Origin of the sequence: Rosenbergiella nectarea (genome assembly GCF_900111105.1) — a bacterium.
Taxonomy (GTDB): Bacteria; Pseudomonadota; Gammaproteobacteria; order Enterobacterales; family Enterobacteriaceae; genus Rosenbergiella; species Rosenbergiella nectarea.
This window is the reverse complement of record NZ_FOGC01000009.1, coordinates 57,672-115,342: the sequence shown is the minus strand read 5'-3', so window position 1 is coordinate 115,342 and position 57,671 is coordinate 57,672. Positions and strand designations below refer to the sequence as shown.

Genomic DNA, 57,671 nt, shown 5'->3' with positions numbered 1-57,671 from the left:
ACTGATCGAAACTGCGGCAGGCTTACTAGAAGGAGAAGATCCGATCACCCGGATCCGCGCAGAAATAGAGGAAGAAACAGGTTATCGTATTCAGCAGGTGTCCAAGATCTTCGATGCATGGATGAGCCCAGGAGCGGTTACCGAAAAGCTGCATTTCTTTATCGCCGAATACACCCCCCATGACCGTATAAATTCTGGCGGTGGGATCTTTGAAGAAGGCGAAGATATTGAAGTGCTTGAACTCTCTTTCGAACAAGCCGTTACGATGATGCAACAAGGCGAAATTAATGATGCGAAAACGATTATGCTGTTACAGTATGCGATCATTAATAAAGTGTTAGACGCAGAAACACAGGCTAGCTAAGTTCCGATTATCGTGGACCACTCTTTTCTTACTAAGAATAATGCTAAATAAAAGTTAATTTCATACTTTTATTCTTCGGTGGATTATATTCTGGTCCCTACATTCGTATTTTCGGGGGAATTGCCGTACGTATTTCCTGTGAGCGGGTTATTCTCTCTTTTATCATTTACGGTAAATTAAGACAGATTACCGAGAATGCCGCGGTAAAATAAGAAGACTACCGCTAACCACTCGGTCGCTCTACGGTTAATGGCTAATCACATTAATGGATATCCTTTGTCTTTTTTCATAGTTACCCTGCTGCAGTAAAGTTGCTATAGATAACAGTCTTTCCTACGTGCATCGCCGGAGTACTGATGAAAAAGATTTTTACCTCAAGTCTTGTTGTGACGAGCTTATTACTGATACCGACCCTGAGCTTTGCTGAGCAATCCGTGGTAACGATTGGTTATCAAAAAGCCAGCCTCTTCACGATTATTAAATCGCAGCATACCCTCGAAAAAAGATTCGCCTCGCAAGGCGTTACCGTTCGCTGGGTTGAGTTTCCAGCTGGCCCGCAATTATTGGAAGGATTAAATATTGGTAGTGTGGATATTGGCGCAACCGGCGATGCCCCCCCTATATTCGCTCAAGCGGCTAAAGCCGATTTAGTTTATTTAGCTCACTCGGTGGCTAACCCCAAAAATGAAGCGATTGTTGTCCCCGCCAATTCTCCTATCCACAGTGTGGCGGAGTTAAAAGGCAAACGCGTTGCGCTGAATAAAGGGTCTGATGTGAACTATTTATTGGTCGCGGCATTGCAACATGCCGGGCTGAGTTATCAGGATATTCAACCCGTCTATCTACCTCCTGCAGACGCGCGAGCGGCGTTCCAAAAGGGTGCCGTCGATGCCTGGGCAATTTGGGACCCCTACTACGCAGAAGTCAGCCAAGTCACCCATGCCCGTACAATTACCACTGCCGAAGGATTAGTCCCTCACTACTCCTTCTTCTTATCTCGTCGTAAATTTGCCGAAGGTTCTCCTAAGCTGGCATTAGAAGTGGTCAATACGTTAAAAGAGAGCGGGCAATGGGCAAACAGCCATAAAGAAGAGACCGCGCAGTTGCTTTCTACGGCCACAGGATTAAGCATTGACTACTGGCACACCACATTAGCCCGCCTCGACTACACCACCGAGCGTATGACACCTGAGGTATTTGCCCAGCAGCAGACGCTAGCCGATGCGTTCAGTAAAATTCATCTTATTCCCGGCCAAGTACAGGTTAACCGTGCAACCTGGTCACAAGACGCCAGCCACTAGCTGATCACTGCAGAACAAAAAACGCCGCTCAACATCTATAGATTGAGCGGCGTTTTTATTGGGACTTTTCCTGACTAACTGGCACTGACCTGACGCGGTAGTTCAGTGTTACCAATGGTTTCGCCATGTGGTCCCTGTCGCACAGCCCCTTCTCCCGTCGAAAAGAGTGGCATAACCCGCTCGGCGAACGACCATGCTTCTTCAAGGTGTGGGTAGCCTGACAGAATAAATTTATTGATCCCTATCGCTTGGTACTCGCGGATCCGAGCAGCAACTTGTTGTGGATCCCCCACTAATGCGGTTCCTGCACCCCCTCTTACTAATCCAATCCCTGCCCAGAGGTTGGGGGAAATCTCTAAATTATCCCGGGACCCGCCATGTAGTTCCCGCATTCTTGCTTGGCCAGTCGAGTCCATCCGCGAGAATATGGCTTGTGCACGGGCGATCGTATCATCATCCAAATGGGCGATCAGTTGTTCTGCCGCCTGCCAGGCTTCTTGTTCGGTGTCACGAACAATGACGTGGAGACGAATACCGAACTCGACCTCACGCCCATTTTCCGCCGCTTTAGCCCGAACTTTAGTAACCTTCTCCGCGACCTGTGCCGGTGGTTCCCCCCAAGTCAGATAAGTGTCGACATGCTCGGCAGCGACGTCGACGGCTGACTCGGAAGAGCCGCCAAAATAAATGGGAGGACCTTGGTCTTGATGGCTAGGAAATAGCAGTTCAGCATTTTCAACACGCAGTTGCTCGCCCTGATAACTGACTTTTTCACCGGCCAGTAAACGACGATAGACATGCAAGAATTCGCGGGTCACTTGGTAACGCTGGTCATGACTTAAAAAAATCCCATCCCCCTTGTTCTCTTCTGGGTCTCCCCCCGTTACGACATTAATGAGTAAACGCCCTTGCGAAAGTCTGTCCAAGGTACTGGTCATGCGTGCCGCAAGTGAGGGCGGCTGTAGGCCGGGACGAACCGCCACCAAGAATTTCAATTTCCGGGTGATGGGGGCTAAGGCCGCGGCCACCAGCCAAGAATCCTCACAGCTTTTTCCTGTTGGGATCAAGACGCCGCTATAACCCAAATTATCAGCCGCGAGTGCGATTTGTTGTAAATAGGGAAGGTCGACCGTACGCCCCCCCTGCTGGGTCCCAAGATAACGACCATCGCCATGAGTGGGTAAGAACCAAAAGAAATCGGGGGAGTTCGCGGTATGAGTCATCAATAATCACCTTATTCTGTTCTGCCTTAAATTGCTTGGCGGGCCGGGAGAGTAACCGACTGGTCTGGCTGCATGATGGCCGCCAAAATCTGTCGTTCGAGGGTGGCAACATTCGCTTGCGTGCTTAAACGTGGATAGGGCATGCCAACCTCAACATCGAGTTTGACCTGACCTTTATCGAGCATCACCACCCGCTGGGCGGTAGTCACCGCCTCACTCACATCGTGCGTCACCAGTACCACCGTAAATTTCCATGTTTGCCATAACTCAATCAGTAACTGCTGCATCTCTAAGCGCGTGAGGGCATCTAGCGCGCCTAGCGGTTCATCAAGTAACAATAATCCTGGGCGATGGATGAGAGCCCGGGCTAAAGCCACACGCTGTTTTTGTCCTCCGGACAAGGTTTCTGGCCACTGGTTAGCCTTATCCGCCAAGCCGACGGCGGCTAAAACGGCTTTCGCTTCTTCACGCCACGGTCCTGATAAGCCCAATCCAACATTCTCAATTACCGTCTTCCAGGGTAATAAACGCGGTTCTTGAAACATTAAACGGATCGCCGGTGCAGACGCGGCTAACGGTTGATGGTTAGCAGCAAGATCACCACGGCTACTCTGCTCTAGCCCCGCTAACAAGCGGAGTAAGGTACTTTTCCCGCAGCCGCTTCGCCCGACGACAGCAACAAACTGCCCTGCTGGGATTTCCAGATCTAAGCCATTCAATACCGGCTGCTGACTAAAACTTTTACTGATCGCATTGAGCTGCAAGGCTAAAGCGGTGGTAGAGGTGATGAGACGAATATTTTTCATACTGGGAGTTCCTCTTTACGCCATTGGATGTGCCAGCGTAATAAGCGCTTTTCTAACGCCACGGTCAGTAAATCGGAGAGCTTACCGAGCAAGGCATAGAGAAGGATGGCAAAGACGACAATATCGGTTTGTAAAAACTCACGAGCATTCATCGCCAAATATCCGATACCCGCGTTCGCCGAGATGGTTTCCGCCACGATTAACGTGAGCCACATCAGTCCTAAAGAAAATCTGACTCCAACGAGAATAGAGGGCATCGCACCGGGCAAAATCACTTGCCAGAACAAGGCTATTCCACGCAGTCCATAACTGCGGGACATCTCAATGAGCTGTTTATCGATATGGCGAATACCATGGGCAGTATTAAGATAAAGCGGAAAGAAGGTGCCTAAAGCCACCAGAAAAATTTTGGCTCGCTCATCAATACCAAACCATAAGATAACTAATGGGATCAGGGCGAGATGAGGAATATTGCGGAGCATTTGTAACGTACTATCTAATAACAGTTCGCCGACACGGGATAAACCGGTAATTAGCCCCATAATCAGGCCGGCACTGGCACCGATAGCAAACCCGACGACCGCGCGCCAAGTACTGATCGATAGGTTGCTCCATAACTCACCACTTTTCATTAACGCCCACGCGGCGGTCACGACGTGGATAGGAGCCGGTAATACGCGATCTGAAATCCAGCCACTGGCAGAGCCTAATTGCCAAATGATAAGCAATGCGGTAGGCAACAGCCAAGGCAATACGGTGCGCGTAATACGCGTGGGTTGTTTCATCTTCCACTCCCTAATCGTACAAGAAATCATCAGGGCATAATGCCTGCCACAGAAATCAGTTAACCGGAATTAAGGAGAGAAGAAAAATAAGGATAAGTACTTATCTAAGCAGAAATTTAGCTTTAGCCAGCACAGAAAGGCTGGCTAAGGTGGGACGTAAATTAATTTACGCGTTTGAGTAATTCAAACATGCTGGTAAAGGCCCGCTCGGTGACTTGAGGGTTGAATTCAGCTACCCCTGGGTTATTGGCGGTTTCGTCGGTAAAAGAGTGTACCGCATCGTGGTAACTCACCAATTGCCAATCGACATTGACGGTAGTCATCTCATTAACAAAAGCCGGCAGTTGCTCACGAGGCACCAACGGATCTTTCGCCCCATCAAGTACCAAAATTGCGGCCTTAATCTGCGTAGCGTCGTAAGCACCACAGGTATCTAAACCACCGTGGAAAGAGATGGCTGCACGAATATCCGCACCGCTACGCGCTAACTCCAATGCACAATGTCCACCAAAGCAGAAACCGAAAGCAGAAATTTTCTGCGCATCAACCGCAACGGCTGTCTGACTTTTTAGCGCATCGATCGCGGCGTTCATCCGACCCACTTCTTCAGGCGTATTTTTAACTGCCATCATCGCGGCACCGGCTTCATCGGGATTGGTCGGTCGAGCCGACTCACCGTAGAGATCGGCAAGCAGCACAACATACCCTTGCTCGGCGACTTTTTGCGCCAATTTAGCGGCATTATCGGTGACGCCGAACCAGTTCGGTGCCATCACTAAGCCAGGTAACGGTTGAGGCGTTTCGCTCGGGAAGACTAATGTGCCTGCTAATGCCGTCTCGCCAGCATGGTAGCGAACTGTTTGCGTAGTAATCTGACTCATAATTCCTCGATATTTCTGATTAGTCTCGTCATGCTACTATAGCCAATATTCACCGGTATTGACTATATCGGTGCTGTAAGCCGGTATGTCGAGCGCGCAAAATGATCAAAATAACCTAGGGGTAACCTCTAACTCGGCGTTTTTACTCAAGGAGCACCCGGATGATAAACATCGTTGAATGGCCGTTAATGGCGCCAGCGCTCTTGGTCTACAGTTTAGGCACGCTCACCCCCGGTCCTGCTAATCTTTCGATTGCTAACTTGGCAATGTCTCAGGGACGTCAAGCCGGTTTTATCCTTGCGGCAGGGGTTATAACCGGGTCGCTATGTTGGGGGCTCATGACGGCCTTAGGCGTATCACCCCTGTTACTTTCCGAGCCACGTTTCTTAATTGCCTTAAAGTTACTCGGGGCGGCCTATCTTTTTTGGCTGGCCTATAAAACGCTCAAGTCCCTGGCCACACCGGCCCGTCCTACCACTACGCCCTTATCAATCGACCGGAAAGATTATCGCTACTACTGGCAAGGGGTCAGTCTACACCTGACGAACCCTAAAGCGATCCTAACTTGGCTTACCGTGACCAGCATCGGTCTTTCTCCGCATTCTCCCCCTTTGGCAACTCTTCTGCTGGTCGCCCTCTGCGCCCTGATCGGCATAACAATTTTTAGCCTTTATGCTTTCTGTTTTTCCACCCCAGCCGCCCAACAGATCTTGGTGCGTTACCATCGTGCCATGACGATTTTCTGTGCCGTATTCTATAGCTTGGTCGCTACCGGCTTTCTGCTTTCGATTGGCTGACTAGCGTTTGGCAAAAAAAAAACCCATGCTCAGCATGGGTTGTTAGGCGCATATCGGCTTACCAAGCGCGTATTACATCGCCGTGATAGACCGCGTTCGCTTTCGCCTCGACCTCTGGAGATTGGAAAGCCTGCTTCAGCTGCTGCAGTTTCGTCTCGTCTTTGTCGCCTTCACGTACAACCAAGACATTAAGATAAGGCGACGCTTTCCCTTCCATAAAGAGTCCATCGCGCGCGGCCGATAAACCGGCTTGCGAAGCAAAGTTATTGTTAATCACTGATAACCAGACTTTCGGGTCATCTAAAGAACGGGTGAGCTGTGGGGTGTCGACCAAGACAAACTGCAGATTTTTAGGGTTCGCCTTAATATCCAATACCGTTGGCAGTAACCCCTTACTTGGGTCGACAGTGATCAAGCCTTGAGCCTGCAGTAACAATAGACTGCGGCCTAAGGTCGTCGCTTCATTAGAAATCGTGACCGTCGCACCATTAGGTAATTGGTCTATCTTCTTGATCTTAGAAGAGTAGGCAGCAATCGGGAAAATAAAACTCTTGCCTAAAATAGCAAATTTATAACCACGCTCTTTGGCTTGCATCTCTAAGTACGGCACACTTTGGAAAGCGTTGGCATCAACGTCTTTGTTAGCCAGTGCTTCGTTCGGCTGGACATAATCATTGAAGCTCACGACCTCAACATTCAGCTGATATTTATCTTTGGCAACTTGCTTCACCGTGTCCCATACCGCTTGGTCAGGTCCAGAGTTTATGGCAACTTTAATGGTATGCGCATCTTCCTGTTTACAGCCTACAAGGCCTAATGCGCAGACAGCCAAAAGAGATAAGACTAAAATTTTTTTCACCGTATCGACCTCTACATGTCAAATGTTGAATAAGTATATTAGACATTTAGACGTCTGTACATCTAGTAGTTTAGATTAATTCGGGTACCCTAGCCCCATTAAGAGATTTTTGGAAAGTGTCATGTTAAAGCTAAAAGTTATTGTTCCAGTGATGATTATTGTCTGTACCGCAATCTGGTGGTTAATGCCCCATTTTACCGAACAAGATAAAGCCTATTACGTCTCGCTTTACTGTTTACAACCGACGGGATCTGATCAGCAAATCCAAGCGAGGATGGAGCAGACCGTTGAAAACAATAATCAGGATTATGCGCTGAAAAAACGTCATTTTTCGCCTTTGCTTGCAAAGCGTATCCAAGATGCTTGGGATCGTCTTACCTCTGATCAGCAGCATCAAGGTCAGCAGCGTGATAAATGCGCCCAACTGCTCTCAGAAAAACTCAACCTGCCGGCGCCGCTTCCCCGCTAATCTTTTCGCACTGCTTACAGTGCAGTAACAGTCAGGCGGTAAGCAGTCGCCTATACTGTTTACCGTTCACTCTGTTCGATAAGGAAATAACGTGCGACTACTCTCGACTCTCTTCGCTTTCTGTTCTCTTATGGTTATCAGCCATAATGCTTGTGCGCGCAGCGCATCATCGCTGCCGATCGTTAAGCCAGTCATGGCCTGTGGCCAACTGGTCGGGCAGACGCTCTCAGGGGTGGAGGCTAAAATTTCGCTTACTGGCGCAAAAGTCGTTACCCATGACAATAAAACCTTTTGCCAGGTTAGTGCGGTAATCTCTCCTGACATCGGTATAGAAGTGGCGCTACCCCAACAGCAGTGGACACAACGAATTTTACAGGTCGGCTGTGGCGGCTTGTGTGGGTCGATCAATCTCTCTTTATCGAATGCAAATGGCTGCGTGCCTGCTACACAGGGTGAATTTGTGGTAGCTGCCACCAACATGGGCCACTCTGGCAGCATGATGGATGCTTCATGGGCATTGGACCCGCAAAAACGGATTGATTTTGCTTACCGTGCCAATCACCTTACTGCACAATTTACCAAAGCCTTAACACGCACCTATTATGGTCAACCCCAGAAATATGCTTATTTTATGGGGTGCTCTGACGGTGGCCGCGAAGCACTGATGGAAGCCCAACGTTTCCCAGACGATTTCAATGGCATCAGTGCGGGCGCACCCGCTGCCTATTTTACGGTACAGAATTCGTTCTATCACGGTTGGAATGTTGTCGCGAACCAGCGTGCTGACGGTAGTGCTATTTTACTTAAAAATCGTTTAGCGTTGCTGCACCAAACCGTCTTGGCACATTGCCCGACAGAGTCAGGGGTGAAAGACGGCGTCTTAGCGAACCCTTTTGCTTGTCACTTCTCAAAAAGTTGGTTGAAAACCTGCGCGGCCAATGCTGCCGATAAAAGTGCCTGTTTTACCGCGGAAGAGATTGGCGTTATAGAGAAACTCTACCAAGGTGCGAAGGACGCATCAGGGCACCAGTTTGCTGTCGGCGGATTGATTATCGGCTCAGAATTACGCTGGCCGTTACCGGAAACCGCACAGGGGTCTTCGCCATCCGCCATGATGGCGCTCCCCGCACTGCAATATGTCTTAACTGCTGAGGGAAAGAAAAGCGATATCACGTTAGCCCATTTTGGCTTCGACCAAGCTAATTTCCAACAGCTAACAAAACTCGCTCCGCTCTATAATGCGACAGACACCAACCTTAAACCTTATGCAGCCGCTGGCGGTAAGCTGATTCTTTGGCATGGCCTGGCAGACGACTCCATCAATCCTACCGGAACGCTTGCTTATTACCGTGAGGTAGCACAACAGCTCGGGACCCACCGTGCCGCGCAGGTGATTAAACTGTTCTTACTGCCGGGTGTCGGTCACTGTGGCGGAGGCGAAGGGAATGATCAAATCGACCTTTTAACGCCATTAATGGCGTGGGTTGAGCATCAGCAGGCCCCTCAGCAATTGTTAACGGGTAAAACTAAGGCGACAGCGGCACCTCAAGCCTTACCCGCTGCTGAAAAAACCAAAAATGCCGAGGATGCTGCCTCCGTTCAAATGCACGGTAGGCAACGCCCCAGTTCTCCGGTCGCCCCCGCCGCGGAGGCGATGCGTGCCACCCGCCCGGTATATGCCTATCCCTATATCGCGGTCTACAACGGTAAGGGGGATCCCTTACAGGCAAAAAATTATCATGCCGCTCTGGGTAACTATCCATCTGTTTTGATGGGAGAGCCAATTCGTCAACTTATTGCGCCGAATAATACCCCCCAAAAGGCCCCTTAACGTTCTACTGCTCCCCAGCTTGCTGCACGTAGCGGGAAAGGGGAGCAACCTGACTGATAACATGATTCTGCTGTAAAAAGTCGCCCATTTTCTGATAACGCTCAGCACTAAAGGCCGTACTGTGTTGGGCTAGCACAGGAATAGTTGCCTGCCAGGCTTGATGGTTCAAGCGGGTGTTCATCTCTGGATAGCGCTGAATAAAGGCTTGCCACGCTTGCTGTGGGTGCGCTTTCAACCACGCCGTCCCCTGATCCAATCCGGTCAGGAAAGCTTTTACCCACGTTTTTTTCGCCTCGTCCTGCTGGGCCAATAGTATCAATTCATCGTACGCAGGGATGCCAGCCTGCTCTGGACGGAAGACGGTCGGATGCCCCCCCTTATCCTGCAAACTCAACAGTTCATAATTACGATAAATAGTCATCGCGCCGTCAATACGGTGTGTAAGGAGTGCCGTGGTAGCAGCCATATTTAAATTAACTAAGGTGACTGTACTCGGGTCAACGCCAGCGTGAGCCAGCATTTGCTTAATGGCGATATCCTCGAAACCCGGGATCGCATAACCAATGGTTTTACCTTTAAAGTCGGCTAGGCTATGTATTGCGGGAGATAAGGTCGTTAAGGTATTTAGCGGTTGATCAATTAAGGTGCCTACCCGTATGACCGGGACCTTTTTCTCTACTAGGGTATACAGCTGAGGTTGATAACTGATCGCGATATCCGCTTTACCCGCGGCCAATAATAACGGCACGGAAGCCGAGTCGGCCGGAGCGATCAAGTCAACGGTGAGTCCTTGCCGCGCAAAAGCCCCGCTATATTGGGCAGCAAATAGCGATGCATGGTTAGGGTTCACAAACCAGTCGAGAAGTACCCGTACTTCTTGCGGCGCAGCGCCTGCGTTGACCAACCAACACATCGCGATACAACCAATGAGTAATTTTTTCACGTTTTTATCCTTAACCTGTCGGCCATAAAAAATAGCGTCGTAACCCTTGTACGACACCGGAAAGTAATACCGCTAAGCCCATCAAGCAGATCAGCGCCGCAAAACTGGTGGCCGTCTCCATGCGAGCGGTGGATTGCATCATTAAGTACCCAAGCCCTTGGCTGGCACCTACCCACTCGCCCAAGACGACGCCTATCGGGGCTAAGATGACCGCCATCTGTAAGCCTGAAAAGAAGAAAGGTAATGCCGCGGGCCAGCGCACTTGCCAAAAACAGCGCCAACGCGATGCTTGTAGCGTGGTCGCAAGGTCTAGCCACTGTTGTGGCACTCGAGAGAGGCCATCGAATAAGGTCAAACAGACAGGGAAAAAGAGGATGAGGGCAGCCACCACTACCTTTGAGCCGATGCCAAACCCTAGCCAAAGCACGAGTAGCGGCGCTAAGGTAAAAACCGGTATAACTTGGCTTGCCATCACTAACGGATAAAATAAACGGCGTATCCACACATGGCTGGCCATGGCCACGGCGATAATCACCCCACCCCCGACGCCAAATAACAACGCTAAGCCCATCTCACTCAAGGTAATCACCGTCTGCGACAGCAACAGAGCAGGCTGCTGAACGAAGGCTGTCCCGACCTGTTGCGGTGTCGGCAGTAAATAGTCGGGTATTCCTCGATGCGTTAAGATGACCCATAGCGCCATCACACAGCCTAAAAAATAGAACAGGTTACTCAGACGAGATTTCATACGCCTCCAATCGAGCAAGTAACGCGGCTTGCGCGGTAAGCAGCCCTAGGTCGTCGGCTGGACGAGGGGGTTCCCCTAGGGGGGCGGCTAGCGCAGTAACCTCCAGAGGCGAGCGGTGGAGTAATAAAATCTCCTCCGCCAGACGGCAGGCTTCAGCAGGATCATGAGTCACCATAATCACCGTTTTTCCTTTCAATAACTCCCCGGTCAAGGTCTGCAGTCGTAGCTTTGTGATGGCATCCAGCATGGCAAAAGGCTCATCCATCAAGATAACCGGTCGGTCGGTATAGAGCGTTCGAGCCAAAGCGACGCGCTGGCGCATTCCGCCCGAAAGCTGGTGGGGCTTTGCCGACAGACGGTGGGCCAGACCCACTTTCTCCAGCAAATATTCGGCACGACGGCGGTCCGGCGGCTGACCGGTGAGGGTTGACGGGAGTAGCACGTTATCCACCACAGAGAGCCAAGGATAGAGCTGATCTTGTTGCCCCATCCACGCTATCTGTGATCGGTCTACGAGGATCCTTCCCTGCTCGATCGGACGCAGCCCCGCTAACAGTTGTAAGAGACTACTTTTCCCAATTCCGCTGGCACCCAAAAGTGCCGTGGTTTTCCCCACTGCAAAAGTCAGTGAAAAATTATGCAGTAACCGCTGCGCTGACCAAGAAAAACTCACGCCGTCAAAACCCAACATTAGGGTCCTCCCGCCGCAAGCAGGACGATATTCTCTAGCCCGCGCTGGCGTAAAAGCCGCTCGGCGCGTGCGGAGCGTAATCCCGTGCGGCATACCAAAACGAGGCGTTGATAAACGGGTGCATCCCATTGCTCAAGTGCCTGGAACGGGACTCGGATCGCCGTCTCCGCCACGCTATTCGGCGCTTCATCGCGATCCCGTAACTCTAGGATCAGATCGCTGGGTGACAGTTGTCCTCGATCGATGAAATGGAGCGTTTTTTCGATCGGCTCCACGGCAGTGTCAAAGCGAAACTGGCTGAACTGCCAATCAGTAAAATTACCCCTTACCAGCAACCCTAACGGAGAGGGCGTGCGCTGTAAGATCCAACTCAGGACCATCTGCGCCTGAATTGCAGCGATGCAGGCGACGACGGGGCCCATCACTCCAGCACTCTGACAGTTCCCCGCCGTCTCTGGTAAGTGGGGAAATAAGGCTTTATAACTCGGCGCGCCCCCGCAAAAGCCGCCCACATAGCCTTGAGTCCCCAAGGCTGACGCACTGATCAGCGGTAAGCCATGGGTTAGGCAGGCATCTGACAATAAATAGGTCGTGGCAAAATTATCGGCGGCATCGACGACAATATCGATATCCCGTAATGCCTGACGGAGGGTACTGGCCGTAATATGTGTCACTTCCGGCTCGATCAGCACATCACTATTACATTGGCTTAAATGTGCTTGGGCGCATAGCGCTTTGGCTTTACCGATATCTTGTTGTTTAAATAACGTTTGGCGATGCAGGTTATGCAGTGCCACGCGGTCAGCATCATAAAGTCGAATTCGACCGATTCCGGCTCCCACTAACTGCGGAAGTAGCGTCGCACTCAAGCCCCCGGCACCGACCACTAGCACTCTAGCCTGTTGCAGTCGCTGCTGCCCCTGCTCACCGATTTCGGGTAACTGCATTTGTCGTTGATAGCGTTGCATGACTTCCCCTTACATCAGATCCGCCAAACCCAATAAGGGCGTAGAAGGCTCTGCCATATCTCGTGGCGCCATCAGGCCAGCTTGGTAGGCAGTGTGCCCTGCCGTGATGGCTTGGCCGAACGCTTGCGCCATCGCCACGGGGTTGCGCGCTTTTGCAACGGCGGTGTTGAGTAAAATCCCGTCGAACCCCATTTCCATGGCTTGCGCAGCATGGGACGGCGCACCGATCCCAGCATCGATGATCATCGGGATCTCAGGAAAAGCGGCTCGTAACGCTTGCAAACCGCGTAAATTATTCAGGCCCTGCCCCGATCCAATCGGTGCGCCCCACGGCATAAGCACTTGGCACCCTGCCGCTAAAAGCTTTTCCCCCACGATGCGATCCTCGGTGGTATAGGGGAAAACCTGAAAACCGTCGGCGCATAAGATTTTGGCGGCCTCGACCAAGGCGAAAGGATCCGGTTGTAAGCTATCGGCATGCCCGATCACCTCTAACTTAATCCACCGTGTATTGAAGAGTTCACGAGCCATATAAGCGGTAGTTACCGCCTCTTTCACGCTATGGCAACCTGCGGTATTCGGTAAAATATGCCGAGAGTGTTGGCTAAGCAGTTTGCGAAAGGCCTGACCACCTGCTCCTTCACGCCGTAAACTGACCGTAATCACCTCAGTGCCTGAAGCCTCAATCGCCGCACTCAAGATAGCGGGCGATGGATAGCCCGCGGTGCCCAATAAGCAACGTGAGGTTAAGGAAGTCCCATAAAACATAGCTCATCCCCCCTGCATCGGTGAAAGGGCTTCAACACGCATGCCCTCTTGGAGATCAAGCGCGGTATAACTGCTTTTCGCGATAAATTGGCCATTAACGGCACATGCCACCACGGTGATATCGATCTGCTGTTCACGTAATAGGCCTGCCAGCTCGGTTGCCTCTGTCTCGACTGGCTGACCATTAAGTAAGATTTGCATTGCTCTTTTCCTTCGCTAACTGTTCAACAAGTTGCTGCGCGACAATTGGGGCTAATAGAAAGCCGTGGCGGTACATACCGTTCAGATAAAAACGGTTATGTTGATAGTGGAAACTGGGGAGATTATTGGGATAAGCCGGGCGTAAGCCACTTGCGGTCTCGATGATTTCCGCCTCCGCCAACGCCGGATGTATCGTGTAAGCTGCACTCAATAATTCCACCGCCGCCCGTGCACTCATCCCGCGAGGGTCATCGCTTTCGACCATCGTCGCGCCCAACATAAATTCCCCGCCGCCGCGCGGCACCAGATAGCAAGGAAAGCGAGGATGTAATAACCGAATAGGCCGTGAAAAATCGAGCTCGTGACTGCGTAAACGTAGCATTTCGCCGCGTACTGCGCGCAGGGGGGGCAGGTCGGATCGAGCCTCAATCCCTCGACAATCGATAATATTGCCGCAGGGCTGAGAGGAGTGAAACACGACACCTTGTTCCAGCAGTTGCTGCGCGAGGGAGGCCAAAGCTTGGCGAGGATTAAGATGCCCTTCTTCAGCAAAAAAAAGCCCGTTATCGAAACGTGAGCCAAGATCGGCTTCAAGCTCCACCGGCTTCACCCACTGGTGGTGCGTCGTTTTGCTGGCAAAGACCTTAAGCTCTTGCTGATCTCTGGGGGGAGCGATGACTAAGGTACCCTGTTGTTGTACATTCGGTACCCGTTGCCGCCACCACGCGAGCGCATGCTGCCCAAGGGTAACCACTTCTTGCGGGGCACTTTCTGCTTCACAATAGGGTGCCAACATCCCCCCGGCGAACCATGACGCGGTGGGATAATCTGGCTGCTCAATCACGTCGACCTGCTCACCCTGCTCGACTAATAGTTTTGCTACGCAGAGTCCGCTTACACCGCGGCCGAGAATGCTCCAGCGACTCATCGTCTGACCTGGCTGATAGAGAGAAGAATTAACATGGATGGCCTCTTTGTTAGAGACCCAGATAAGGCAGAGGGAATGAGGCACTACCCCATTAAGGGCTGTGCCAAGTCGCACACAGGCAACCCGTCTTCCTACGCCAGTATTAACTGGGTCAGGTTCAAAGGGTCGCTGCACGGCGTCATACGCTCACAGCCTCTCAGTCTCTTACGCGAGACTCCCCCGACATCATTTAGTTGTAATCGAGCCAAGCCTACGCGTCAAGTGCCAGCAGGGAAATCCTCTATGCCGACCTTAGTCCGCGACGTGGCGGGTCAATTAACGCCCTTTCTTTTGACGCCCCGGTTTGGAAAATTTTTGGCGAGCGGGGGGTTTCTTGGTCGAACGGGCGGACATAACGGGCGGGGCAATATCTGGCCTTTTTAGGGCTTTTTTAGCCGGTTTTTTCTCCACCGGTTTATCTTCTGATGAAGAATCCTCAATTAGGTTAAACAGTTCGATCAGTTCGTCATCGGTCAAATCACGCCATTCTCCCAACGGAATTCTCGTCAGATTGACATTCATAATGCGCGTCCGTTCGAGCTTAGTCACCTCAAAACCGAAGTGAGCACACATCCGACGGATCTGTCGGTTTAATCCTTGAACAAGGATGATACGAAAGACATGGCTATCGAGTTTTTTGACTTTACACTTCTTCGTCACCGTGCCCAGCATTGGCACGCCCGCACCCATGCCACGGATAAACTCGTCGGTAATCGGTTTATCTACCGTCACGATATACTCTTTTTCGTGATTATTCCCGGCGCGTAAGATTTTATTCACCAAGTCGCCATGATTGGTTAAAAAGATAAGACCTTGGGAATCTTTATCGAGTCGACCAATTGGAAAGACACGCTTACTGTGATTGACGAAATCACCGATATTATCGCGCTCTGTCTCTTCCATAGTGGTAACAATTCCCACCGGCTTATTTAACGCGATTAGAACCAGATCGTCTTCATTACGCGGTTCAATCAGCTGACCATTGACCATCACAGTATCGCCAGGATAAACCTGGGCCCCAACAGCGGCGCGTCGTCCATTAATTAAGACGTTACCCTGTTCAATGTAACGATCGGCATCGCGACGAGAGCAAATACCGCTCTCACTAATATACTTGTTGAGACGTACAGATGTGTTGGTCAGCATGGTTCCTCCGAAAAAACGGACTATACCTGATTTTTTCGACGGTTTCGAAAGAAGAGTGTGAATATCAGGGGAAGAGGATCCCTTCCCCTGCAGGAGATTAGGAGGAAAGCGTCTGCAGTGCGCGTGCGATACGGACAGCGGCCTCATCGGCAGTCTGTTGCGTCAACATGGAGTAAGAGAGACGTAACGCGTTCTTTTCTGGATTTTCCGCGAAGAAGACATCGCCCGGCACAAACACGACTTTCTCCTCAATACAGGCCTTCAATAACCGACTCGCGTCCATACCCTCTTTCAGGTGGCACCATAAAAACATGCCACCTTCAGGACGGTTAAAAGTAATCGCGTCACCGAGGTGTCGCTGCAAAGACTCGATTAACCCATCACGACGTTGGCGATAAGTCTCTTTTAATAAGGCGATACGCTGATCAATTCGCCCCGAAGCGATATAACGGGCAGCGATATGTTGATTCAGAGTTGAAGTATGCAGATCCAATGCCTGTTTCGCTACGGTAACCGCCATAAGGAATTTTTCAGGAAGCGCGAGCCACCCTAAGCGTAAACCAGGGGAGAAAATTTTCGAGAAACTCGACATATAACAGACGTTATGGTCGACACCGTATAACTGTTGAGCCAGTGAAAAGAAGGTTTCACGGCATTGCTCAGTAAAGGCTAAGTGCCCATAAGGGTCATCTTCGACAATCACGACCTGATAACGGTGCGCTAATTTCACGATTTCGATGCGCTGTTCGTTTTCAATGATGCGCCCGGTAGGGTTAGCAAAGGTTGGGATAAGATAAAGCATCTTGACGCCCCCCGCCGCTAAACGGGTTTCCAATGCGCCGAGATCGATCTGATCACCTTGGTACGCCAGCTCTTCAATAACCGCCTCGGTATAGTCCAATAACTGCAAAGCGGCCAAATAGGTGGGACGCTCCACTAATACTACATCGTCTTTCTCTAAGAACACCCGGTTAAGCAGGTCAATGCCTTGCTGGGAGCCATTGGTGATCAGTATCTGCTGCGGGTCGAGGGGGAGACCCACATTTTGCGTCCAGTTGGCAATACTTTGACGTAGCGGCCATTCACCTTCTGTCACCGAATATTGGAAAACATCGCGATGATCTTCAGCGAGTAACTGCTGGAGTACGCTATCAATCCCCTCAACGTCAATCATATCCGTGGCAGGAATACCACCCGCTAAGGAAATAAATCCAGGTTCTTTACTAAATTTAAGCAATTCTCTAACCGGTGAAGAATGTATCGCTGCGGATTTCTTGGAAAGCATGCGTTAACCGTCGCCCTTTACGTAATAAACGTTGATAAGAATTTCTCAACCTTAGCAAAATTACCACGTAGAGTCATGAACAACTCGTGGCAGGATGAGACAAAAAAATAGCGGGTTTCAACCCATCAAGTTGACTGCCGGTGTCACTCGGAATTCTCCCAAAAGAGCATCATTAAATTATATTTAAAAAGCCTGTTCACAATAATTAATTATGTATTAATTAGAGACCGATAAATTATTAATAATAAAAGATCAAATTTAATTATTAAAAAAACACCCCTCACCCGCCACTAGTTTTCTTTAAATATTTTCGGATTTATGTTATAAATAAAATTCGTAAAGGATTATTTACATAGAGAATTCTATGATCACTCATACTGTTATTTTTGCTCCAATTGGAGAAGCGAGTAGAACAGAACAAATCACCCAAAGACTTTCCAATGCTATTATTTCTGGTTTATTAGAAAAAGGTGAGCAACTGCCTAATGAATCAGAGTTAGCACGGATGATGGGCGTTTCACATATTACTATTAGGGACGCACTCAATACTCTGCGAAGTAAATCATTAATATATACTATCCGAGGTCGTAATGGCGGAAGTTTCATTAGTGATAATGTTGAAAATTACGTCAAATATTTTCACCCCTTTAATAATATTAGTTCAGATTATTTGTCCGATCTCGGTGAAATGCAAAGTTCGTTGATTATACACAGTGCGCGTCTTTCGGTGCGGCGAATGACTGACCAAGATTTAACGACGTTGAATAACCTTATTTCAACGCTTGAAAATTCCGATACTCCTCAACAAAAAACCCAATCCGATATGCGGTGCCTGCTCACACTTGCCGCCAACTCTCAATCAGCAAGGCTAGCCGCCCAAGAGTTGATTATTCTCACTGAATGGGCGCCGCTTATCTCCATTCTTTATCGAGATGAAACCTTTCATGCTAAAAGTACTTTCCACTACCGCGAGCTTTTCAATGCATTACAGAATAGGGATGAAACGCTAGCCGTAACTCAAGCCCATGCTTTAATTGAATTTTTCGTTTCATCATTAATAGAATACAAAATTAATTTTGTCTAAAACCTAACTCGATTTCAGGATGAAATGAAAGAATATGCCATTAGGGAAAATAAAACGTAAATCTGAAGAATCATTTTCATTAATAGAAAAAACTACCCGAGAGTTTTCAATTACTATTAGCCAAATGATTTCTGAATCAAAAAAGATAGTTGATATTAATTTAAAACTTGAGAAAAAAATAAAAGAGAATATGTTATTTCTTGCAGAAAAATTATTAAGCCAACAAGACTTATTATCTGGTGCAGGCTTCGCCCTTTATAACGAATCTACGACTCGATCTTGGGAAATTGCGTGGTTATACCGACCTCAATCTCACCGACTCGCAAAAAATTATTGCCTAAATAAAGCTTCCCAACACTTAGTCGACTATCAGACATTCTCATGGTTTTCTACCGTCAAGGAAACAAAAGAGGGATATTTACATGGCCCCTACGTCGACTACGTCTGTAATTCTACCTATACATTAACCTACCTCTATCCCGTTTATTTTGATAAGCAATTGATTGGGGTTGCAGCAGCTGATGTGATGGTCGGTCAATTAGAACGAATACTGCGTGACACTTTGGCCAATGAACGTCTGCCCATCGTTATGACGACGCCCTCAGGACGTATCTTTTTTTCTAACCTCCCTAACTACCGAGTGGGAGAGCTTAAGTCCAGGAGTGCCTTGATTGCTCACTTGCGAAGCCAATACTTCACGTTATGGGACGAGGACAGTGAGTATGGTGCAATACCGCCCTAAATCAGAGCATTAAACGGCGATGAAACGGTAGCGATGGCGCATTACTGTCGTCGCTGCCGAGATGTAACTTTTGGCCCAATAATTGCTTGACTGAAACATAAGTTTTTCAGTTACGTTAAAAAGGGCTGCGGCTATGACACACACTCTCTTTAAGATACGCCACTCTATCTTTATCCAAGTACTTATCGCGCTAGTCATTGGCACGGCATTGGGTTGCCTTTATCCAGCGATTGCCGATTCTCTGAAACCTTTGGGCGATAGCTTTATCAAACTGATTAAAATGGTTACCGCCCCCCTAGTGTTTGTGATCATCGTCCAAGGCATCTCTTCCCACAGCGAATTGAAACAGGTCGGACGTATCGTTGGTAAAACCCTCCTTTACTTCGAAATCATTACCTTACTGGCTTTAGTCCTAGGCTTAGTGGGGGCACAGGTCACCCATATCGGGCAAGGTATACACCTGTCGAACATGGAGATGGGCGCAACGGATAAACTGAATCACCTCTCTTCGCTACAGAGTTTTGGTGATTTTTTCTTAAATCTGATCCCTGATACTTTTATCGGTGCGTTCGCGCGCGGAGATACCTTACAAGTCCTACTGATCTCTATTCTCTTCGGTGTATCGCTGAATATTAGCGGCGAAGCAGGTAAGCCGGTGATCACGTTCATTAATAGCCTGAGCCATATTCTTTTCCGGTTAATGGCGATGCTAGTCAAAGTTGCCCCACTGGGAGTACTAGGCGCGGTTGCCTATATGGTCGGCCATTATGGCGTCCACTCGTTGACCAGTCTGCTCGGATTCCTCTTCCTTTACACCGGTATTTGCGCGCTGTTTGTCATCGTCGTTTTAGGCGGCATTACACGGCTGACGGGGATTAGCTTTATCGCGCTACTGCTCTATTTACGCGAAGAGCTCACCATCGTCTTAGGCACCACTGCGTCAGATGTGGTGTTACCTCAGCTGATGAAAAAATTAGAATTTCTAGGGATCAGTAAATCGACCGTTGGCTTAGTGATCCCGACTGGATATTCCTTCAACCTCGATGGATTTTCAATCTATTTAACGCTCGCTGTGGTGTTCATCGCGAATGCCACTGGCATTGACCTAGGTTGGAGCGAAATCGCCTTAATATTGGGAGTGGCCGTCTTCACCTCAAAAGGGGCGCATGGTGTACCCGGCGCAGCGATTGTTATCCTTGCAGCGACCCTTTCTGCAATTCCCTCTTTACCTCTGGCAGCTTTAGCCTTCTTATTACCCATCGATTGGTTAATGGGTATACCACGTGCCCTCACCAATGTGTTAGGGAACTGTGTCGCAACGTTGGTCATTGCGAAATGGGAAAATGATCTGGATCTGGTTCGGGCTCGTCAGGTACTTAATCAAGACATTCCCTATAAAAATGTGAATAAAGAAAACACTTTAGCCGCTGAACAGTAAAAGTTAACTACACTTTTTAAACCATTACCTCGTTTAAGGAGTGCCAGTGAAACCTTTCACCCTACTTACCGCTGTATTAATGACAGCGGTTTTTTTCATCTCAGAGCGACGCCGCTTCCGAAGTTATCGCCAAAATTAATGCTCCTTATCCCGACCTTTCCGGTATCGCGGTGAATCAGGAAAACCGAGTATTTTTAGGTTTTCCACTCCGCTCCGGTGATCATAATTGGCCAGCATTGATGGAACTTAAGAATGGGAAATTGACGCCTTATCCAAATAAAGCCTTTGGCTTACCTCAGAAAAACTTCGTGGATGGGTTAGTGTCACCCCATGGATTATTTGTAGATAAAAATAATACGTTATGGGTATTGGATGATGGAAAAATCCAGGGGAAATCGACCATTCCTGTCGGTACAGCAAAAGTCGTGGCGATTAATACCGAGACGAACAAAATCCTGAGAACAATTGTGATCACGCCGCCAGTACTGAATTCTAGCTCGCACTATAACGATTTACGGGTGGATCTTTCACATGGGCAACAAGGGACCGTCTATATTGCCAACTCTGGCTTTAAACAACGTTACTCCTTGATCGTTATCGATATTGCCAGCGGTAAACAACGGGAAGTCTTAATCAACCACCCGTCGACCTCCCCCGACCCCGGCTTTATGGCCTTTATCGAAAACAAACCCGTGGTCTTTAACGCCGATAACCCCCAATTACCGCAAGGCGGCATTGATGGCGTCGCCCTGTCCCCCGACCAAAGTAAGCTCTATTGGACCGCGCTTAGCGGACGCAAGCTATGTAGTCTGCCTACCGCTCAACGTAGCGATTTTTCTGTTTCTGAGACGGCACTCGAAAAAGCGGTGCATTTCGAAGGCGAGCATCCCGCCAACGACGGTATGGCGGAAGATGAAAAAGGGAATCTTTACTTCGGTGCCTTTGAGCAACAATCGTTGGTGAAGCGTGATCCTAAAGGCCAATTTTCCTTACTTGATCACAATGTTCACGATTTCGGCTGGCCAGATGGATTAGCTTATCGTAATGGTTATCTCTACACCACATTAGGCCAATGGAATCGTACTCCTGACTTAAACGGTAACCACGACCTCCGCCAACGGCCCTTCTTAGTTATCCGCACGTCGACGGAGTAATATAACGCTGAGCATCACTCACGACTCATGCGTTTTGCTTAATGATTTGGAGAAAGCGATGAGTAGTGATGGCGAAATTTTACTCGCATGTATCGCCGCCCTTGCGGCGATTGTTTTGTTCGTGGCCTATGCCAAATTACCACCCTTCTTAGCCATTTTTGTTGGCGCAGTGATTGCTGGACTGATCGCCCACGTACCGGTCGAAATCATTGCTAAGAGTTTTTCTAAAAGTGCCGGCGGGGTGTTAGGGGAAAGTGGGTATGTTATCGCTATGGGAGCCATGCTGGGCAGTGTGATGACTAAAACGGGTGCGGCCGATCGACTCGCAGAGTTTATCATTGCTCGCACTTCCGCTCGTTATTTACCTTGGGTAATGGCCCTCACTGCCATGATAATTGGTCTGCCGCTCTTTTTCGAGGTGGGATTAGTACTCATGTTGCCGCTTATCGCCACCGTAAGTGCCCGTTCAGGACAATCGTTATTACGCATTGCGGTGCCGGTACTCGCAGGACTGACGGCGTTACATGCCCTAGTTCCGCCTCACCCCGGACCAATTATCGCCATCACAACCTTACATGCGGATATGGGGCTAACGTTACTACTCGGTTTGGTTATTGCCGTTCCAGCAGTGGTACTAGCAGGGCCACTTTATGGTAAATGGTTAAGCCAAAAAGCTAGCTTAGCGACCGTGACCCAACTCGCGACACTGCCTGAGCCTATCTCTGGGCTACGTCCTCCCTCGTTCCTCCTGACTATCAGTATTATTTTGCTACCGGCAATCTTGATGCTGATACGCAGCATCTCGCTCTATGTGCTACAAAGCGACAGTTCATTGGCACATCTTTTAGATTTTATCGGTGAACCTTTAGTCGCCCTGACCCTTACCGTATTACTGGCGATCCTCACCCTCAGCTGGCGAAGTGGGATGGAGAAAAAACACGTCGGAGAGACATTAACGGCCAGCATTGCGCCGGTCGCGGTTTTATTGCTAACCATTGGCGCGGGGGGCGGACTAAAAGGCGTTCTGGTCGAGGCCGGTATTAGCCAAAGTATTAGCCATTTTGCCTCGCAGACCCATGCGCCGCTGTTACTCCTCGCATGGGGTGTTGCGGTAATGATCCGTCAAGCAACCGGTTCGGCAACGGTTGCGACCACGACGACGGCTGGCATTATGGCAGCAAGTTTCCAACTTTTACCCCCTGTAGAAAGTAGCCTAATTGCCTTGGCAATTGGGGCGGGATCGGTCTTTTTCTGCCACATCAATGATGCTGCCTATTGGATGATCAAATCGTTCTTCGGCTTAACCTTACGGCAAACGCTGTGGATGTGGTCTGTACTGCAGACAATTGTATCGTTAGTCGGTCTTATTATGGCGAGTGTCTTGTGGATGATCCTTGTCTCATCCTGAGTCTTTGTGAAAAACGGTGATCCGAATAAGGGTTCATCTTGGGAAAAATCCACCTCCGACCCTTCACCGCCCAAGGATAGGAGTCTTCGAAGAAGGCTCTCCTTCATAACGCTTTACCGAGTCATCGTCTCGCTGTGGTAAACCTGCACAGACAGATACCTTTTACAACCGGACTCTCAACCACCAAATCAAACAAAAAAGAAACAATTAAACACAATTAATAAACAAAAGTGTAAAAGAAGTAACAAAATTACCTTATGATTGCGCCCTTTTAAAATTTGGCAACAAAAAATGAATATTAGTAGAAGAAAACTCATCCTTAGTGGCGGTGCAATTTGCGCTGCTGGGATCGGTGCAAGTGTGCTCGGCCCAATGTTTCAAAGAGAAGGCCGACTGGTGCCGGGCAAACCAAGATATGGTTTCATTAACGGTACTGAAGGCCCCCTCCCCCAAAGTGCCGATGCGGTTATTATTGGCGCTGGAATTTTAGGGATAATGACGGCTATTGACCTGACTGAGAAAGGGTTATCAGTCGTTATCGTTGAAAAAGGTAATATTGCAGGCGAACAATCTTCCCGATTCTATGGCCAATTAATGACCTATAAGATGGAGGGAGAGACATTTATGCTCCACCATCTAGGAAAAGAACATTGGCGGGGAATGAATAAAAAAATTGGTGTAGATACGAGCTATCGTACACAGGGCCGTGTTGAAGTGCCGATGAGTGACGAAGACCTGCAGAACGTCAGAACGTGGATTGATGATAAGAAAGAGCAGGTGAGCAGTTCGATACCCTTAAATACGCGGATTATTCAGGGGGAAGAGTTTAAAAAGCGTTTAAAAGGGGCAACATCGAATTGGACGATCGCAGGATTTGAAGAAGACTCCGGAAGCTTAGACCCAGAAATCGCGGCAGTTAGAATGGCCGAGTATGCAAAGAAAATTGGCGTAAAAATCTATACCAACTGCGCCGCACGAGGCATCGAAAAACAAGGTGGTGTGGTGTCCGATGTTGTCACAGAAAAGAGCGCGATTAGAACGACCAGAGCGGTGGTATGTGGCGGCGCATGGTCAAGGTTGTTCATGCAAAATCTAGACGTTGATCTTCAGACACTACCGGCTTATCAATCTCAACAACTCATTACTGGCGGACCGGGATTACCGGGAGCGAACGTCGCCTTACCAGGCAACATCTTTTTCCGAGAACAAGCGAATGGTACTTATGCAACATCGCCAAGGATAGAAGTCATCCCTATCGTCAAAGATTCATTTATCTAGGGTTATAAGTATTCACCACTGCTTGCACCGGAAGATGTCTTTATCCATTTCTCGATCAATGAACAACTTCTCAATTCATTTAAGCAGAAAACAAAATGGTCTCTCGATAAACAGTCTCCCTTCGAGACAAACCGCGATAGGGTTGCCGTGGCAGATGTTAAAGACCTGAATAAATCCCTCGCTACCTTGAAAAAAGAGTTCCCTGCATTTAATAATTCAAAACTTATTGACCAATGGAGTGGTGCAATGGCCGTTGCGCCAGATGAATCGCCGATCATTTCTGTTGTCAAAGAATGCCCGGGACTGGTCGTCAATACGGCAACAAGCTGGGGAATGACAGAAAGCCCGGTCTCTTCTTCTATCGCAGCAGATTTACTGTTGGGCAATACCCCAGTCCTCAATTCTAAAGCCTTTATCGCTTTAGCTAAGGCGACAATAATGTACCCAATAAAGCCCATCTAGAATATGGGCTTTATCTGCCACGCCTTAACAATACTCATTTCAGCCTAAGTCAGCCCTTATCAGTTTAGGGTTATTGCACATTACCCAACGACTTCAGGGTAGATAAATAATTAGGGTCTGAAGCCGTGCAGAGAGTATTGCAACCAAGCCAATAAAAGATAATAATTCTCGTTCTTATTATCAATTGAGGGAGTCCACGCTAGGATTCCCTGAGTCACCTGCGTCCTGACTGTTGAGGTAGATAAAAATAATGAAGACGTTATTCCCGCTTAAGCGTCATGCTTTCCTAGTTTCGTTAGCGCTCTCCGCTCCCCATCTGAGTTATGCCGCAGACAACAATATTGTTGTCACCGCTGCACCAGAAGATACTGCCGTTTCAGAAACTCACGGGTATACCGCCAAAACAAGCACTGGCGCGAGTAAAACAGACCAGCCGTTAATTACTACGCCGCAATCGGTCTCGGTTATTACGCGTCAACAGATGATTGACCAAGGCGCAATGACGGTTAACGATGCCTTAAATTACACCGCAGGGGCGTTTACTAACTTTGGTGGCGCGGCAACACGCTACGATACCGTATCATTACGTGGGTTCCACGGTGGCGATGTCGATAACATCTTCCTCGATGGCATGCGCTTAATGAGCGATCCCAGCAGTTATAACGTTCTGCAAGTCGACCCTTGGTTCTTAGAACGTATCGATGTGATTAAAGGCCCTTCCTCAGCCCTCTACGGTCAAACCGTACCCGGTGGGTTAGTCATGGAAACCTCCAAGCGTCCACAATTCGCGGAAGAAGGTCACTTCAAAACCTATTACGGTAACCACAGCACCAGTGGTGTCGCAATGGATTACACCAATGCGATCAATGACCAGTGGGCTTTCCGCTTAACCGGCATCGGTCATCAAAGCCACACGCAATATAACAATACCCGTGAAGAACATTATGCTATCTCACCTTCCTTACTCTGGCAGCCGGATAGTGATACCTCGTTATTGTTAAAAGCGTATTTGCAAAAAGATCCCTCCGGTGGTTATCACAGTGCAGAACCGGGCGATGGCAGCTTATATAGTCACAATGGTAAAAGACTCAGTACCCGTTTTAGTGATGCCGACCCTTCTTTGGACCAATTCAAACGCCATGAACAAATTTACAGCTACGACTTTTCACATAACTTCAATGATACTTGGTCGATTCACTCTGCCGGGAGTTATAGCCACTCCAATGTCGACCTTGATCAGGTCTATCAAATTGGCTGGCAACCGGATAGTGATATCTTAAATCGCTACTATTCAGGCTCACGTTCCTCACTGTCCGCAGTCGCGACAGATAACCAATTGATCGCCAATTTTAGAACCGGTGAGCTGCAACATAAGGTCGTTATCGGCGCGGAATACCACGAATATACCAATCATCATAAAGATGCGAGCGGTACGGCGTCGTCAATCAATCCGTTTACCGGTGAAACCTACGGGGAAAACGGTGACTATACTTTCTACGGCACCAAGAATCGCTACTACCAAACCGGTGCCTATTTACAAGATGAAATGCAATGGGACCGCTGGCACCTAGATGTCTCGGGTCGTTATGACCGTATCGTCTCGAAAAGTGTGAGCGACGACCTCGGCACCCATTCTCGCCGCCAAGATGACCATGTGAGTGGCCGAGCAGGCCTACTCTACGCCTTTGACAATGGCATCTCCCCTTATATCAGTTATAGCCAAGCAATTACGCCTCAAGCGCTATCAGATGCCAACGGTAATATCCTAAAGCCAACTACCGCATCACAGTATGAAGCCGGGGTGAAATACCAGCCGGTTGGGACCTCTGACCTATATAGCCTCGCGCTCTACGACCTGACACAAAAAGACGTTGCTAACCGTGTGGTGCCTGAGACTTATTATGCTTCCGTCGGAAAAGTGCACTCCCGCGGTATCGAACTCGAGGCCCATAATCAGTTAACTTCACGATTGAGCACTATTGCTACCGCCAGTATTAATCATGTTCGCTATGAGGATGCTATCGATGGTAATAATGGAAACACGCCGTATGTCACCCCAAATGCGACCGCTTCTGCTTGGGTAAACTATAAATTCGATTACGGCATTACGACCGGTGTTGGGGTTCGCTACATAGGTAAGCAGTGGGCTGACAATGAAAATACCACTCGTATTCCTTCGGCAACCTTGGTCGATGCTTCAGTACGAATGGATCTCGGTGCATGGCGTTCGCAGTGGAAAGGCGCTTATGTACAACTCAATGCGAAAAACTTAGGAGGACGTGATTACGTGGCGTCTTGCTATGGTACAGGTTATTGCTACTGGGGAGCGGAACGTTCGGTGATCGCCACCGTCGGTTACGACTTCTAAGCCTAGGCGCGGCCTTACAGCCGCGCCCGTTTTTACTCGAGGGTAAGTGCCTGACGATGTTGCTTGACCCAACGTACAAACATCACACTCAGCAGCAACCATAAGCCACCACTCGCCAGATTAACCGCAGAGAAACCGAGTAATCCATGCTGGAAGTAGCCTTCGCGCGCTAATTCTAAGCCGATGGAATACATCAGAATACTCAGCATTCCCATCATTGCCGCGACCTGCCCCTTAGACTCGGTAACAGAAAATAACGTCAACCGATACAAGACAGCCGTACTTAACCCCGCGCCAAACGCATAAATACTCAAGCCGATGACCAGAAGCGCAATTTGATAGGTGTCGCTAAAGGTGGCGCAGAGCGCAATCAATAATCCCCCCACGAGCGGCCACGCCCCCACGACTAACGGGCGAGTGATCTCGGCATTATGGGTTAATTTACTCAGCACCATATTACCAAGGATCATTGCCACGAAGACGGGGACTTGCAGTAGCGCATAGTCGACCTCACTCATCTGATGGTCATGGATCAAGTAGACCGGGGACAGGGCAACCCAGCTTAAGATTGGCACGGCAGACAAACCGAGTGCCAAACATCCCGCAATTAATGCGGGTCGTTTTAGCAATTTCCAATAGCCACCTAAAAGCCGCTTGGGCGTTAAGCTGAGCTGACGATTTCCTGATGTCTCCGGCATGCTGAAGTACAATCCCACTAGGGCGATCATCGACATTAGCGCGAAAATAACAAATAACATCCGCCAAGTGGTGAATAGTAGTAATGCACTCCCGGCCAACGGACCAATTAATGGCGCTAACAAGGCGACATTCGCCATCCAAGCCATAAGTCGAATACTCTTTCGTTCTTCGAAAGCCTCCTGCACCGCGGTATAGCCAACGGCACCAATAAAACAGAGGCTGATCCCTTGGAAAAAGCGTAGCAACATAAACTGCTCAATAGACGTTACCCAGAACGTTAATCCGCTGGCGATAGCAAACAGTAAGGCGCCAGACATCAATATCGGGCGGCGGCCCCATTTATCGGAGAGTGGCCCTAATAACCACTGCAAAACCAGGCCACCAATAAGGTAGGCCGTCAGCGAAAAGGGAACCCACTCTGGGCCAACCTGTAAGTCTTGGGTCACTTGTAGCATGCCCGGTTGCACCATATCGTGGGCAATATAGGTCGTGAACTCAAAAAGTACTAGAGAGAAAGGAAACAGCCAGGACGTCACGGTAGCGTCAGGGCGTGTTGGAGTCGATGTCATAAATAAGACCTAAAAAAGAAAAAAAGACCGGCATAACCGGTCATTGTAGTGACTTTATTGACTATCGGTATCAATTTTTAAACTGGGCTATCGGGTTATCCAGTACCCCAGCCAGTTTCAGGGCGCTCGCTGGATCGTCCAAATTCACCATTTGCTGATTATTCGCCAACTGCAGCCGGTTTAAACAAGAATGTGCATACGTCGGGCTAAACAGATCGAACCGAGCAAACTTTTCAGAGAACTGTGGATGGTGTTGCTGATAATGCTTAACGCTGACGGCAACACGTTGCCAAAACGCTTTTTCTTGCATCACCCTATCTTCATCCAGGATCGCGCTGACAAAACGGAAGAAGCAGCTAAACACGTCGACAAAAATCGATAACAACTTCATCTCATCCGGGACCTCAGCCTTAATACGTTGTACTTTGTCCGGCAACTCATACGAGGTGTCTAAGATCGCAATCTCTTCGCCAATATCTTTCATGAAACAGCCTACGGGCGCGTCGTCTTCTAACATAAGGATCAGATTTTCGCCATGGGGCATAAAGACCAAATCGTACTGATAGAAGCAGTGCAAAATAGGACTTAAATAGACTTGAAGATAACGGTCTATCCACTCGGCGGGCGCTAAACCTGAACGCTTGATAAGTGCTGTTAACAGGGCTTTACCCTCTACGTCGCGGTGAAGTAATCCGGCCATCGTCATTAAACGCTGCTGATCGGTTAAGCCCGTTAACGGGTTTTCCCGCCATAAGGCAGCAAACATTTTCTTGTAGGCAGAATCTTTTTTGATCGCCTTCTCATAGAGGCGATGATGATAGCCGATGGTGGCGACCTCTTGGAGGATCGAAAAACGGCAGTGGTTAAGCCAGTTATCCTCGGCGACGAGTTTCGCTAACCATTGGTTAACCGCAGGTGTCGTGGCCATATAGTAAGGCGATAACCCTCGCATAAAGCCCATATTGAGAATCGATAACGCGGTTTTAACATAACGCTTAGTCGGCTGGCTGCGGTTAAAGAAAGTCCGTATCGACTGCTGAGCTTGGTAGGCATCGGCCGCGACGCCTAAATAAATAATATTCTGCCGGGCGATATCAGCAGCGAATACCGTGACGATTTTATTCTGCCACTGCCAAGGATGTACGGGCGTAAAGAGGTAGTCCTCCGCTAACACGCCCATCGACCGCAGTGTAGCCTCCCACTCTTTGACCTGCGCAGCCCCTAACTCCTCCTCGATAAGTGTGGCGTAGTCCAACCCCTCAATGGCAGCAAAATGGCCATTGCTACGATGGACGGCGACCCAAGGCATATAAATGGATGCCCCCACTTCTGGCGCATAAGCCAAGTAGTCTGCGGCATCAAACCCAATACGTCCATTATTGGCAATAAAACAAGGGTGCCCTTCGGTCATCGAGGACTCGATGGTCTGAAAGTCTGCCGCCGCAAGTTGCTCGCTGCTCGGATTGCCTTTCTGTAACTTAAACTGGCTGCTGCAGAGTGTGCTGGAGACTTCTTCTAAATAGGTCGCTAGTATCGACTCCGGTATGGCCAGTTGGTCGGCAAATTCAACAATAAAAGTTAACGCATCGAGTGATTGCTCTTGTCCCTTGTGGGTTTTCGTTATTGTCCGCCAATCAATAGAAAGGTGGTTTAACGCGCGCCACTGCCCTTCAAACTGATAAACATTCTCGCCCGAGGTATCGGTTAAGCGCCAAACGCCTTCCGTTACCGCTTCAGGGGCTAACAGTCGTTCATGGCTGAATTCAGTCATCGCTTTTTGGATAAGTTGTCCATTCGCCTGCTGCCAGTGTTTAGGGTTGGGCTGAAAAGGAGATGAAACTGTCGCGGTACTTAACATAATGGCTTTCTCTCGGTAAAAATCTGTCGCGGCACAAAACGCCAACCACGCGCGTTTATGGCCAAGGTCGATTTGCTGGTGATAGCGGAAACCCGCTTGTTTATTGAGCCGATGGATTTTGTGGTTATTCACATCGGGTTCGACCACTACTCGTGCCACCTCCGGACGGCTAAACAGGTATTCCATTACGGTGGCGAAAATCTGCCGACTTAACCCGCTAATCGGTGTGCTTACTGGTGCCACTAACAGGTGCATACCATAATCGCCAGATTGCGCAGGGTAATGTTCCCCTACCTCTTCCTGTAACGCCTGATAACATTCGATTAAGAAATAAGGCTGTCCGTCGAGGCAACCTATCAGCACACTGTTGACGTCTTGGGCAACCATGTTCAAATAGAAGTCGTTCACCTGCTCCACGCTCTGCTGCTGCATCCCCCAAAATTGCGCATGGGGCTGAGTGACCCAAGAGTGGAGCATCTTTTCATCTCCCGCTTGCCAACGGCGCAAGGTGAAATGACCCAAAGGTTGTTGCAGACTATATATACGCTCACCCATGAACGGCCTCCTTCGGAAGTCCAAAGGTTTGGAAAGCAATTTTTTTCTCGACCGGATACACCTCTCGACCCAGAATACTGCGTAGGATCACCGAGTTGCGATAACAGGCCATACCTAGGTCTGGCGAGACAAAACCATGGGTGTGCAGCTCGGCGTTTTGAACAAAAAGGCTATGGCGACGATCGATACTGTAGTCTCGCCCCACCGCATAACGCTGCTGGCTATCGAACTCGATTAACGGCATCAGGGGCGTTAAAAATTCAGGCGGACGATAGGTATAGCCCGTCGACATAATGACGCTGTCGGTCGCGAGGCTAAACTCTTCCTGCAGGACTTGGTGCGATAAGGTTAGGGTGAGTCCATGGGTTCCATTAGCCTCCATGGCAACAAGGCCGGAGTCGGTACACAGGGACACCGCTAACGGGCCATCAAGATCCTTACGATAAAGCAGTTCGTAAATATCGTTAATCAGGCTCTCATTAATCCCCTTATAGAGATTTTTCTGGCTAGCATTCAGGCGATCGCGCTGCGCCTCGGGTAACGCATGGAAATAGTCGACCCACTCTGGCGAGGTCATCTCCAAGGTTAACCGCGTATATTCCAGCGGGAAAAAGCGCGGGGCACGTGTCACCCAATTCAACTGATAGGCATGCTGATCGATATCTTGCAGTAAATCATAGAAAATTTCTGCCGCACTTTGGCCACTTCCCACCACGGTAATCGCCGATAGCTGCTGCAAAGCCTCTTTCTTCGCCAGATAATGCCCCGAATGTACCACCTGTTCTAATGAAGTATCGATCCAGTCGGGCATCCATGGCGTCGGTCCGGTGCCTAACACTAGATGTCGAGCGAGCCATTGCTGGCGTTCACCACTGACGGTATTCACCGCGTCAACGCAATAGCAGTCTCGTTGTTCATCGCGCGTTACCCGTTCAACCCGCGTGTTCCATTGCAATGAGGGTAGCTGTTCACACGCCCACTGGCAGTATTGGTTGTACTCCTTTCGCAGTAAGAAAAAGTCCTCCCGAATATAGAACGCGTAGAGTTTTCCCTTCTTCTTCAGGTAGTTTAATACGCTAAAGCGGCTAGTAGGGTCAGCTAAGGTCACCAGATCCGCCATAAAGGGCGTCTGTAAATGGGCAGATTCCAGCATCATGCCTGGATGCCAATTGAAGTTCGGTTTTTGATCGAGATACACCGCATCCATATCGGTAATCGCATCGGTCAGACAAGCCAGACTCAGGTTAAATGGACCGATCCCCACCCCTAATAAGTCATAAATTTTCTCGGACATTAGTGGGCCCCTACGGTTTGTTTACGCTGAAGTCGCTGACCGGCCAATGCCTCACCACGATGGATTAAGGCTTCGATCACTTGTTGGATCTCGTCTATCGATGTCGTCGGATTGAGTAAGGTAAATTTCAAGTACTGCTTACCCTTCACCTTGGTGGCGGCAATCATCGCTTCACCGCTTCGAGTAAGGCCTTTACGGATCTGTTGATTAATCTCGTCCACCTGATTGGCGCTCAGCTCGCTGGTAGAATGGAAGCGGAAGACTTGGGTGGTTAACTCTGGCGCATGCAGTACCTCTAGCTGCGGGTAAGCGATTAAGCGACGGTGAGTCTCGACCGTTAAGGCGATGACCTGATCAAACGCGTCACCCAACGATTCACGACCCAAAATGCGTAAACTGAGCCACATCTTTAAGGCATCGAAACGGCGGGTCGTTTGTAGACTCTTATCGACTAAATTTGGTGTACCTTCCTGCTTGGCACTGAGTGGATTGAGGTAATCCGCATGAACGGTGACATGACGCAGATGGCTGGCCTCACGGACAAAGAAAGCTCCGCAACTCACGCTTTGGAAGAAAGATTTATGGTAATCCACCGTTACCGAGTCGGCTAACTCGATACCCGTGAGACGGTGGCGGAACTGGGTTGAGGTTAATAGTCCGCAGCCATATGCCGCGTCAACATGGAACCACGCTTGGTGGCGGTGACATAACTCGGCAATCTCCGCTAAGGGATCAATGCTCCCGAAATCAGTGGTCCCAGCGGTGGCAACGACCGCGATAGGAATTAATCCTTCCGCGAGTGCCTGTGCCATCGCTTGTGCTAATTTGGTACTGTCCATCTTGTAATCGTCATCATAATCGACGGCGATGACCGCCTCATAACCGAGCCCCAGTAAGGCGCAGGACTTCTGAATACTAAAATGGCTTAACGCAGAGGTAAAAATACGCCAGCGCGAGGCTTCGGCAGGTAAACCATGGTGCTTAACCAGGCGTTCGGGCGTCTCTTTAGCAACCCGACTGTCTCGCGCTAATAACATCGCCATCAAGTTTGACTGGGTGCCGCCGCTGGTAAAAATACCCTCACTCCCCTGGGGTAAGCCAATTTGCTGTAACGTCCAATCCACCACCTTCTGTTCTATCAAGGTGGCCCCAGCACTCTGATCCCACGTATCCACTGAGGTATTGACCGCACTTAACAACTGCTCGGCCAATAAGGTGGGTAACGTAATCGGACAGTTTAAATGCGCGATATAACGGGGATGATGGAACCACACGGCATCCCGCAACCAGAGTTGCGACAGTTCGTGCAGCGCAGCCTCTGTCGAGGGAAGCGGCTGGGTTAAATCGATCTCGGCAAATTCAGCCGCCAGTGCTTGAGGCGTAATGCCACTAAAGGGTTGAGAGACCCTCGCCATATGTTGACTGATAAGGTTAGCGGCCAACTGAGTATTACGTTGATAGTCATCGAGCGTTTTATCGTTGAACAACCACTCCTCGAAGGCGTTTTTTTCGCTATTATTTTTAGACACTTACACCACCATTTCCCTTTACACCATTAGAAAAAAGAATCACTCCAGTAGTAAAACTGATTATTGTGGAGTGGTTATAAGGTATGAGAATCTAAATGATAATGATTAGTATTAACAATAAGGAATATTCTTAAAGCTGTTTTTCCCCATAAAAACACTATTTCACCCTTCCCCCACCGCTAGCCGCAGAGTCATTGAATGTGTATGATAATTATTATCATTATTTTTATAGGTAAGTGATCGGTATGGCGTCAGGTTATAGAGTGGTCGATCTTCAGTTAAAACGTCGAGAAATGTTGAGTCCTTCGCTATTGCGCTGCGTCTTTACCGGCGAGGATATCGATAAAATTAAACATGAGGCGCCAGACCAACGCATCAAAATTCTGTTGGCGGAACATCAATCCTGCCAAAAACTTGCCGTAACGGAAGATTGGTACGGGACCTTTCTCGCTATCCCCAAAGCAGAGCGCCCGACCATGCGGACCTATACCCTGCGCCACCTTGACGTGTCACAACAAGAGATGTGGGTCGATTTCGTCCTACATGGCGATACTGGGCCTGCCTCACGCTGGGCGCTGCGTGCGCAAGTCGGTAGCTCATTACAGATTGTAGTACCCAATGCCGAGGCGGCAGCGACCAGTGGCGGGTTTGAATGGTTTGAAAATCCGACGCTGCAAGAGGTCTTACTGGTTGCCGATGAGACCGCCCTGCCCGCTGCGATGGGGATTTTAGAAAATCTTGCCCGCCGACCGAACCCACCCCGTGTGCAAGCCTTTCTTCATGTACCCTTAGCCGCGGATATTCAACCGATTTACTACGACTTTGCTAAGATTCATTGGAGCAGTACTGAGCGTAATGGCGATACACAGCAGGCCCTCTTACAAGCGGTACAATCGCGGTTAACGCTACCGGACTACGCCTGCAGCGCTGACCAATCGTTGGAAGAGAAAAGCCTTAGCGACGATATTTTGTGGGAACGTGCCGAACCTTGTGACCGCTTTCGTACCTGGGTGGCGGCCGAGTCGAGTGTCGTCAGAACCTTACGCCGTTATCTGATTCAGGAGTGCATGCTCACCCGTGAAACGGCAACCTTTATGGCCTATTGGTCGCAAGGTAAAGTCACTGGCTAAGAACAGCTAAGGCCTCCCTGATCGAAAAATTAGGCTAATGACACTTAGGGCTTAGTATTTTTCTCGTCTACACTGAAGTGAAGGAATGATAACAGGAGAGATCATGAGACTACTTATTGCACTACTTTTACCTTGGCTGACGTTCTTCACTATCGGTCGACCTATCGCCGGGATTATCTGCTTAATTTTACAACTGACACTGATCGGCTGGCTACCTGCCACCATCTGGGCAGTCTATGCCTTAAGCCAATACAATACCGATAAAAAAATTCAACGCTCAATGCGTTAAGCATAAGTGAGGCAGGCCCTCAGCCTGCCCGTTATCATTTCACTCGCGTAAAACGTCCGATAATCATCGTTATTCCAATAATGGTCGCCACGGCAGCACAATGCAGGGCGAAATCCACGCGATCTTGCTGCACTGGATGACACAGTGACAAAAGACTGACTGACCATGCCGCCACGCTAATCCCTGCCATCAATAGACTCTTCTGGCTGTACAACCCGCCACTCTGGCGCAACGTCCACAACAACGTGATCACCATGGGCGCACTCACCACCATCAGAAAAAGATAGCAAAAGGTCCCGTGATCATGAGTCGGCGCGGGGGAGTGAGCCGGAATACTCATAATGTTAAGCAGTAACCAGAGTCCGCCGCCTAAAATAAACCGCACGGTAGGGATCGTATGCCGTCCGGGGATCAATAAGGTCAACGCGTTCCATGCCGCCGCGATGCCTATTGTCACCGCGAGGACTAATTGCGCTAAGGCCAGCCCGGCACCAGCTTGGGTCCAGTCAGTGAGCCCGCGATGCACCAATACACTAGACACTATCGCTAAGGGAAGGGCCACCGCAATCCACTTAAGTATACGGACCCCTACCGGGGCGAGAGGGTTGACGGGCCGCATCTCGTGAGAGAGTTGCTTGATTAATTGCTGATGATCACTCATTTTTCGCTCCGAACCGTCGTAAATTGACCAACGCTCGATGTAGTAGAGACTTCACGGCCGAAAGAGATAATTGATGGTGCGAGGCAGCTTCCGCGAGACTCTTTTCGTTAAGATGAACAAATTCCACCATCTCTCTCTGGCGTGCCGGTAACTGCTGTAAGTAATGCCTTAACTGGTGTTCATCAGCAAGCGGATGACTCTCAGCGGTACTCGATGCCTCACAATAGTCATCGTCCACCACCTCATAACGGCGATACCCTTGGCGGCGCAGCGCATCAATACAACGCGCCCGGATAATGGCCTGTAACCATGGCATAAAAGGATAATGACTGTCGTAGGTGTGGCGAACGCGATGCAGCGTCAGCAAGACATCTTGGATCACATCCTCGACGTGACCTCGATCATAAATCTGTTTACTGACTTGCGTGCGGATTACCGGCAGCAAGGCCCCCAACAACCGTTCGTACGCCTGTTGAGAGCCATGTTGAGCCTGCACCATCAGCGCTGGCCACTGCTGTTTATCGTGGTCGTTAAGCGCCATTAGCCGCTTTCTGTAGGGCCTGCGTGACAATTTGCGGGGTCAACACTTGCGGGAGAACCACCGGCTTACCGCCATCCGCGGGATAGACTAAATACATCGGTAATCCACCTTGTCCAAACTCGGCTAACGCATCCTCGACATCGGGATTAAATTTCGTCGAATCCGCTACCATAAAATGCGTACCGGTCGCAGAGATGGCCTGTTTCACCGCCTCAGTCGACAACGTGGTGCGCTGATTAACCTGACAGGTAATACACCAAGACGCCGTAAAATCGACAAAAATAGGTTTTCCCTTACCCCGTAGCTGCGCCACGTTATGCGGCGACCAGGTTTCTTCACTGACCGAAGCGGCGGCTGATACTTGACTCTGCTTAGGGGTAATTCCGACCACCGGTGCTATCACCGCGACCAACAGGAGTAGGATAATCGCGGCTAACCCACGGTAAGAACGCGACATCATGCGTCGACGCTGAACAATACCGTACAACCACGCGGTAAAGCCAAACAGTACCGATACGGCCAACAGCATACCCAAGGCTTCGCTATCCGTCTGTTGGGAAAAAACCCATACCAGCCAGGCATAAGCCCCTAGCATCGGAAAAGCTAACCCATGCTTCAAGGTCTGCATCCACGCACCCGGTTTCGGTAACCACCGTGAGAGTTTAGGAAAGAAACAGATCAACGAAAAAGGCGCAGCAAAGCCAAGGGCTAAGGAGAAAAAGACCCATAGCGCGACAAAAGGCGGTTGTACTAATGCATAGCCTATCGCACTGGCCATAAACGGTGCGGCGCACGGCGTCGCCACAATGATCGCCAATGCCCCGGTTAGCGCCGAGCGAGCAAAGATCCCGCGTGCCGTCTGGACTGCACCAACATTTTGTACGGCAAGTCCGACTTCAAACAGCCCGAGTAAGTTGAGGGCCGCCGCCAGCATCACCAGAGCCAATAGGGCAATCACTAGCGGAGACTGAAGCTGAAACCCCCAGCCTACCGCCGCGCCACCAGCACGCGCCGCCAGCAGGATCCCTGCCAATAACAGCATGGTCACCACAACGCCGACCAAAAAGCCCATCCCCTCCCGTCTGGCGTGGCCAGAGTCAGATTGATGGTTGATAAGACCCAGCGCCTTCAATGAGATCACGGGAAAAACGCAGGGCATGAGATTGAGGATAATGCCGCCCAAAAAGGCGGCGAATAGCGCGGTTAGCATCCTGTCACCACTTAGTGTGCTGAGCGATACTGTTGCACAGCATCCAACGCTTTCTGGATATGCTGATCAGGATTTCTATCCGTGTAACTCATTAAAATTTTGCCTTCAGGGGAAATCACATAAGAGGTACGCTCTGACATCGCCTTCCCTTTCACTTGTACCGCGGTTTGATACTGTGCGGCGACCTTGGCACCGGGATCCGCCGCCACCGCAAATTTATCGCGGCACTCGAGTTTGGAGAACTGGCTAATTTGGTCGGTATTCCCCGCCGTCACACCAATGACTGTCGCGCCCAATTGGGTAAACTTATCGGTAGCTTCGGCGAACTCATGAGCCTCTAAGGTACAGCCCGCAGTAAATGCCGCAGGGAAGAAATAGAGGACTACCGGGCCTTTTTTAAGGGCTTGTTGAAGAGAGAAATCGAGGGGTTTACCGCCCAGTGCTGCATGCAATTGGAATTGTGGTGCCGCTGCACCCACCGGTAACGCGGCTTGTGCCGTAAAACTTGCGGCTGCAAAAGCCATTCCCACTCCAGCAACCATCTGGGTAATACGACGTGTAATCATAGTCATCTCCATACTCCTGTAGAATTAATGTAATAAGTTTAGTTAACCTTACTGACTAATTCGCTCTAAAGAGTAAAAAGTTGCGCAAGGAGATAAAAAAATTTTCGATTATTTTCCCCACAGCCGCATGGCCCGCAGAGTGTTATCTTTTTTAATCACATGATGATACAGCGCTGCCAAGGTGTGTGCCGCGATGAGCCAATATCCCAGCTGTGCCAGATCCATATGCCATGCCATTAGGCTTTTGGCTAAGGCAGGATTCGGGGTATCAGTAATCGGCATCGCGAGACCTAACCATGACCATTCCCGCCCCCGAAAGTAACGCGCGGTGAGACTCAGCAGGGGTAAGGTGATAAATAAGAGGTATAACAGCCCATGACCCCACTGCGCCAACCGAGAATGCCCGCTAGGCTGAGTCATGTTCAGCGCGCGTTTACTTCGTAAGAAGACCCGCGTGAGCATCATGATCAGTACGCTCATCCCCGCATAAACATGGGTAATCGCTACCACTTTTCGCTGCCCCGGTGTGAAGTCAATCCACGAGCGCGACTCAATACTGCCGTAAGCCGCCAATAAGGCGAGCAGGGTTAACCAATGAAGCAGACGAATAGCAAAAGAGTAATGGGTAATCACGGTTATCGACCTAGCCTAAATGTTTTCCTTAACATCGCTTACCCTTAGGCTAAGGTCAAGTCATCCCTGCACCGCATTAAAAAACCTAGACGGGGGTTATACGTGCGGGCAGGCGGCAGTCGAAGTCACTTGTGCCAGCGCTTCCTGCAAGAATGTCCAGGCCACTAGCTGCTGTTGGTACCGTCCCGCTGCGCCCGGCAACCTGACACCGTAATGCTGTAAACGATAGGCCAACACGGCATAGAAAGCATCGACGGCCGTCGGTTTATCGCCCTGATAAAAAGGCCCCTCGGTCCCCGCAATAGAGTTGTGACTCGCGCGATTTCTGCGGTTTGCGCGGGAGAAAATACAATTAACGGGCTGACGTCGGCTAAGGTGAAGGGCATCGTTTGGCGTAGAGCGCTAAAACCGGCGTGCATTTCGGCACAGAGGCTTCGCGAGAATGCACGTTTACCCTGTTCACTCGGATAGAGTTTCCCGCCACTCAGCTCATTAAGGTACTCAATAATTGCTAAAGAGTCATGGAGACGTAATGTGCCATCCTCGAGGAAGGGAACCAGCCCGGTCGGGCTAAGGGAGCGTAGTTCGCTTTTACAGCTCGCGCATTGTAACGCCAATACACGAAGATCTACGGGAAGTTCGGCTATTTTTATACCGATCATCGCTCGCAAAGACCATGTTGAGTCTGTCCCCACTGATAACTGCATCACAACGCTCCTAAGCTGATAATGTTTCAGCTACTTTACACGCTATTTAGCCCCGTCATACACGAGCGATGGCTTAGGTGCGAAAGTCCAAGAAGAGGCCCATACACCCTTTCCGTAAATATTTTGAAGATTTACGTCCGGGTGACAGTTTGCTGACTCACCGTCGAACGCTAACTGAAGCCGATATTGTCAATTTGCCTGTCTAAGTGGCGACCATTTTTATGCCCATATGGATAAAATTGGTGCCGAGGCCTCTTTCTTTGGCGAACGCGTTGTCCACGGCTATTTTATCGTTGCCGCCGCGGCAGGACTTTTCGTGGATGCCGGGGTCGGACCCGTCATTGCCAATTATGGCTTAGGAGGGCTGCGTTTCTTGCAACCGGTTAAACCCGGCGACACCATTCGGGCCCGGTTAACCTGCCAACAAAAAACCGTCAAACGCCAGCGTAGCGCGGAAGAACGTGCCACGGGGGTCGTGCAGTGGGCAGTTGATGTCACTAACCAATATCAAGAAGTGCTCGCAGTATATTCTATTCTGACCTTAGTCGCGCGCCGGGAGGCCGATTTCCCGACCGACATAATCGTAGAATAGTCAGGGTAAGGGCATGAGTTCGTCTAACTGACTCATGTCCGACGCGCCGCGAGTATTATTCCTTAGGTCGTATACAAGAGTGATTAACGCTGTAGTAGGTGCTGTTGGCGGGAATATCATGATTAACGAAAGCCCCCGCGCCGATCGTCACATTATCGCCGATCACAACATGTTCTGAAATAATACAGCTGTTCGCCCCAATATTTACGTTGTTGCCAATCGTGAGGGTATTGCTATTATCCGACTTCAATCCTATTGTCGTATTTTGCCGTACGGTAAAATTTTCGCCTATCTTACAGCGTCGCGAAATCACAATCCCAGCCTGATGGCCAATGGTCAGACCCGCCCCAATTTGGGTCCCTAACTCAATCTCGGTGTTATATTTAAAGAATAGATTACGGTTGATTCGCTTAGCCAGTTTCTGCCGATATCGACTCTTGCTGAGATAAAGAAAATTCGCTAAGCGCCACCAGAACACAAACCGTTTCTTTGGCTTTTTGTACGCCGAATGGATAGCCTTTCCCCAAGAAAAAGGTTTCTTGTTATGGCCTATCACCTCTCGATGTAAACACTGTTTTAGCTCATCGACTGACATATCTAGTTACATCCATTAGGCTAATGTTAACGAATGCATTACTATATAGCGATTATAGTGTTAATTACAGTTTTGGGTCCCTTTTAATGCAACAGGCTGAGTTTCGTTATGATGTAAATGGCTTGCGGGCATATGCCTTATTGCTAGTCGTTTTTTATCATTTTAATCTTCCGCTTTTCCATGCGGGATTTATCGGTGTTGATATTTTCTTTGTTATCTCTGGCTATTTTATGACAAAGATCATTGTCGACCAATTGTATGTCAATAATTTTAAAATAAAGAACTTCTTCTACGCCAGATTTATTAGAATCGTGCCACCATTACTATTAGTAACGATCACCTTCTATTGTGTGAGTTTTTTACTCTTAAATCCAGAGGACTTCCAGTATTATTGTAAGTATGTTATAAAATCTTTAACTTTTACCTCGAATATTTCATTACTCAAAGAGGCCGATGACTATTTTGCTGCCAATAGTGCAAAAAACGTATTGCTGCACACATGGTCTTTATCGGTAGAGTGGCAGTTTTATCTTCTTTACCCCTTTCTGTTTATTTTACTCAATAAAGTTGTGAAGCACCCTAGAGGGTTAATTACTATACTCTCCCTCTTATTGCTCTCTTCATTTCTCTTTTCAGTCTATCAATCGACGATCAACCGTGCCTATGACTTCTATATGCTGACCACCCGTGCTTGGGAAATGTTGGCGGGAGGACTGGTTTATCTGTTTGAAAGCAGCAGAACGTCTCAGCAAAGTCGCCCACCTATTTTATTGAAACTATTTGGGATAGCTCTGGTTTTATTATCATTAATCACTATTAATGATAAAGTTCTTTGGCCTGGATATTTAGCTATCCTAGTAGTGATCGGTTCATCACTGATCATCTATTCGGCAAATAACTCTTTACGTATTTTCAATCATCCGGTTATTTATAACATTGGATTAGCATCCTATTCGATATATTTATGGCACTGGCCAATTCATTTTCTTGCTAATTATTACTTCCCCCATCCTACAACTATTAACAATATTGGATTCTCAGCCTTATCCATCATCATTGGTTATTTAAGTTATAAATTTATAGAGAGGAAAGTCATTTCTTGGGCAAAAGGTAAAGGCCAATTATTCTCATTTTCATTTTTCTTATGTACGGTACTAATTTTTATCGGTGTCGCAGACCATACCCGTAAGAATTCTGGGTTCCCATGGCGAGGGGGAGAAAATTATCTTTCCCTTATCAATAAAATAAAAATGCCTAGCCCGGAGGATGGTTGGTGTTTCTACTCTATCGCAAGCCATCACGAGTTCACTGTTGGTCTTCCCGGTGTACAATGTAAGGTTGGTAACACTATTCATCCGCGGAAAAAAGGACTGCTCTTCGGTGACTCCTATGCGGGGCAATACATACCTTTTTGGCAAAGCGTGGGGGAAAATAATTTTATGCAACTGCAGGCAATCACCACTAATTGGTGTAATCCCTCTACCGGTAATGACTTCTCTGGTCCCCATTCTTCACGTGCCTATCAGCAATGCCTATTTAATCGCCACTATCTCCTCGATCATATCAGCGATTATGATTTCATCGTTTTGGCAGGATCGTGGACTCAAGATTTCGATAATCCACAATCAATTGAAGGTTTACGCGATTTAATTACTAAAATTCAGCAAAAGAACGTTCCGCTTATCATTATGGACGAGCCTTATCAGTTTGAAGAGAATGTTGGTGCACTTTATAAGCAGAATTTATGGCGACACCGCTATTTCGATATTCAGCCTTATACCTCTGTCAAGATGGACAATACACTACGAGCCACCAGCCAGATCCTTGACCAATTGATCGCCAATCCCGCGAATACGCTACATCTTCGCCGCAGTGATCTCTTCTCACCGACGCATTATGCCGTCGATGACATTCCTTATTCATTGGATGGGGGACATATCAGTGTGCTGGGATCATTAGCAGCCGAGCGCTATTTTATTGCGCACGGCGGCAGTGAAAAGCTTCAACACTTTCTTAAGCAATAATTCAGTCGATCCCCCAGCGCACTGGGGGACCCGTTGTCTTTTATTCAACAATGCGAATAGATTTACGGTGAGTGAAGGCTTGGAAGCTAAAGAAGCCGTGATACTCCCCCATACCTGAGCTCCCCACCCCACCGAACGGGAGATAAGGGGAAAAGAAATGGGTCAATGTGCCGTTGACTTGCGCTCCCCGCTCGGTACTGCGCTAATCACTTTTTTACCTGTCGCCGTATCTTTGGTGAAGACATAAAACGCGAGCGGATTAGGAGGGCGACGGTTTATCTCCTGCACCACTTGGTCGACTCCCTCGTAGTTAACGATAGGCAATACCGGACCAAAAAGCTCCTCCTGCATTAACGCATCATCCCACTGCACATCAGACACGACCGCAGCGTGTAAATAGTGATTGGCGGGATCGGCTTGTCCGACAATTTCAACATGTCCCCGGGTCTGCTTGAGTAACTCGAGTAAATGCTCAACCTGTCGCTGACTCACCACTTTACCGGTGGAGTGGACGTTGGGGAGTTGTTCACGAATGGCTTGCGTTAGCCGATCCACTAATGAGGTTTTCAGGCTAGAGGGGACGAGCACGTAATCCGGTGCGACACAGGTCTGACCGCTGTTAGTGTATTTACCAAACATCAGTTGTTGGGTAACTTGATCGAAGTCAGCATCTGGCAAGACTAATAAAGGCGTTTTGCCCCCTAACTCTAACACCACCGGCGTTAAATGCTTCGCGGCAGCCTCCATCACCACTCGACCAACGTTAGGGCTCCCGGTAAAGAAGATAAAATCAAAAGGTAAGCTGAGCAGTACGGTATTCTCCTCTCTGGCTCCTTGCACCACGGCCAGATAATCACTATCAAACGCGGTATTGACGATATCCTCGATTACCTTTGCAGTATGAGGAACTTGCTCTGATGGCTTAATCATCGCGGTATTACCGCCAGCGATGGCGCCCACTAACTGTCCAAGCGCCAACGCGACAGGATAGTTAAAAGGGCCAATGTGTAGCTCACGCCATAGGCCTCATGCTGATAGGAACAGGTTGAGGGGGCGAGGATCTTAGGTGTTTCTACCTGCTTTTCACTGCACCTGAAGTTAACACCATACTCCCTGCCCCGGCTACATCGGGTAACGGAGCCCATCCGTTCCTGCTCCCACCTGAGCGGCCGATCATGAAGGGACCGGCTGGGTCACCTCGGCCAAAAAGTACTTCGTCCGCTTCCGCATTCAGGTCTGGCGCGGTGACGAAACCACGCCGCTGCTGGACGAAACCCTGTCCCTGAAGGACAGTGATGTGCTGATTTCCTTCCCCACCGGCACGCTCGGCGACCTGCTCGGCTGGTTCCACTACGCGGAGCACTTCCGTGTGCTGCATGGCTGCCGGCTTGAGTGCTACATGGCTCTCGACATCATCGAACTGCTGGCGAGGCAGTATCCGCACATCCGCTTCTCGGCACCCGACGTCGTGCGGAAGCCTGCACCGTACGCCACTTACCGGATAGGCCTGTTCTTTGACGGCAACGATACGCACCTGCCGGTGGACTTCCGGCAGGTGGGCTTCCACCGCACCGCCGGGTACATCCTCGGCGTTGGTCCACGGGAGGCGCCTCCGCCCCTTGACCTCAGCGCGTCGCGCGTCATCGGTGAGCCTTACGTCTGCATCGCCGTGCAGTCCACCTTTCAGGCCAGGTTCTGGAACAACGGGCGCGGCTGGGCGGAGCTGGTGGCCCATCTGAAGTTCCTGGGCTACCGGGTGCTGTGTATTGACCGGGAAGCCGCCAGCGGCGGGTCGGTGAACAGGCTGACCAACCTGCCGCCCCCACGGCGTGAAGACTCAGAACCGGTAGTTCACCTGCAGCGCCCCCTGGCTGTCGCGGTAGCCAGCCCCTCCGGCCTGCTGCGTGAACACCACGGCGCCCGACAGGTTCTGCGACAGACGCCCCTCCACGCCCGTTTTCAGTTCGGCCACGTTCCGGCTCCCCCGCACAGCATCCGGTTCTCCGTTCATGCGCACGCCGTACACCTGGGTGTTATGCAGCCAGTTCACTTCCACGAACGGCTGGAACTCGCGCACGGTCTGCCGGTCTGCCCGGCTTTTCCCGTTCAGGTAGGTTCTGAGTCCGAGGCGGGTTGTGACTCCGTCATTTCCCGTTCCCTGCACACGGGTGCCGCCCGCCTCTGCGTGGTCATCCGCCCGGATGCCGGACCAGACGGCCTGCGCGTGCGGCTCAAGGAACAGAAAACTCTCCGTCCCGCCGCTGCTCTGCCAGCGTCCCGCCAGCCAGGCATAGCCGCCTTCCAGCGACGCCTTTATGCCCTGACTGTTGTAACGCTCTACAGGCAGCATATCCCCTGACACCTCGTTGCGGAACCAGTTGTACTGCGCCCACGTTTCAGCCCATGCGCCGGTCTTTGCCTCTGCGTTCTGGTACCACGTACCGTACACCCCTGCGCTGTATCCGCTCACGCTGCCCTTCGCGTCCCGGCCGGTCAGGCCGTTGTGTGAACTGCTGTCCGCCCGGCCGTAGCCGCCCGTCAGGCCGGCGTGAAGCGCGTCCGAGCCGTTTGTGGAGCCCTGAATAATATCCCCGCCCAGCTGCAGCACGTAGCGGTTCGTCTGCGTGCGGTTCTGGCCGTCCGCCATGGATGTGCGCCCGTGACTGCCCAGATTACGCATCCACAGGCTGGTCGTACGGACCTCACCCGTCACCGGGTCGCTGTAGCGCGTTTCCCCGCTGCGGTCCCGCATTGACAGGTCAAACAGGGTATTCGCCGCCTGAAGGTTAGCCGTGTAGGCCGCCGCCTCGGGACGGTACATGCGGACAGGCTCAGAAGAGGGGGTGGGTTCAGGGGCAGGCTCAGAAGAGGGGGTGGGTTCAGGGACAGGCTCAGAAGAGGGGGTGGGTTCAGGGACAGATGCGAAGGCTGTGCTGGTCAGGTACCAGCCCGCCGGGTCGGTGCCCGAAACGTTTCCTTTGCGCAGGCGGTAGTCATAGGCACCGGCCACCACGCGGTTCCCCAGCGAGAACACGGCGTCAGAGCGCCCTCCCACGCTGATGAGCTGGATGCCGTCCAGCGTCTGGGCGCCGCCGCCGTTCTCGTTAGTCACGAAGAGGGTGCTGGCACCGCTCGTATTGCTGGTCACCACCAGGCGGTCGGTCAGCGAGTTATCACCAGCCAGCACGCTGCCGAGTGACACCGAGCTGCCCGGCAGTCCGGTGTAGTCACCGTTGACGGTCAGGGTGTTGCCCGCGCTGGTTGGGGTGGGGTTCAGCACGAGGCTTCCACGGTTGGTGAGGCTGGCATTGAGGGTGGAGGAGGCCATTTTTTCCGTGCTGAAAAGCAGCGTGCCGTTCTGTGATAAAGGCCCGTCAAGGACGCTGCCGCTTTCCAGCGTCAGGATGCCGTTGTTTGCCGTACCGTTGAGGGCTGCCCAGCGTGCCGACGGGGTGAGGGTGAGTGAGCTGCCGGACGTAACAACGATGCTGTCGACATTGACGTTATTCGTGGCGGTGAAGGTCGCGGTCGTGCTTCCATCTCCCACGAATACAGCTGAGCCTGCCTGACCTGTTACTGCGCCATTAATAACCGCTCTGATCCCACTGATATAAATCGCTGAGTTGCCGAGGTAAACAGAGCCATCCAGTAATCCTGAGGTGTGAATACCCCCATCAATGCTGCCGGAATTGTATACAGACCAGTTTCCCCCTCGGATTGTGCCGCTGTTTATAATCTGAGAGATGTTTCCGGCATTGCTTATTCCGGTATCTGCGCCCTGAATTACCCCTCCGGATTCGTTTATAATACTGCCCACTGCACCTTCGTTGAGGATCCCGTTGGCAATGGCACCCGTAATTGAACCTGTATTATCAATTTTACCTATCCGGTTGGTTATTCCACTCGTTGTAAGGTTGGTTATGCCTGTCGCAGCCCTGATTGTCCCGCTATTAAAAACCGCGTCAATTGATGAAAGATTATAGAGGGCGGTGGTGTAATTGTCGTTTCCGGTCAGGTCACTGTTCAGTGCTACACTGGTGCTCACCGAGTCATTCAGCAATGTTCCGCTGTTTGTAAAATCACCAATAAATCCTGAGATATTATGCACCGCGGCAATGCCTGAACCGCCGCTGACGGATATCAGTCCGTCATTAAAAAAATCGTCTATATGCGTTTCATTTCCTGAACCCGGCCCGTTACTGGCCACACGAACACCAGTGTATGCAGAAGCTATTGTGCCGCTGTTGCCAAAACTCTCGAGGTTGTTATCAGTAACAGAGACTGAAACGAAACCGGAGCCTTCGCGGGTGACGTCAACAGATGCGCCTTCTGCCACAGTAAAAAAACCCAGTGACGGAGAGACCGTACATTCTTCGGTTTCTCGGCCGGTAACGGTCTGAGCTTCATTATCGCCAGCTGAAGCACACACGCTGGCTGCCACTGATGAGAATGACAATAAATTTAAACCCATCAGGCTAATGGCCCACGTTGCTCGCTTTTTTTCATATAGCATTTTTGAACTCCAGTCAGGGAAAACTTGTAAATCATGGGCGTGAACGTGAACAGGACAGTCATAATCCTCACGGGCATACCGTGTCCTGTTCAGTCAGAAATGATTCAGGATTACTTAACTTATCAGCGTTCCGCTTGCCAGACCAGATACTGGCCGGAACTAAATTAAGCGTAGGGCATAACTGGTGATGCATCAGGTTCTCCACCCTGAAAAACACACACTGAAGTTCAGCATTAGCGGCTAACCGGCACTGAACCCTGGCTGTCACGGTTCCTGCCGTTACGGGAATACTGTTTTGGACACCGCTTTTCAGTTGTTAAGCAGGGCAATGCCAGAATTTCGTGGAGGTGTGTTACTTTACCCGAGCGGTGAATCCCCCTCAGCGGCGGGCCTGAGCCACAAAAAGGGTGAAAGCCTTGGCCAATAAGCGGGTCAGGTTGTGGCTTTTCCTGACTCACCGGGAGGCACCCGGTGCCGCTCAGTTTTCTTCAGATAAACTGACAGATGTAAATAAACGGACGTAAAGGAGCCGGCTCTGCTGCTTGCAGCAGGCACGCCCTGAACAGCTCCGTCTTAAGCAGACAAAAGCCCTGTGGAATCTCTGCAGGGCTTTTTATTCATTTCGGGCAGTTCTGCAAATATGCTGACAGTATTGTACTGCCCCCTCGCTGCCTCTAATTATTCAGTCAATACGGTCTGCATGTGACGCTTACAGTTGTGCCACCGCCTCAAAACCATGTTTCAGGGCGAGTAAAAAACCACCATGGACTCTTATCCTCTCAGCGTTAAAGTCGGCGGCAAAGGGAAAGCCCTTGCCCATGCCAGCTATATCGCCCGAGAAGATAAGTATGCTCGCCGCCGTGATGATGACCTGGTGCATGTCGAGTCGGGCAATATGCCTAATTGGGCGGCGCATAAGCCGGCTGTGTTATGGGCGGCAGCCGATACCCATGAATGCGCCAATGGTTGCACCTACCGCGAAATAGAAATCGCTCTGCCTCGTGAACTCGATGATACGCAACGCTTGGCATGAGTTCGTGACTTTGTGTCACAGGAGATTGGTGAGCGTCATGCCTACCAATTTGCTATTCATAACCCAAAGGCGGCGAAAAACCGCATGCCCATGTTATGTTCTCAGAGCGTCACTGTGATGGCATTGACCGTGACCCGGAGCTGTATTTCAAACGGGCCAATAGTAAACACCCTGAGCGTGGCGAAAAAAGTGCTGTTCGGGGAAACCCCGACCGAGCGTAAAGCCTATCTTACCGAACAGCGTAGCCGTTGGGCGGACTTGCAGAACACCTATCTTGAAAAATGCCAGCATGATGACGGTGTCGATGCACGGTCTTAATTCACTTCCCTTCTGGTGTTTTTTTTTAAAAAAAGCTTATCGTAGGCGTGTACTTGCTCTATACGAGCAGGTAACAGGTGAGTAAGATATATGTCGAAATATTAAAATTGCCTGTTCAATCGTTTATAATAACCCATATATATACACATATCCCGGAGCCATGATGAATAAAAAGAACCGTTTTTTCGGGCTGGAATTGCTGAGATTTTCCCTTGGTTTTTTTATTATGGTTTACCATACTGCACACAATTATCCGAGTATTACTCATATTCCATGGTTAAGAAACGTAACTAGCATGGGTTTTTTTGCTACTAGTACTTTTTTCGTATTGTCCGGATTTTTGCTTGCTCATGTTTACTTCAATCAGAATCAAATGCGTGAATCCGCGAGAAGTTTCTGGATTAAACGTTTCTGTAATCTTTATCCTATACATATTGTTGCGCTCATTTCTTCAGTTCTAGTTCTGATACTTATGCACTGGCTGTCCATTCCACCGGATGGTCCTGGAGCCTCGCCACGCTTTGTCGTTTATGATACGCATGAAATCATAGCTGATCGTTCGCTTATTGAGCATTATATGGATAACAGTGAGCTGATAATTAACTCTTTTTTACAGCTATTTATGCTACAGGCTTGGAACCCGATGTACCTCACCTTTAACGCTCCTCTCTGGTCTCTGTCTACGCTGTTTTTTTTCTACCTTATTTTTCCTTTTATAACTCCTCGATTACTAAATATAAAAAGTACCAAGTCAGCTATAGCGTTAACCTGCTTTATCAGCCTGGTACCACCTCTTTTCGTTATTTTTAATTCATTATGGGGGATGCCTTGGACAGGTTTGCTACAGAGATTTCCGCTGTTTCGTTTACCTGAATTCATATGCGGTATTTTGTGTTACAGCCTATTTCGTCAGCATCAGCAGAGGAAGTATCGGATCGAATTCGTTCGCTGCTGCGTTCTGTCGTTGTTTATTTTTTCCTGTTTTATTCTAGCTGCGTGGCTTTATACACAGCGGCCGGAACGCTTCTGGTATCCGCTTTTGCATAATGGACTTTTACTTCCGTCACAGCTGACATTGCTATACCTGTGTGCATTGCTTCCCGAACCACGCTCAGATCTATTACGGAGTTATCTTCCTCGTATGGGGGCTGCATCCCTGTCGATTTTTGCCCTGCATGTCCCACTGTTTTATCTGTGGAGCACGTTCGAACCTCTGCTGAGGAGCATATTTTCAGACTGGCGTGGCGGATGGGATGAGTGGGTTTTCAGGGCTGGGGGTATACAGCTTAGTCTGAGCGGGTATGCTTTATTTCTTGTCCTTACGGTTTGGATTTGCCTTAATTTTCAGGAGCAGGTTGTGGTCCGCATAAAAAAGATATTGCTTAACCGGCTTCTCTGAAGGTAAATATATGAACCCGGTCAGAATATTATAGGGTTAATATCACGGATCCAGTAATCGCATGCTTGAGATCATCGTTACGCTTATCTTTTTCAGCGAGTAGCTCCCGTAACATTTCTATCTCCTTTTTGAGAATCTCGACTTGATGATTCTCAGTTACTTTTGAGGTTACAGTTTCAGCTGTTACCTCCTGAGAAATGTTACACTGTGACCTTTGTTTATTGACTGTAACCCTTATGTCACCAAAAACCCTTATTAACTCGGATGTATCTATTTTTGGTCTTCCCTGTGTATCGGTAACCTTTGTTACCTTTCCAGATGTAACATAGGTATGTGTCGTCTTTCTACTCTTTCCTGTCAGCCTAGCGGCCTCACTTATGGATACTAGATGGACTTATGTTAAAAGATAGAGTTTGAGCTGCTGTGCCTGAAACTTGATGGAGTATAAATAAGAACGCAAAAACGATGCATGGGATACGTTGCTATCGTAGTCGATGACTATGATCGCGCGATTGAGTACTACACAGATAAGCTTGGCTTTACCCTAGTGGAGGACACACCGCAACCGGATAAGCGCTGGGTTGTGGTCACGCCGAACCCAGAAAATGACTGCAATCTTCTCCTAGCTCGAGCTTCAAACGAGGAGCAGGAGGGCTTTATCGGTAAACAGTGTGGCGGGCGCGTTTTTCTGTTCCTTCAGACGGATGACTTCTGGCGCGATTACAACGCTATGAAGAAAAAGGGCATTCATTTTTGCCAAGAGCCTAGGGAAGAAGAATAGGGCATGGTGGTAGTGTTTGAGGACATCTACGGCAATCGTTGGGATCTCTATCAGAAGGGGTTTGAGGGCCAATGGAACGAAAACGTACGATATAGGCCTCTTTTGATTCTGCGGGTAAATCACTATCACAGTGATCCGCAGTTAGGTCGAAGAGCCAACATTTGTATCTCCTGTTAAGGATCAATCACCAATATAAACATGCGTTATCTCGTCATGCACACTATTCAACAACACCCATCAAGCCGCACGAATCGTAAAGGCCGTTCTTAATAACGCATCGGCTCGTTCGACTTGTCCAGCGTCAGGAAGATAGTGTATGGCTTGTAATAAGCTTGGAAGGGTAATAGGTTGTTGCTGGGCGAGGAGTTGAAGGACTGTCTGACCAATGATTTCTTCCAGTAATCCATCATTACTAAAAGTATTAGTGTCCATATTATAACCCCCGCGAATTCACTATAATTTTTATATCAATAACTGTAGAACAAGCCTCTAATTAACTCTAATATTTATGGGTTAAATAAGTTAAAAAGTATTTCCTCCTGCATAAATCGAAGAATTGAAATTAACATAAAATTCTTATATATCAAGATATAAGGCTATATATAGGGCAATTAAATTTTAAGGTTTGCGAAAATATTTAGATAAAATTAAAATTTGCCTCATGAGTTTGATGAGGTCGTTGATATGTTCACTCTTTTAAAATCCCATTTAGCACTTCTTCGCCCGAGTGAGCAACCTGATTATATTTTACGCTTTTTAATTTCACAGGTTGAACAAGGACATCTCGCCGCTGGACATAAGCTTCCCTCAGTGCGGGAATTATCGTCTCAACTACAAATTAATTATGCCACCGTACAAAAAGCCTATCATCAATGTAAATTGGCAGGCGTTATCACTTCGCGACCAGGAAAAGGGAGTTTTATTAGCCGCCGCGGTGTGGTTGAAGCGCTACAGAGTCGCCACGACTTAACCTCCATGAATTCGCCGTTGAGCGAGCACTCTGAAGAGTTATCGTTAGAATTAAAGCAGCAAGCGCTTTCTTCAATCTATGATTATGATTTTAGGGCTATTTTTCGCTATCAATCTACACTCGATAATCACGATATCCGTCAAACTGGTCTAGCGTGGTTGGGTAAAAAGATCCTTCATCCGTCCGTGAATCGTATTTTACCCTGCGCGGGGATTCATGAAGGGTTACTGGCGCTGTTTGTGTTACTCCAGAAAAAAGGGGCGATTGCCCTCCCTCACTACTTTTATTCCGGTTTGAAGTCGATCATTCAGCTTATGGCGACCCCCTATGTCACTATTCCTTGTGATGAAGAGGGCCCATTACCCGATGCCTTAGCGAGACTGTGTAAGGAAAATCAGGTAGGTGCGCTGTATATCAACCCCAATATTAATAATCCAACGACCGCCACGCTTTCCATTAATCGTCGTCTTGCGTTAGCTGAGGTCGCAAAATGCCATAACCTGCATATTATCGAAGATGATGCCTATGGCGCCCTCGCCAGTGAGGGGATAGCGACCTTTAGCCAGATCCTCCCGAGCCATACATGGTATTTACAGGGATTGTCGAAAAGTTTTGCCCCGGGAATGAGAATGGCGTGGGTCTATGGCCCATCAGAAGCCGAGACGCATCAACTTTGTCAGGTAATGGGGGCGTTAAAAGTGAGTGATAATCCCCTGACCTACCAGATTGTCAATAAGTGGGTTACGTCTGGCATCGCCCAGCGTACGGCAGAAGAAACCCTCAAAACCACACGGGTAAGAGTGAAGTTATTTCGTCGCCTTTTCCCCGATGATCGCTACCAAATTTCTGACGATGGCTTTCATGTCTGGTTTAGTCTAGGCAAGAAGAATGCTTACGAGATTGCTTTCCTGCTGCAACAGGCGGGAGTTTCCGCAACGCCCTCGAACGAATTTAGTTTTGAAAAAGCAGACGAGAGCTTTTTACGTATCAGTTTAAGCGGTTACGACTCCCTTTCTTCGTTGGAAGTCGCGCTAAAGAAATTCCGCGATGTGTTGAACACACTCTATTTAAAGCAGACCCAGGTATAAGGTGGACGATATGAGCGCAGTACAAGAGATCCTACAACGCGAACTCACCCGTATTAATCTCGAAGAAAAACGCGATGATAAACTAATTTTCGACCCGCGATTTGTGTTCGAGAAAAAAGGGCTTTACGCCATTATGCTCGGGATGTTTATCCTGACGTTAGGCCTGCTGATCTATTCGGATATTTTTAGTCGTCTCGATGTATGGATATGTGTCGCAATTTTTGTCCTATTAAATGGCTTTTTCTTTTTCCATATTACCCCTTCCTATCATCTCGATGATATCGATAAAATTGCATGGAAAAATTGTTATACCGGTGAGTGGTATCGAGAAGTTCCGGTACGATCCGCCGTTATCGATCAGATCCTGAATTCAGATCAGGTTTCCGATCAAAGTAAGAATGAGATCCATCGTTTACAAGCGTTGGGGGCTGAAATTTTCTTCCGCGATCTGGCGAAAATGCACTAATCTCGCGAGTCGGCTCTGCCTCCACGTTGACACACTTCTTGTATTTCGTTACGTCGACAGTGATTACTTTTAAATAGCTAATCACTGTTTGACGATCGGCTCGCTTAAGCTTAGTGCCTCAATTCTCTTGGAGGCTTCACCATGAAAATCTCTTACTCCGCACTCCTGCTTATGCTGCTTTCATTAACTTCTAGCGCTCATCCCGTCCCTCTACGACTCCCCCTTTCTCCTTCGCACCAATATCATCCCCATTGTGCAGATACGGCGGAATCACCCGATGAGTTTAGGCGTTCGCCGCTTCGCGAGTTACGGCGCTGATCGCGAAGGGGGACTGGGGCAAAGGATAAGTCGCCCCGGTCTGAATTCTTCTGCCGACGATGTGCAGAAAACGTTTGAGTAAATTTGTTTTTTTGGCTGAAATAATACGAAAACAATGATCTCACTCGGCCAATAGCTATTCACTATGTCAAATAAAACTCAGATTACCCCTTTAAAAGCGATGATTGCCGCCATAAGCGGTTATGCAATGGACGGTTTTGATCTACTGATATTGGGCTTTATGTTACCCGTAATCAGTCAACATCTCGCGCTCAGTCCCGAGCAAGGCGGGGCTTTAGTGACCTGGACATTAATTGGTGCGGTAATAGGCGGAATACTGTTTGGATTTCTCAGTGACCGCTATGGCCGTGTCAAGATGTTGACGATAACCATGTTAATGTTTGCCGTATTTACGGGTCTCTGCGCTTTGGCACAAGGCTATTGGGATTTACTGACTTACCGGACCCTGGCAGGCGTTGGGCTGGGCGGTGAATTTGGTATTGGTATGGCGCTTATCGCCGAGACATGGCCAGCCCACCAACGTAACCGAGCCTCAGCCTGGGTGGGTATGGGGTGGCAACTGGGCGTGCTGCTAGCCGCGATAATCACCCCATTGTTACTCCCGATAATCGGCTGGCGAGGGATTTTTTTGATCGGCCTATTGCCGGCATTATTTTCTTTTTTCCTGCGCCATGGTTTAGATGAACCGGCGGCTTATCGGCAGGTCCAGCAGCAGAAACGGCGACTTGGGCTCGGGAAAAGCCTAGCCATGTTGTGTCGCGACTGGAGGACAACCAAAGCCAGCCTCGGGATATTCATCCTCTGTTCTGTTCAAAACTTTGGCTATTACGGATTGATGATCTGGATGCCCACTTACCTTTCTCAGCAATTCGGTTTTTCGCTCACCAAATCAGGGCTCTGGACCGCGGTCACCGTACTTGGCATGATGTTGGGTATTGGTCTCTTTGGCTTCTTGGCAGATCGTTTCGCGCGTTGGAAAATCTTCATCCTTTATCAACTGGGCGCGCTGGCAATGGTAATCCTCTATGCGCAGCTAAAAGACCCGATGGGCATGTTAATCGCAGGCGCGGTGATGGGAATGTTTGTTAACGGTATGGTCGGCGGCTATGGAGCGTTAATCTCTGATATCTATCCAACGGAGATCCGCGCGGTGGCTCAAAATGTACTATTTAACCTCGGTCGAGGAGTAGGTGGGTTTGGACCTCTGGTGATGGGAGTGATCGCCAGCCATGGCTCCTTTATGCTCGCCATTAGTTTACTCGCGCTCCTCTACTTACTGGATGTAATGGCGACGTTGTTTCTTGTGCCTAAACAACAGCCGACGGACGAAGACCGATTGGGCGCTATCGGTTAATGATTTACCCGCCTTCCCCCTATCGGTTAGGCGGGTAACCACTAAGGATACTTAATTGAGGCAGTGACCCCGCCATCGATTAAGATATCGCTGCCGCTGATATAGGTTCCCTTGGGACCAAACAGATATTCCGCCAGATCGCCAATCTCGTCCGGCATCCCCCCGCAACCGGCTGGAGAGTTAGCCAGCATAGTACGGTAGTACTCCCCGCGCTCCGTACTGGTTAATTCGTCATACGCTAAGGGTGTATCAACAATACCGGCGCTAATACAGTTAATCCGCGCACCGCGTTTACCCCATTTCACGACCTCAGAGATAACGCGCAGCGCATTACCCCGTTTAGAGATTTGGTACGCATATAAACTGTCATCAATTTCTTTGATCCACGGCAGCTCGATCAGTTCCTCGGGCGCTAGCAGTGCTAACTCATCCGCCGTCTTTTGTGTCAGGGCATCAACGGCTAAACGGTGGCTAGATTGAGAGCCAATCACTACTCCCGATCCGCCCGGCGCGATCACTTTACCGAAAGCTTCTAGTACTACTGCGATACCGTAAAGATCAACCTGTAATAAATGTTGCGCAGCCGATTGAGACGGGGATAGACCCGCGGTATGAATAACCCCTTTTACCTCGCCCAGCGCCGTTGCAGTGGTGACCAAGTCTTCGATGGAGGCACGCGAAGAAACATCCACATGGGCCGTAGTTACCGCAAAGCCGGCTTTCTTTAAGCTCTCTTCAACCGCTTGTGCCGCCTCAATATTGATATCAGCGAGGAGAATTTTTTTACCCAGGCTGACGCGGCGTGCGGTAGCTTGGGCAATAGACCCACTCCCGATGACAACAATAATGTCTGACATAGAATGACCTCGTTAGTCGCCTAGAGTGAGTAATGTTTTGATCGCTTTTCGCTGATCCATAGCGGCATAGCCTTCTGCCACGTCGGCTATCGGCAGCACTAAATCGAACACTTTTCCTGGCTGAATTTTACGCGCTAAGGTTAATTCCAGTAGCTCAGGGAGGAAGCGTCTTACCGGTGCAGGACCGCCTAACATGCCCGATTGGGCGAAAAACATCTTCTGCCCATCGAAGGTAACGCCGTGCGGCACGCCAACATAACCGATCATACCGCCAGGCCGGACAATACGGGTGGCTTGCTGCATCGACTGCTCCATCCCCACACACTCTAGGACCGATTCCGCACCGATCCCTCGCGTCAGCTCCATCACCCGAGCAATCCCTTCCTCGCCGCGTTCTGCGACGATATCCGTCGCGCCAAACTCTTTCGCTAAGGCTTGGCGTGAGGGATGGCGACTCATGGCAATAATACGTTCCGCACCGTAATGTTTAGCCGCAATCACCGCCATTAAGCCTACCGCCCCATCGCCGATGACTACGGCGGTGGAACCCGGCGTGACTCTCGCCGCATCGGCCGCATACTAACCGGTCCCCAATACATTAGAAACCGCTTGGAGATCAGGATAGAGCGAGGGATCGGGTAAGTGGTCGAGGCCAACTAATGTCCCGTCTGCTAACGGAATGCGGGCATAGGGGGCTTGGGCACTGGTCATAAACTCACGTTGCTGACAAGAGGATTGGAAACCATATTGGCAATGCGGACAGGTATTGTCTGATAGACAGAATGACCCGACCACGAATTGTCCTTTTTTAACCGTTTTGACTTCACTGCCAATCTCTACCACCACGCCGCAATACTCGTGGCCCATCGCTTTTAGTCCATCGAAATCCCCGTATCCGCGATAAGGCCAGAGATCGGACCTACAGATGCTGGTCACAGCCAGTTGAATAATGGCATCTGTTGGCGCAATTATTTTTGGGTCCGCGACTTCTTCGTAACGGACGTCGCCCGCACCATGCATCATCGTTGCAAACATTATTATCTCCCAGTTGGTGAGTGGTTGCTCAGCGAACAGCGCTTGCCTGATATACGTCGTTTGTCATCACGGGGTTGTCGCTGGCGGGGGAAAGAACGATTAAAGTGTGTCTATGATCAACGCACGGATCGGCTAACCCGTTTTTGTGCTGATAAGGGTGGTCGCCGACCGTCCGACCGTCATCCTCTCGACAATCTGGCTTCACGCTTCGAAAGTATGCAATGCAGTAGCGGACCGTGGTGAGTCAATGATGGCAACAAGAGTGAAAACAGACTAGAGGTCGAATAACGAATGACGTTATCAATTCAATTCATTAATCACTGCCACGTGGCGGGTAGCCAGCCGCCGATAATTAATCGTATCACCGGCTAGCAGAACGTAAAAAAATCTTATAAATTACTTAAGTGATAAAGAACCGAATAGATATAACAATAAAGAATAATAAGATGCGCCACTGAGAGAGTCAGGACTCGCTCAGTCCGGTAAACGCCCTGTTTAGCAAGGAATAAAAATGAAAAAAACGTTGATAAGTCTCTTATTCACCGCATCGCTGACCACGCTCTCGGCACACAGTGCGACGCCGCCGAATACCTTAGTGGTCGTGCAATCGCTGGATGATGCGATCAGCTTTGACCCCGCCCAGGGCTTTGAAACTTCCACCGTCCAAGCCTTTACCAACTTGTACCAGCGTCTACTGCAATCTGATCCTGCTCACCCCGTCGATCTCCGTCCAACGCTTGCCAGTAGCTGGAAAGCTGGCAGCGATAATCGAAGCTTGACCTTCACCTTACAAGACGGAGCCACGTTCGCCAGCGGTAATCCGATCCGTCCTGAAGATGTTATTTTTTCATTGTCCCGTGTGATTAAGTTAAATTTGGAACCCTCGTTCGTTCTGACGCAACTTGGTTGGAATGCAAAAAATATCGATAGCCAGCTGACCAAAACCAGTGCTAATCAGGTAACACTACATTGGGACGCCGCGGTCAGCCCAGCCTTTGTGCTTAGCTTACTCTCTGCACCGGTTGCTTCTATCGTCGATGAAAAAGAAGCGTTAAGTCACCAAGTCAATAATGATCTGGGGCATCAGTGGTTATCCAGC

At 49.4% G+C, this 57,671-nt stretch carries 53 protein-coding genes, 4 pseudogenes and 1 riboswitch (2 of these 58 cut by a window edge); of the genes and pseudogenes, 26 read left to right on the top strand and 31 right to left on the bottom strand.

The window, feature by feature from the left end:
- On the top strand, positions 1-364 hold the 3' portion of the coding sequence (locus tag BMX14_RS11715; protein ID WP_092677015.1) for an NUDIX domain-containing protein. Its footprint begins 242 nt before the window's first position; 364 of the gene's 606 nt are visible here — the last part of the coding sequence; its start codon lies off the left edge, out of view; the stop codon is at positions 362-364.
- A 356-nt stretch (positions 365-720) separates the two neighbouring features.
- Positions 721-1,665, top strand: a complete 945-nt coding sequence (locus BMX14_RS11710) for a sulfonate ABC transporter substrate-binding protein (protein ID WP_092677013.1) — start codon at positions 721-723, stop codon at positions 1,663-1,665.
- A 74-nt stretch (positions 1,666-1,739) separates the two neighbouring features.
- On the opposite strand, the gene ssuD is transcribed toward BMX14_RS11710, so the two are convergent.
- The 4 genes from ssuD to BMX14_RS11690 all read right to left on the bottom strand — a co-directional run bounded on the left by ssuD (position 1,740) and on the right by BMX14_RS11690 (position 5,360).
- On the bottom strand, positions 1,740-2,888 hold the full coding sequence (gene ssuD / locus BMX14_RS11705) for an FMNH2-dependent alkanesulfonate monooxygenase (protein WP_092677011.1): 1,149 nt from the start codon (positions 2,886-2,888) through the stop codon (positions 1,740-1,742).
- 26 nt (positions 2,889-2,914) lie between these two features.
- Positions 2,915-3,694 carry an ATP-binding cassette domain-containing protein gene (locus tag BMX14_RS11700; protein ID WP_092677009.1) on the bottom strand — a complete coding sequence of 260 codons (780 nt, stop codon included), beginning with the start codon at positions 3,692-3,694 and terminating at the stop codon, positions 2,915-2,917.
- Positions 3,691-4,479 carry an aliphatic sulfonate ABC transporter permease SsuC gene (ssuC, locus tag BMX14_RS11695; RefSeq protein ID WP_408011875.1) on the bottom strand — a complete coding sequence of 263 codons (789 nt, stop codon included), beginning with the start codon at positions 4,477-4,479 and terminating at the stop codon, positions 3,691-3,693. The genes BMX14_RS11700 and ssuC overlap by 4 nt, the downstream gene beginning before the upstream one ends.
- Positions 4,480-4,640: 161 nt before the next feature.
- Complete coding sequence (locus BMX14_RS11690; RefSeq protein WP_092677005.1) at positions 4,641-5,360, bottom strand: dienelactone hydrolase family protein; 720 nt, start codon at positions 5,358-5,360, stop codon at positions 4,641-4,643.
- A gap of 161 nt (positions 5,361-5,521) precedes the next feature.
- Here BMX14_RS11690 and BMX14_RS11685 point away from each other — a divergent pair, with 161 nt between their 5' ends.
- Positions 5,522-6,157, top strand: coding sequence for a LysE family translocator (locus BMX14_RS11685; protein WP_230527471.1), 636 nt, complete (start codon positions 5,522-5,524; stop codon positions 6,155-6,157).
- A 58-nt stretch (positions 6,158-6,215) separates the two neighbouring features.
- Here BMX14_RS11685 and BMX14_RS11680 read toward each other — a convergent pair whose 3' ends face one another.
- Positions 6,216-6,989 carry a MetQ/NlpA family ABC transporter substrate-binding protein gene (locus BMX14_RS11680; protein WP_408011876.1) on the bottom strand — a complete coding sequence of 258 codons (774 nt, stop codon included), beginning with the start codon at positions 6,987-6,989 and terminating at the stop codon, positions 6,216-6,218.
- Positions 6,990-7,137: 148 nt separating this feature from the next.
- Between BMX14_RS11680 and BMX14_RS11675 the strand changes: the two genes are divergently transcribed.
- Entirely contained in the window at positions 7,138-7,485 is a 348-nt protein-coding gene (locus tag BMX14_RS11675; protein ID WP_092677001.1) for a hypothetical protein, read from the top strand.
- Between the two features lie 130 nt (positions 7,486-7,615).
- Positions 7,616-9,316 carry a tannase/feruloyl esterase family alpha/beta hydrolase gene (locus tag BMX14_RS11670; protein ID WP_092677105.1) on the top strand — a complete coding sequence of 567 codons (1,701 nt, stop codon included), beginning with the start codon at positions 7,616-7,618 and terminating at the stop codon, positions 9,314-9,316.
- Positions 9,317-9,320: 4 nt separating this feature from the next.
- Here BMX14_RS11670 and BMX14_RS11665 read toward each other — a convergent pair whose 3' ends face one another.
- The 9 genes from BMX14_RS11665 to BMX14_RS11625 form a co-directional block, all read right to left on the bottom strand.
- Positions 9,321-10,259, bottom strand: coding sequence for an ABC transporter substrate-binding protein (locus BMX14_RS11665; RefSeq protein WP_230527469.1), 939 nt, complete (start codon positions 10,257-10,259; stop codon positions 9,321-9,323).
- 10 nt (positions 10,260-10,269) lie between these two features.
- A complete protein-coding gene (locus tag BMX14_RS11660) occupies positions 10,270-11,007 on the bottom strand; it encodes an ABC transporter permease (protein ID WP_092676999.1) in 738 nt (245 codons plus the stop codon).
- Positions 10,988-11,698: an ABC transporter ATP-binding protein gene (locus BMX14_RS11655; RefSeq protein ID WP_092676997.1), complete on the bottom strand. Its 711-nt coding sequence runs from the start codon at positions 11,696-11,698 to the stop codon at positions 10,988-10,990. The genes BMX14_RS11660 and BMX14_RS11655 overlap by 20 nt, the downstream gene beginning before the upstream one ends.
- On the bottom strand, positions 11,698-12,666 hold the full coding sequence (locus tag BMX14_RS11650; RefSeq protein WP_092676995.1) for a HesA/MoeB/ThiF family protein: 969 nt from the start codon (positions 12,664-12,666) through the stop codon (positions 11,698-11,700). The genes BMX14_RS11655 and BMX14_RS11650 overlap by 1 nt, the downstream gene beginning before the upstream one ends.
- A gap of 9 nt (positions 12,667-12,675) precedes the next feature.
- A complete protein-coding gene (locus BMX14_RS11645; RefSeq protein ID WP_092676993.1) occupies positions 12,676-13,434 on the bottom strand; it encodes a thiazole synthase in 759 nt (252 codons plus the stop codon).
- A gap of 3 nt (positions 13,435-13,437) precedes the next feature.
- The gene (thiS, locus tag BMX14_RS11640) at positions 13,438-13,635 is read right to left on the bottom strand and encodes a sulfur carrier protein ThiS (RefSeq protein ID WP_092676991.1); all 198 of its coding nucleotides are present in this window, start codon (positions 13,633-13,635) and stop codon (positions 13,438-13,440) included.
- On the bottom strand, positions 13,619-14,563 hold the full coding sequence (locus BMX14_RS11635; protein ID WP_092676989.1) for an FAD-dependent oxidoreductase: 945 nt from the start codon (positions 14,561-14,563) through the stop codon (positions 13,619-13,621). The genes thiS and BMX14_RS11635 overlap by 17 nt, the downstream gene beginning before the upstream one ends.
- A 111-nt stretch (positions 14,564-14,674) precedes the next feature.
- Positions 14,675-14,794, bottom strand: a riboswitch (TPP riboswitch).
- A gap of 84 nt (positions 14,795-14,878) precedes the next feature.
- Positions 14,879-15,748 carry a 23S rRNA pseudouridine(2604) synthase RluF gene (gene rluF / locus BMX14_RS11630; RefSeq protein ID WP_092676987.1) on the bottom strand — a complete coding sequence of 290 codons (870 nt, stop codon included), beginning with the start codon at positions 15,746-15,748 and terminating at the stop codon, positions 14,879-14,881.
- 97 nt (positions 15,749-15,845) lie between these two features.
- The gene (locus BMX14_RS11625; RefSeq protein ID WP_092676985.1) at positions 15,846-17,033 is read right to left on the bottom strand and encodes an aminotransferase-like domain-containing protein; all 1,188 of its coding nucleotides are present in this window, start codon (positions 17,031-17,033) and stop codon (positions 15,846-15,848) included.
- Positions 17,034-17,397: 364 nt separating this feature from the next.
- Here BMX14_RS11625 and BMX14_RS11620 point away from each other — a divergent pair, with 364 nt between their 5' ends.
- The 7 genes and pseudogenes from BMX14_RS11620 (at position 17,398) to BMX14_RS11590 (ending at position 26,967) form a co-directional block, all read left to right on the top strand.
- Positions 17,398-18,117 (top strand): FadR/GntR family transcriptional regulator, encoded by a 720-nt coding sequence (locus BMX14_RS11620; protein ID WP_092676983.1) that lies wholly within the window; start codon positions 17,398-17,400, stop codon positions 18,115-18,117.
- A gap of 190 nt (positions 18,118-18,307) precedes the next feature.
- The gene (locus BMX14_RS11615) at positions 18,308-18,859 is read left to right on the top strand and encodes a cache domain-containing protein (protein ID WP_143056415.1); all 552 of its coding nucleotides are present in this window, start codon (positions 18,308-18,310) and stop codon (positions 18,857-18,859) included.
- Between the two features lie 133 nt (positions 18,860-18,992).
- Positions 18,993-20,297: a cation:dicarboxylate symporter family transporter gene (locus tag BMX14_RS11610; protein ID WP_092676980.1), complete on the top strand. Its 1,305-nt coding sequence runs from the start codon at positions 18,993-18,995 to the stop codon at positions 20,295-20,297.
- A 170-nt stretch (positions 20,298-20,467) separates the two neighbouring features.
- A complete protein-coding gene (locus BMX14_RS11605) occupies positions 20,468-21,451 on the top strand; it encodes an L-dopachrome tautomerase-related protein (protein WP_092676978.1) in 984 nt (327 codons plus the stop codon).
- Between the two features lie 58 nt (positions 21,452-21,509).
- A complete protein-coding gene (locus BMX14_RS11600) occupies positions 21,510-22,859 on the top strand; it encodes a GntT/GntP/DsdX family permease (RefSeq protein ID WP_092676976.1) in 1,350 nt (449 codons plus the stop codon).
- A gap of 291 nt (positions 22,860-23,150) precedes the next feature.
- Positions 23,151-24,599, top strand: a pseudogene (locus BMX14_RS11595) (FAD-dependent oxidoreductase).
- Positions 24,600-24,849: 250 nt separating this feature from the next.
- Positions 24,850-26,967 carry a TonB-dependent siderophore receptor gene (locus BMX14_RS11590; RefSeq protein ID WP_092676974.1) on the top strand — a complete coding sequence of 706 codons (2,118 nt, stop codon included), beginning with the start codon at positions 24,850-24,852 and terminating at the stop codon, positions 26,965-26,967.
- 32 nt (positions 26,968-26,999) lie between these two features.
- On the opposite strand, the gene BMX14_RS11585 is transcribed toward BMX14_RS11590, so the two are convergent.
- From BMX14_RS11585 to BMX14_RS11570, 4 genes are all read right to left on the bottom strand, one after another.
- Positions 27,000-28,235: an MFS transporter gene (locus BMX14_RS11585; protein WP_092676972.1), complete on the bottom strand. Its 1,236-nt coding sequence runs from the start codon at positions 28,233-28,235 to the stop codon at positions 27,000-27,002.
- 70 nt (positions 28,236-28,305) lie between these two features.
- A complete protein-coding gene (locus BMX14_RS11580) occupies positions 28,306-30,648 on the bottom strand; it encodes a GNAT family N-acetyltransferase (RefSeq protein WP_092676970.1) in 2,343 nt (780 codons plus the stop codon).
- On the bottom strand, positions 30,641-31,942 hold the full coding sequence (locus BMX14_RS11575) for a lysine N(6)-hydroxylase/L-ornithine N(5)-oxygenase family protein (RefSeq protein ID WP_092676968.1): 1,302 nt from the start codon (positions 31,940-31,942) through the stop codon (positions 30,641-30,643). The genes BMX14_RS11580 and BMX14_RS11575 overlap by 8 nt, the downstream gene beginning before the upstream one ends.
- Complete coding sequence (locus BMX14_RS11570) at positions 31,942-33,471, bottom strand: pyridoxal phosphate-dependent decarboxylase family protein (protein ID WP_230527467.1); 1,530 nt, start codon at positions 33,469-33,471, stop codon at positions 31,942-31,944. Before BMX14_RS11570 ends, BMX14_RS11575 begins: the two co-directional genes overlap by 1 nt.
- 245 nt (positions 33,472-33,716) lie before the next feature.
- Here BMX14_RS11570 and BMX14_RS11565 point away from each other — a divergent pair, with 245 nt between their 5' ends.
- Together BMX14_RS11565 and BMX14_RS11560 are read left to right on the top strand one after the other, a co-directional pair.
- Complete coding sequence (locus BMX14_RS11565; protein ID WP_092676966.1) at positions 33,717-34,601, top strand: siderophore-interacting protein; 885 nt, start codon at positions 33,717-33,719, stop codon at positions 34,599-34,601.
- Positions 34,602-34,704: 103 nt separating this feature from the next.
- A complete protein-coding gene (locus tag BMX14_RS11560; protein WP_048913441.1) occupies positions 34,705-34,890 on the top strand; it encodes a YqaE/Pmp3 family membrane protein in 186 nt (61 codons plus the stop codon).
- Between the two features lie 34 nt (positions 34,891-34,924).
- Here BMX14_RS11560 and BMX14_RS11555 read toward each other — a convergent pair whose 3' ends face one another.
- The 6 genes from BMX14_RS11555 to BMX14_RS11530 form a co-directional block, all read right to left on the bottom strand.
- Complete coding sequence (locus BMX14_RS11555) at positions 34,925-35,551, bottom strand: NrsF family protein (RefSeq protein ID WP_092676964.1); 627 nt, start codon at positions 35,549-35,551, stop codon at positions 34,925-34,927.
- Positions 35,544-36,092 (bottom strand): sigma-70 family RNA polymerase sigma factor, encoded by a 549-nt coding sequence (locus BMX14_RS11550; protein ID WP_092676962.1) that lies wholly within the window; start codon positions 36,090-36,092, stop codon positions 35,544-35,546. The genes BMX14_RS11555 and BMX14_RS11550 overlap by 8 nt, the downstream gene beginning before the upstream one ends.
- Positions 36,082-37,302: a protein-disulfide reductase DsbD family protein gene (locus BMX14_RS11545; RefSeq protein WP_092676960.1), complete on the bottom strand. Its 1,221-nt coding sequence runs from the start codon at positions 37,300-37,302 to the stop codon at positions 36,082-36,084. Before BMX14_RS11545 ends, BMX14_RS11550 begins: the two co-directional genes overlap by 11 nt.
- Before the next feature lie 11 nt (positions 37,303-37,313).
- Complete coding sequence (locus BMX14_RS11540) at positions 37,314-37,844, bottom strand: peroxiredoxin (protein WP_230527478.1); 531 nt, start codon at positions 37,842-37,844, stop codon at positions 37,314-37,316.
- Between the two features lie 132 nt (positions 37,845-37,976).
- Complete coding sequence (locus BMX14_RS11535) at positions 37,977-38,501, bottom strand: cytochrome b/b6 domain-containing protein (protein ID WP_177173141.1); 525 nt, start codon at positions 38,499-38,501, stop codon at positions 37,977-37,979.
- A gap of 164 nt (positions 38,502-38,665) precedes the next feature.
- Positions 38,666-39,208 carry a glutathione S-transferase family protein gene (locus BMX14_RS11530; protein WP_230527465.1) on the bottom strand — a complete coding sequence of 181 codons (543 nt, stop codon included), beginning with the start codon at positions 39,206-39,208 and terminating at the stop codon, positions 38,666-38,668.
- Positions 39,209-39,309: 101 nt separating this feature from the next.
- Here BMX14_RS11530 and BMX14_RS11525 point away from each other — a divergent pair.
- A pseudogene (locus tag BMX14_RS11525) lies at positions 39,310-39,800 on the top strand (MaoC/PaaZ C-terminal domain-containing protein); the annotation flags it as partial.
- 55 nt (positions 39,801-39,855) lie between these two features.
- On the opposite strand, the gene BMX14_RS11520 reads toward BMX14_RS11525, so the two are convergent.
- Positions 39,856-40,395: a serine acetyltransferase gene (locus BMX14_RS11520; RefSeq protein WP_092676954.1), complete on the bottom strand. Its 540-nt coding sequence runs from the start codon at positions 40,393-40,395 to the stop codon at positions 39,856-39,858.
- 86 nt (positions 40,396-40,481) lie between these two features.
- On the opposite strand from BMX14_RS11520, the gene BMX14_RS11515 reads away from it, so the two are divergent.
- Positions 40,482-42,419 (top strand): acyltransferase family protein, encoded by a 1,938-nt coding sequence (locus BMX14_RS11515; protein ID WP_177173140.1) that lies wholly within the window; start codon positions 40,482-40,484, stop codon positions 42,417-42,419.
- A gap of 162 nt (positions 42,420-42,581) precedes the next feature.
- Here BMX14_RS11515 and BMX14_RS11510 read toward each other — a convergent pair whose 3' ends face one another.
- Positions 42,582-43,424: an aldehyde dehydrogenase family protein gene (locus BMX14_RS11510; RefSeq protein ID WP_092676950.1), complete on the bottom strand. Its 843-nt coding sequence runs from the start codon at positions 43,422-43,424 to the stop codon at positions 42,582-42,584.
- A gap of 181 nt (positions 43,425-43,605) precedes the next feature.
- Here BMX14_RS11510 and BMX14_RS11505 point away from each other — a divergent pair.
- Positions 43,606-44,208: pseudogene (locus tag BMX14_RS11505) on the top strand (autotransporter strand-loop-strand O-heptosyltransferase); the annotation flags it as partial.
- Positions 44,209-44,256: 48 nt separating this feature from the next.
- Here BMX14_RS11505 and BMX14_RS11500 read toward each other — a convergent pair.
- On the bottom strand, positions 44,257-46,932 hold the full coding sequence (locus tag BMX14_RS11500) for an autotransporter outer membrane beta-barrel domain-containing protein (protein ID WP_230527461.1): 2,676 nt from the start codon (positions 46,930-46,932) through the stop codon (positions 44,257-44,259).
- Positions 46,933-47,695: 763 nt separating this feature from the next.
- Here BMX14_RS11500 and BMX14_RS17115 point away from each other — a divergent pair.
- From BMX14_RS17115 to BMX14_RS11485, 4 genes are all read left to right on the top strand, one after another.
- Positions 47,696-47,965 (top strand): hypothetical protein, encoded by a 270-nt coding sequence (locus BMX14_RS17115; protein ID WP_329957806.1) that lies wholly within the window; start codon positions 47,696-47,698, stop codon positions 47,963-47,965.
- A gap of 12 nt (positions 47,966-47,977) precedes the next feature.
- Entirely contained in the window at positions 47,978-48,283 is a 306-nt protein-coding gene (locus BMX14_RS17110; RefSeq protein WP_277756398.1) for a hypothetical protein, read from the top strand.
- A gap of 163 nt (positions 48,284-48,446) precedes the next feature.
- A complete protein-coding gene (locus BMX14_RS11490) occupies positions 48,447-49,682 on the top strand; it encodes an acyltransferase family protein (protein WP_092676948.1) in 1,236 nt (411 codons plus the stop codon).
- Between the two features lie 469 nt (positions 49,683-50,151).
- Complete coding sequence (locus BMX14_RS11485; RefSeq protein WP_277756399.1) at positions 50,152-50,463, top strand: VOC family protein; 312 nt, start codon at positions 50,152-50,154, stop codon at positions 50,461-50,463.
- Between the two features lie 237 nt (positions 50,464-50,700).
- Here BMX14_RS11485 and BMX14_RS11480 read toward each other — a convergent pair whose 3' ends face one another.
- Positions 50,701-50,895, bottom strand: a complete 195-nt coding sequence (locus BMX14_RS11480; protein ID WP_092676944.1) for a hypothetical protein — start codon at positions 50,893-50,895, stop codon at positions 50,701-50,703.
- Between the two features lie 252 nt (positions 50,896-51,147).
- Between BMX14_RS11480 and BMX14_RS11475 the strand changes: the two genes are divergently transcribed.
- From BMX14_RS11475 to BMX14_RS11465, 4 genes are all read left to right on the top strand, one after another.
- Positions 51,148-52,521 carry an aminotransferase-like domain-containing protein gene (locus tag BMX14_RS11475; protein ID WP_092676942.1) on the top strand — a complete coding sequence of 458 codons (1,374 nt, stop codon included), beginning with the start codon at positions 51,148-51,150 and terminating at the stop codon, positions 52,519-52,521.
- A gap of 10 nt (positions 52,522-52,531) precedes the next feature.
- Positions 52,532-52,987: a YlaC family protein gene (locus BMX14_RS11470; protein ID WP_092676940.1), complete on the top strand. Its 456-nt coding sequence runs from the start codon at positions 52,532-52,534 to the stop codon at positions 52,985-52,987.
- Positions 52,988-53,264: 277 nt separating this feature from the next.
- Positions 53,265-53,387 (top strand): hypothetical protein, encoded by a 123-nt coding sequence (locus BMX14_RS17040; RefSeq protein ID WP_268993456.1) that lies wholly within the window; start codon positions 53,265-53,267, stop codon positions 53,385-53,387.
- A gap of 63 nt (positions 53,388-53,450) precedes the next feature.
- On the top strand, positions 53,451-54,680 hold the full coding sequence (locus BMX14_RS11465; protein ID WP_092676938.1) for an MFS transporter: 1,230 nt from the start codon (positions 53,451-53,453) through the stop codon (positions 54,678-54,680).
- A 41-nt stretch (positions 54,681-54,721) separates the two neighbouring features.
- On the opposite strand, the gene BMX14_RS11460 is transcribed toward BMX14_RS11465, so the two are convergent.
- From BMX14_RS11460 to BMX14_RS16925, 3 genes and pseudogenes are all read right to left on the bottom strand, one after another.
- Positions 54,722-55,537 carry an SDR family oxidoreductase gene (locus tag BMX14_RS11460; RefSeq protein ID WP_092676937.1) on the bottom strand — a complete coding sequence of 272 codons (816 nt, stop codon included), beginning with the start codon at positions 55,535-55,537 and terminating at the stop codon, positions 54,722-54,724.
- Between the two features lie 12 nt (positions 55,538-55,549).
- Positions 55,550-56,071: pseudogene (locus tag BMX14_RS16930) on the bottom strand (zinc-binding dehydrogenase); the annotation flags it as partial.
- 45 nt (positions 56,072-56,116) lie between these two features.
- The gene (locus BMX14_RS16925) at positions 56,117-56,572 is read right to left on the bottom strand and encodes an alcohol dehydrogenase catalytic domain-containing protein (RefSeq protein ID WP_230527457.1); all 456 of its coding nucleotides are present in this window, start codon (positions 56,570-56,572) and stop codon (positions 56,117-56,119) included.
- A gap of 511 nt (positions 56,573-57,083) precedes the next feature.
- Between BMX14_RS16925 and BMX14_RS11450 the strand changes: the two genes are divergently transcribed.
- Positions 57,084-57,671, top strand: partial view of an ABC transporter substrate-binding protein gene (locus BMX14_RS11450; RefSeq protein ID WP_092676935.1) — the 5' end (the start) only. The gene runs 981 nt beyond the window's last position; 588 of the gene's 1,569 nt are visible here — the first part of the coding sequence; the start codon lies at positions 57,084-57,086; its stop codon lies beyond the right edge, outside the window.

Bases quoted from the DNA above. Each gene is read 5' to 3' on its own strand.
- BMX14_RS11710 (WP_092677013.1), top strand. From the start codon at position 721: ATGAAAAAGATTTTTACCTCAAGTCTTGTTGTGACGAGCTTATTACTG.
- ssuD (WP_092677011.1), bottom strand. From the start codon at position 2,888: ATGACTCATACCGCGAACTCCCCCGATTTCTTTTGGTTCTTACCCACT.
- BMX14_RS11700 (WP_092677009.1), bottom strand. From the start codon at position 3,694: ATGAAAAATATTCGTCTCATCACCTCTACCACCGCTTTAGCCTTGCAG.
- ssuC (WP_408011875.1), bottom strand. From the start codon at position 4,479: ATGAAACAACCCACGCGTATTACGCGCACCGTATTGCCTTGGCTGTTG.
- BMX14_RS11690 (WP_092677005.1), bottom strand. From the start codon at position 5,360: ATGAGTCAGATTACTACGCAAACAGTTCGCTACCATGCTGGCGAGACG.
- BMX14_RS11685 (WP_230527471.1), top strand. From the start codon at position 5,522: ATGATAAACATCGTTGAATGGCCGTTAATGGCGCCAGCGCTCTTGGTC.
- BMX14_RS11675 (WP_092677001.1), top strand. From the start codon at position 7,138: ATGTTAAAGCTAAAAGTTATTGTTCCAGTGATGATTATTGTCTGTACC.
- BMX14_RS11670 (WP_092677105.1), top strand. From the start codon at position 7,616: ATGGTTATCAGCCATAATGCTTGTGCGCGCAGCGCATCATCGCTGCCG.
- BMX14_RS11660 (WP_092676999.1), bottom strand. From the start codon at position 11,007: ATGAAATCTCGTCTGAGTAACCTGTTCTATTTTTTAGGCTGTGTGATG.
- BMX14_RS11655 (WP_092676997.1), bottom strand. From the start codon at position 11,698: ATGTTGGGTTTTGACGGCGTGAGTTTTTCTTGGTCAGCGCAGCGGTTA.
- BMX14_RS11650 (WP_092676995.1), bottom strand. From the start codon at position 12,666: ATGCAACGCTATCAACGACAAATGCAGTTACCCGAAATCGGTGAGCAG.
- BMX14_RS11645 (WP_092676993.1), bottom strand. From the start codon at position 13,434: ATGTTTTATGGGACTTCCTTAACCTCACGTTGCTTATTGGGCACCGCG.
- thiS (WP_092676991.1), bottom strand. From the start codon at position 13,635: ATGCAAATCTTACTTAATGGTCAGCCAGTCGAGACAGAGGCAACCGAG.
- BMX14_RS11635 (WP_092676989.1), bottom strand. From the start codon at position 14,563: ATGAGTCGCTGGAGCATTCTCGGCCGCGGTGTAAGCGGACTCTGCGTA.
- rluF (WP_092676987.1), bottom strand. From the start codon at position 15,748: ATGCTGACCAACACATCTGTACGTCTCAACAAGTATATTAGTGAGAGC.
- BMX14_RS11625 (WP_092676985.1), bottom strand. From the start codon at position 17,033: ATGCTTTCCAAGAAATCCGCAGCGATACATTCTTCACCGGTTAGAGAA.
- BMX14_RS11620 (WP_092676983.1), top strand. From the start codon at position 17,398: ATGATCACTCATACTGTTATTTTTGCTCCAATTGGAGAAGCGAGTAGA.
- BMX14_RS11615 (WP_143056415.1), top strand. From the start codon at position 18,308: ATGTTATTTCTTGCAGAAAAATTATTAAGCCAACAAGACTTATTATCT.
- BMX14_RS11610 (WP_092676980.1), top strand. From the start codon at position 18,993: ATGACACACACTCTCTTTAAGATACGCCACTCTATCTTTATCCAAGTA.
- BMX14_RS11600 (WP_092676976.1), top strand. From the start codon at position 21,510: ATGAGTAGTGATGGCGAAATTTTACTCGCATGTATCGCCGCCCTTGCG.
- BMX14_RS11590 (WP_092676974.1), top strand. From the start codon at position 24,850: ATGAAGACGTTATTCCCGCTTAAGCGTCATGCTTTCCTAGTTTCGTTA.
- BMX14_RS11585 (WP_092676972.1), bottom strand. From the start codon at position 28,235: ATGACATCGACTCCAACACGCCCTGACGCTACCGTGACGTCCTGGCTG.
- BMX14_RS11580 (WP_092676970.1), bottom strand. From the start codon at position 30,648: ATGGGTGAGCGTATATATAGTCTGCAACAACCTTTGGGTCATTTCACC.
- BMX14_RS11575 (WP_092676968.1), bottom strand. From the start codon at position 31,942: ATGTCCGAGAAAATTTATGACTTATTAGGGGTGGGGATCGGTCCATTT.
- BMX14_RS11565 (WP_092676966.1), top strand. From the start codon at position 33,717: ATGGCGTCAGGTTATAGAGTGGTCGATCTTCAGTTAAAACGTCGAGAA.
- BMX14_RS11560 (WP_048913441.1), top strand. From the start codon at position 34,705: ATGAGACTACTTATTGCACTACTTTTACCTTGGCTGACGTTCTTCACT.
- BMX14_RS11555 (WP_092676964.1), bottom strand. From the start codon at position 35,551: ATGAGTGATCATCAGCAATTAATCAAGCAACTCTCTCACGAGATGCGG.
- BMX14_RS11550 (WP_092676962.1), bottom strand. From the start codon at position 36,092: ATGGCGCTTAACGACCACGATAAACAGCAGTGGCCAGCGCTGATGGTG.
- BMX14_RS11545 (WP_092676960.1), bottom strand. From the start codon at position 37,302: ATGCTAACCGCGCTATTCGCCGCCTTTTTGGGCGGCATTATCCTCAAT.
- BMX14_RS11540 (WP_230527478.1), bottom strand. From the start codon at position 37,844: ATGGTTGCTGGAGTGGGAATGGCTTTTGCAGCCGCAAGTTTTACGGCA.
- BMX14_RS11530 (WP_230527465.1), bottom strand. From the start codon at position 39,208: ATGCAGTTATCAGTGGGGACAGACTCAACATGGTCTTTGCGAGCGATG.
- BMX14_RS11520 (WP_092676954.1), bottom strand. From the start codon at position 40,395: ATGTCAGTCGATGAGCTAAAACAGTGTTTACATCGAGAGGTGATAGGC.
- BMX14_RS11515 (WP_177173140.1), top strand. From the start codon at position 40,482: ATGCAACAGGCTGAGTTTCGTTATGATGTAAATGGCTTGCGGGCATAT.
- BMX14_RS11500 (WP_230527461.1), bottom strand. From the start codon at position 46,932: ATGCTATATGAAAAAAAGCGAGCAACGTGGGCCATTAGCCTGATGGGT.
- BMX14_RS17115 (WP_329957806.1), top strand. From the start codon at position 47,696: ATGGACTCTTATCCTCTCAGCGTTAAAGTCGGCGGCAAAGGGAAAGCC.
- BMX14_RS11490 (WP_092676948.1), top strand. From the start codon at position 48,447: ATGAATAAAAAGAACCGTTTTTTCGGGCTGGAATTGCTGAGATTTTCC.
- BMX14_RS11485 (WP_277756399.1), top strand. From the start codon at position 50,152: ATGGGATACGTTGCTATCGTAGTCGATGACTATGATCGCGCGATTGAG.
- BMX14_RS11480 (WP_092676944.1), bottom strand. From the start codon at position 50,895: ATGGACACTAATACTTTTAGTAATGATGGATTACTGGAAGAAATCATT.
- BMX14_RS11475 (WP_092676942.1), top strand. From the start codon at position 51,148: ATGTTCACTCTTTTAAAATCCCATTTAGCACTTCTTCGCCCGAGTGAG.
- BMX14_RS11470 (WP_092676940.1), top strand. From the start codon at position 52,532: ATGAGCGCAGTACAAGAGATCCTACAACGCGAACTCACCCGTATTAAT.
- BMX14_RS17040 (WP_268993456.1), top strand. From the start codon at position 53,265: ATGAGTTTAGGCGTTCGCCGCTTCGCGAGTTACGGCGCTGATCGCGAA.
- BMX14_RS11465 (WP_092676938.1), top strand. From the start codon at position 53,451: ATGTCAAATAAAACTCAGATTACCCCTTTAAAAGCGATGATTGCCGCC.
- BMX14_RS11460 (WP_092676937.1), bottom strand. From the start codon at position 55,537: ATGTCAGACATTATTGTTGTCATCGGGAGTGGGTCTATTGCCCAAGCT.
- BMX14_RS16925 (WP_230527457.1), bottom strand. From the start codon at position 56,572: ATGTTTGCAACGATGATGCATGGTGCGGGCGACGTCCGTTACGAAGAA.